Source organism: Paenibacillus periandrae (genome assembly GCF_022458865.1).
GTDB lineage: Bacteria > Bacillota > Bacilli > Paenibacillales > NBRC-103111 > Paenibacillus_S > Paenibacillus_S periandrae.
In genome coordinates, this window is sequence record NZ_JAJNMU010000008.1 from 288357 (window position 1) to 341398 (window position 53042).

Consider the following 53042-nt stretch of genomic DNA (forward strand, 5'->3'; position numbering starts at 1 on the left):
TCGCAAAATCTGAAGACCTGCGACTAGCGCAGAGGTTGTCCAGCTATCGATTGGGGGAAGACCTTCACCCAGACCAGCCTCCCATTCTGACTCCGTAAACATGAGCTGCCGGAACTTTGTTTCAACGGCTTTTCGATCCTGTGCAAGTCCTGTAATCATCTTCCTAACGTATATATCTACCCAACCAAGGTCCGTCTCTTCTTTTGAACGAGTAAACCGAGCAGTTGCCGCAAACAACACAAGGCCATCAGCAAACCCTTTGGCCGCTAGTCTAAGCGCCAGTAAACCTCCGAGTGACCAACCACAGATCAACAGCGGACCGTGGAAAGTCCATGTCCTACAAGTCACACAATCCAAATACAGGTAATTTCCCACTGTTATTTCAGTCAGAAGTAGCATTTCCTCTGGAGTATCTGCATCACTATAATCTACGGAAACATGATGGAAATCCGGCAATAACTCACGAAGTCGATCGAAAACCGCATCCGGCATGCTCCATCCGGCCAACCATAAAATGGTGCCATGTGTCTGTGGCTGAGTCTTCACTGAATCAGTGTCCAATACAATCATGAACTCAACACTCCTAGTCGAAGTCCTATGGTGTGGATGCGTTCTGAAGCATTTGTCAGCTCCTTTTCAGTATGGACAGCTGATAAGGAAAAGCGAATGCGTGCTGTGCCATCAGGCACAGTAGGTGGACGTATGGCAACAGCTGCAATCCCCTCTTCTTCAAGAGCTCCGCTGAAGCGTAAGGCCACATCATTATCGCCGACGATCAAAGGTACAATAGGGGAGTCGCCGGAACCGATGTTAAATCCAGCCTCACAAAGCGAGGAGCGAAATAACATGCTTGCCGCATAAAGCTTTTCTCGACGCCAGTGTTCCTCTTGTACCAAAACCAATGCCTTTGAAATACCTGCTACGATAGAAGGAGGCAACGCAGTTGAATAAATGAGTGGTCTAGCCTTGTTCAACAGCCACCGAATTAACGTGCGGCTGCCACAGATATAAGCTCCGTAGACACCGAACGATTTGCTGAATGTACCCATATGTATATCCACATCATTCTGCAAGCCGAGTTCATGACACAATCCTTCACCCCGCACTCCGTACATCCCCCCACTGTGTGCCTCGTCTACCATCAGCATCGCCCCGTACTCGTGTTTGAGCGCAACAAGTTCACGCAAGTACGCCTGATCGCCATCCATAGAGAAGACAGCATCCGTAACGATCAACTTTCGCCGTTTATCACGATACTTATTCAATAGCGTACGCAAATGTTCCATGTCGTTATGACGGTAACGTGCATGCTCCGCGCGGCTCAATACAATGCCATCCACCATGCTCGCATGGTTCAACTGATCGCTAAAAACAACATCTCCTCTGCTAACAAGCGCACTAATAACACCAGAATTAGCCATATATCCATTAGCCATAACTAGCGCAGCTTCGCAGTTCTGCCATTCGGCCAGTGCTTCTTCAAGACGGTCATAAGGCAACCGGTTGCCTGTCACATGGCGAGAAGCGCCTGAGCCAGCTCCTTCTGTGAGCAGGGCCTCGCGCATCGCTTCAAGTATGGCGGGATGTTGGGAGAGTCCAAGGTAATCATTCGAGGACATGTTGAGCAGTAATTGTTCTTCGCGTATTATATAGCCAGGAGAACCGGGGATCGAGCTGCTTGCACGCAAGGAACGCTCCAATGAGGCATCAGCCAATGATTCAAGTTCTTTTTCCATCCAGTTCATGGTCGGCACCGCCTTAAAGAGCATTTAATTCAATCTCAAAGCCCAAATCCTCAATAATTTGAAGATCAGCTGAAACGTCTTGACCTGCTGTCGTTAAATAATCACCTACAAAGAGTGAATTTGCGGCGAACAGCGACAAAGGCTGAAGTGTACGGAGGTTGACCTCACGCCCGCCAGCCACGCGGATTTCCTTAGACGGACAAATGAAACGAAACAGGGCTAATACCTTCAACGCTTTCATCGACGGCGTGCGGCCTGCATGTTCCAGAGGTGTTCCTGGTATCGCATTCAAGAAATTGATCGGAATCGAATCCGCATCAAGTTCTCGGAGCGCATAGGCCATTTCAACAATTTCTTGATTTGTCTCGCCCATGCCGATAATGACACCAGAGCAGGGGGACATGCCGTATGCCTTTACTTTCTCCACGGTTTCAACACGTTGATCATAGGTATGGGTCGTCGTGATGGATGGGTAGTTGGCTTTGCTCGTGTTCAAGTTATGGTTGTATCGATGTACGCCTGCTTCAGCAAGACGTTTGGCTTGATCGTCCTTGAGAATGCCCAGACATGCGCAAATTTTTAGAGGCATTGTATGACGGATTTCTCTAACCGCGTCCACTACTTGATCCAGTTCCTTATCTGTCGGTCCTTTCCCAGCCGCTACGATGCAATAGGTTCCGGCTTTGCGTGCCATTGCTTCACGTGCCCCTGAAAGCAATGTGTCTTTATCAAGCAGGGTATATTTTTTAACCGGGGCCGTCGAAACGATTGATTGCGAGCAGTATCCGCAGTCCTCGGGACAAAGGCCGCTTTTTGCGTTGATGATCATGTTCAGCTTCACTTTTTTACCATAAAAATGCTTTCTCACCTGAAACGCAGCCTGCATGAGCAGCAATACCTCATCATTGTCTGCTTCGAGCACAGTGAGCCCTTCCTCTAACGTTAAACATTCTCCATGCAATGCTTTTTGGGCAAGTGATTGCCATTCTATCTCCGCTGAAATTGTTGTCATATCAATCATCCTCCCATAGGTTGAACTGCAAATGCCTCTCTGATTGGCTCGAATTGTATTGTTTTTCGTAGCGTATTAATCAACATCTCTGAAGTCGCTTCGGCGTGCAAATGGGGAAACCGACCAAGAACCTCTAGGCCGCTGTATTGTTCAATTAATTGTGCATTCGTTGCGACGCTCGGGTCGTCATGGGACTCCGTTGATTCACCATCGTTCAATATGATGCCAACAATTGGGACTCCGCGATGCCGAAGGAATGAAGCAGTCAGAAGTGTGTGATTAATTGTTCCGAGGCTAGAACGGGCTACAATTAGAGCAGGTATCCGAAGCTCCGAGATTAAGTCCACAATGAGGGCGTCATCGGTTAGCGGTACAGCTACGCCGCCCGCGCCTTCGACAAGCAGCGCCTCGTAACGTTTAGTAAGCGGTAAACCAGCGGTGATTAGCTCCTTCATCGTAAGAGTCACACCAGCCTGCTTAGTGGCGAGCATCGGCGTAAGCGGAGCTTCAAATGTAAATGGCGCGACTGCCTCAGGCCGTTCGTTGATTCCCGTGCTTTTCAGCAGCCGCTCAGCATCGGTAAGTCCACTACCAAGAAGAGCACCGGATTGAATCGGCTTCCAGACACCGGCATTCATCCCTTCAGCACGAAGCATAGCGGTAATGGCTGCCGTTATAACCGTCTTACCGACATCGGTGTCCGTACCTGTAACAAATAGTCCGCGTATCGTTTCATCGTTAATTTTGTTCAAATAACTCAACCGCCTTCTGTAACGTGAAGTATCGATTCCGCCAAAATATCTGTCATGGCATCCAGTTCGGCTTCATTGCTGACAAGCGGAGGGATGAAGACGATCACATTGCCGAGGGGTCTCGTCAGCATTCCGAGTTCTCTGGCCCGCAAGCTTGTCCGAACGCCAATTCGTTCTGCCCAATCGTACTGCTCTCGTGAAAGCTTATCGCGTACGAGTTCAATTCCGATCATTAATCCCTTTTGCCGGATTTCACCGACGTGCGGGCGATCCTTTAGAGCTGCGAGCTTTTGCTCGACAAATGACGCCTTTACTCTTACTCCTTCTACCATTTTGCGCTCTTCAAACAGCTTCAAGCTGGCCAAAGCAACGGCACAGCCGAGTGGGTTCCCTGTGTAGGAATGACCATGGAAAAATGTTTTCTGCTCTTGGTAATCGGAATAAAACGCGGTGTACACCTCGTCAGTCGCAAGCGTCGCTGCAACAGGCAAATAGCCGCCGGTCAGCCCTTTCCCGATCACCATCAAATCAGGTAAAACATCTTCTAGATCACAAGCGAACATAGCCCCCGTTCGACCGAAACCGGTCGCCACCTCGTCAGCGATGAGCAGCACACCATACTTGCGGCACAGCATAGCCATCTGGCTTAAACAGCCTGGCGGCATGACAATGATGCCACTAGCCCCTTGCACTATCGGCTCCACAATGAGAGCCGCAATCTCATCCGCCCGTGTCTCGAGCAAATTACGTAGTGCGGTTAGTGTATCTTCCAATGCCTTCGTCTCACCGCCATCATGGCGATAAGAGTAGGGATATGGAATGACGTGCGAAGGAAATAGCATGGGGCGAAACACGTCATGGTACAGAGGGATTGCACCGACACTCACTGCTCCAACTGTATCTCCATGGTACGCTTGATTCATCGTGATAAACTTCGTTTTACCCCGTATCCCCTTGTTATGCCAGTATTGAAACGCCATTTTGATAGCGATCTCGACACCGGTTGCTCCTGAATCTGAGTAAAACACTTTGTTTAATCCTTCCGGAGTTATCCCCACCAACTTTTCTGCAAGCTCGATTGCTGGTACATTGGCCATTCCGAGAAGTGTGGAATGGGCGACTCGCCCTAACTGTTCCGTGATCGCCTGATTTAGCTCCGGCACGTTGTGTCCATGTACGTTGAGCCAAACTGATGAGAAACCGTCATAATAAGCGCGTCCCTGGGCGTCATACAGCATGATACCTTCGCCGCGTTCAATAATGAGTGGATCAGAGTTATTGTAGTCTTTCATTTGAGTAAAAGGGTGCCATAAGTGATTCTTATTCATGGCAGCAAGCCGATCGTAATTCGTTATCAAAAATTATCACCATCCGTTAATCGTTTTTAATTGTTAACCAAAATAATTGTTTTCAGGTTTACAATCAATTTGGTTATTTTAGCAGACCTGGACGCCCCTGTAAAGTGAATTCAAAGTGTAAGATTGAGAATTGATACCATACAGAACCAACCGAAAACTCCAACTAAATATACTAATAATGTGAATGATAACCAAATATAGAAAGATACTTTTGTGCCGTTACCTGTAAGAAACTAAAAGAGAACGCGGAAACGAGGTACCCAAAATACTAAAATATAAAACAACAAAAACCCTTCTGCATAGATCACAAAAGGGTTAATCTGGGAATATTTAAATTATGAAATACGAATTGATTTTGCGCTATCTTGCACGTGCTTATGAATACTATCTCAATAATTAACTCATTTATAACTACAAAGTACTACTTCTTATGTTTTAGCTTTTATTCCATAGATTTAATTTAAATTTGGTACATCAGATAAAATATTTATCGGTCTAAGACTTTATTTGTTTCTTTCAGAAGGAGGCTTTTGCAATACCCAATCAGTTGAGGCCGATCAGCAAGCTAAGAATCGTGAGGCCGAAACATAGCAGGGATAAAGTTGTGAAATTATCCCCCTGATATTATGGATCAAATTGATGCTAAAATTGAATTTCTATACACGAAAAAATCTAAAGAATAATAGTGGTAAAAAACATCTGAAGGCTTGAAATATTACTTATTTTTGCTATACTAGATCAGCAAGGTAAAAAGTTTAAAACAATGCCTTTAGCGACCAAAAAAATAATTCTTTCTTTAAAAACAAAGGCCACCTGAAAAGAGAGCCCTGCAAAAGCCTTAATTTTGAGGAAATGGGCACTCCGAGATGGTAAAAGTGATTGAAAAACTAAAAAAGCAGCTCGTTCCTTGTCAGAGGATGGGCTGCTTTTGCTCTATTAGCCGAACCATTCGTTTCACATTTACAACAAACGCAGTGAGATTGGCCTGTATTCGCATACGAAAGAGACCTCGGTATTTGGCTGTAGCCATACCGTGGAATCTCTTCATCTCGGCGTTCTTGTGTTCAATGATCGGCCTGCGCTTAATTCGCTCTTTGAATGTATCACTTAGTTCGAACTCGATTTGCTCTTTGAAGTGCTCGGCGATGATCCGGATGGAGTACGTCTTGCTTTTGGACTCTGGTTTGTAGCAGCCATCGCGCAGCGGGCATACTTTGCACTTCTCTACGTCAAAGTAGAATACGAGCGAGCGGCTGTCTCCGCTTTTTTTACTGCCTTGAATCGCTTTGCGAATGCTGTGTTCGCCTGCGGGGCAGACCACGAAATTAGCGTCCTTGTTGTAGTCGAATCCATCTTGACGCACGCCACCCGAGTGAACAACGGGATTCAGTGGAACGACAGGCTGGATGGATTCCTTTTTCATTTCTGACAGATTGTCTTTTCCGGAGTATGCCGTGTCTGCAATGATTTCTTCGACTACAATCCCATTTGCTTTCGTTTGCGCCAGTAGAACAGGTAACTGCTTTCCGTCATCGCTGGTTCCCGGTGTCACTTCGACAGCCGTAATAAACTCTTCTTCTGTCATAGCCAGGTGCTCTTTATAGCCAAAAAACGACTGGGTACTGCTTTTCCAACCGAACCTTGCGTCAGGGTCGACCGCTGACCGGATGCCTTTACTTGCTAGCAGACGCTCATCTTCTACGATTTCCTTCGCGATATGCAATTTGTCACTTATTGCCCCCTCATGGTCCGGCAACAACTCTTCTACCGTTTGGCCAAGCTCGGCGAGATAGCGCAACATGATCTTCTCTGCATCTTCTTGCTCACTTTTGACATTCAGCAATGGAGGAAGCTTCTTTTCTAGCTTCGGATGCCGTTTCACCACAACACGAAACAGTCGTTTGGCTGCTTCCCGAAGCACGTTCAGCGGCTGTTGGCGCTGAGTCGCTGCATGCGTATGCGTAGCATCCATAATGATGGTTTTCGACTTGATGAGCCCTTTGTCGATGCCCTGGCCTACTACTTGTTTTAGAACATCCTCCACCTGACTTACGCCAAGACGGTGGTTACGGAAACGTGAGAGTTGCGAAGGATCCGGCAGTGGATCTTCCGGGTTAATCCCGATAAACCACTTGTACGCCAGATTCACTTGCGTTTCCTCTATAACACGCTCGTCCGAAAGATTGTAAAGGATCTGCAAAAAGAGTAGACGAAAGAGCAGTTCCGGTTCATTAGCTGGTCTGCCGTAGTATTTACAATACGAGTTTTCCACCAGCTCAAGTATGAAACCAAAGTCCACAATGCTATGAATCTTGCGTAAGAGGTGATTTTCCGGAACAAGTGTATATAACTCCGCATGAAAGGATACGGTTAATTGTCTACCTACATGTAACAAAGCTGTTCAACTCGCTTTTCCTTTTTTTCCATTATACAACAAACCCAATGCCTACGCGGCATTGGGCTGTATTTTACAGAAACTGTATTCGTTTTGCAGGGCTCTCTGAAAAGGTGGTCTTTTTCGTTCGTTAACTATGGAGCTGCAGTGCGTCCAGAAATAGGTTAGAGAGGATCGGTAGTAATCCTGGATGCAAGAGCTGCAGGATCGATCCGGAGCCGGGAGAAGTGAAACCAGGAGGAGCATGACGGCATTGGCCGTGAGTTCAAGAAAACGGAATGCAGCAGATCCGGAAGCGCTGGATGATCTGCGAATCGATGCATCAAGAGCCGTCGGAAGACGGATCGGACGAGCAGCTGCAGCGCGGTCAGAAATAGGTTTAGAGGGATCGGTAGTAATCTTGGATGTAAGAGCTGCAGGATCGATCCGGAGCCGGTAGCCGGGAGAAGAGAAACCAGGAGCAGCATGACGGCATTGGCCGTGAGCTCAAGAATGAATGAAAGTAAATCCGGAAGCGCGGACAGAATGATTGACATCGTACTATAACCCCTGGATAATGCACAAAAGAACCAAAAACCACCGAAGAACTTATATCGGTGGTTTTTGGTTGTGTGGATAGGTGCGAGATGAAAGCTTGTCCCTATTTAAAGAGCCAGTGATTGAAGATGGTTACGGAAAGGTTTATGAGGGCTGGACCAAAGCGCTTAAACCAAAAACGAAGGGTAACCAAAACAGGGTTAAAGGTAACTAAAAAAGGATCATAAAAGGTTAAAACAGGGCGAAACCAAAATGATCCACCTGGTCGAGCTGAAAGGTAACTAAAACAGGTGTTTAAAAGAATATGATTTCATCATTTCCAAGCGTAAAGATAACTCTTTCGGTACTAGATTATCTCTTTTGAAAGATCAAAATACACCTACTCCCTGTTTTTGTTACCTTTCAAATTATTGCCTTGTACGCCAAGGGACTGAGCACGCAGGTTTCATCTTATCCTCCACCTAAAAATGTATTGAATATGTTACGTCGGATGGTTATAAAATCATTATCATTGCATTTCTATTTTCTATCTCGCTGACTACCTTGAATCTTTTCAAGGATTTCAGCCATATTATTTGCATGCTGCTCGGACAACTGATTCATCATCTTCGACATGTTCTCTTGCCACAAGCTTTTTTCTTTAAGGAATGCTTCCTTGGCCTCCATCTCTGTTTCCTTCTTCAACACCTCCAAAGCCCGAACGTGTTCTTTCTCCTTTTGCTCAGCTGCCGCTTCTGTGTCTTTAATCCTGCGATCATTTTCTTTCTGTTGTTCCTCCAACTGCAGACGAAGAACTCTTTCAACCTCTTTATGTTTGGCCAGTTCTTCATTCTTAATTCGCTGAGCTTCCTGGAGCTGTAGTTTCATTTCTGCCGCATCCGTTTCCGCTTGGTTAAGGTCTTCAACGCGTTTTTCAAGCTGGGCAACCTTTTCACCAGTCAAATGCCTGATTTCCTCTAGCGCTTGACTAGTCTTCTCGAATTGAATCAATTTAGTATGGAGGTCATTATTGGTCGAATAAGCCTCTGTAAGCTCTTCCTCTTTTTGCGAAAACTTTTTCTGAAGAACCGTTAGGTCCATACGCAAGGATTCCATCTCCTGAGACATCCGTACCTCTTCTTCTAATAATTTTTCCTTTACTTCTTCAACGGCATCTAATCCTTTTTCTCTCATTCGAATATATACACTAGACAAACGACTCATGTATTTTTGAAGTTCTTTTAATTCTTCTGCAAATTCCGGGCTCGTTTTCTGTAGATCATACAACTTCGATATTTGAAGTAAATGATCTATAAATGTATCGTCAGTACCACCTGCAGCAGCCTTCATCGCTTCATACATCAAACGGGTGGTAGTGGACAGCCTCATCCCCTTCGTTTTGCCATCCGTCCCTTTATCGAAATTTAAATCTTTTATATCATCCATAATTTTCTCCTCCATTGTTAACATGAGAACCCTTATGTATCAAGGTTGTTAACATGTTAACATGCTTTTTAATGTTAACTATACCATATATTTTTATCTTAAAATAGTAGAAATATTCAAGGCTCTGATGGTATACTTGAGACAGGAATCTAACTTCCGATAATATAATGGTATCGGAAGTTAGAATGAAGATGTGAGATAGATTAAAAAGAGAGGGTGGGTGGGCGTCATAATTATTGATACAGGTTTTCAGAATTGGTGATTTTGGATTATTTGTTTCTTAATTTTCACATTTTATGAGAAAATGAATATAGGGATGTAGAAGGTTTGGATTTTAAAGATGAACTCTATCAAAGAAGATCCATATTACTGATATTGAACCGGAAATTGTGATTAGGAAAGGCCTTACATAGATCATATCTCTTCTATGGGTTTATCGAGAGAGATGCTTATAGTTCAACTAGTGGTCCGGGTTTACAAATACCTGCGATATTCTATGGATCTTTGATATTCTCCAAGGTGGACATTTCACAAAGGTTATTGTTTGTTAGAGATTATTTTTCAAACACGCAAACGACAATCTGTAAGCTCAATTCTAGACGAACTGGGGGGGTAATCCTTGAAAATGGCACTGAGAAGAGAAATTGTTGAGCACGCACTTTTAGTTAATGTTCTTACGTTGAACGAAGAATACAAAAATGTACTAACTGGATTAGGTCATGAACTTATCATCACACCTTACGCGATAATTGGCATTAGCCAAAATCATTTCAATGTTTCTGAATATAAATTCACTCTAAGTAGTGAACAAGCAAACAAGGCGTATCTTTCCTACAAAGATCAAAATGAGAAGTGGATGTTTGTTGAAATATACGGGGATCTCATTGCCGAGTTGAGAGATCTCAAAACCACTGAATATATACTTACGAAAAACAATTAATTAGGCGACCTGCTTAAATCATGTGGAATAGAGGAGAAGGGGGATAAGATTACTTTGGGGCGTCGGTTTCGCTTATGGTACTCTGAGGCAAGTTTAAAATAAGAGAAGGGGCACATATGAGAAAACGACAAAGAAGATTTTTATTTATAGAAGAAGATATACCGTTATTACAATCACAAATTAAAATCATATCGAGAAATAAATTAGTTAATTTGGTTCATTGCAAATGAGTAATCAAATACATATACATTTAGTCATTGCATGAAAGTCCAAGAAATGCCGCGCTATTATGAAGTATAAATCCGCTTGGAGGAAAACGTATGAGACAAATGATAACGATCGACCAATTGAACGAACTTGATTCAAACCAAAAAGAACAATTGAGAAAATGGTGGAATCCATCTGAAAACGATTACTACATTCTTAATTTACATAATAGTAATCCCGTATTGAAAGTTGGCAAATCAGAGAAGAAAGAATATTCACTTCCATTACTTAATATTGGTTTATGTATAGACATTATCGATAAATCAAACAGTGTTGGATTTATGCTTATGAGAGAACATGAAACTTTTTCACTATTCTTCGCTCATAAACCGACTCACCCTTCAGGAGAGATTGATGGTTGGACAGTATCTGAAATAGAAGATGACGGAAATAGTTGCGAACTAATTGATTACTTATGGGAATCAGTAAAACTAATATTGAACAAACGTTTACTGCATTAGCAACGCGGTTAGAGGGTTTGGGTAGTAAAACCCCGATTCATGCATCATCGTTTTCAATACATCATTACATAGTTAATATTATGTTAACTAATGATAGCTATGACCACAGAGGTAATGATATCCAGAAATCCCCTGAGGTACATAAGAGTGAACAATTGTTACCGAATTGATTTTAACATGAAGAAAGATGTTCCCAGCAGGGATTTGGTAAACAGGGCAATGCTGGAAGCTAACTAACTTAACAATTTACTTATTGATAGGGGAAATCAAATCTTGAAAAAACTGGTGGATCTATTTGACGATTACTTTGACTATAAATCATTGATATTAATATTGATGGGGCTACTAGTTATTATAGCTCTAAATTTCAGTGAATAATTTTGAGTCACAATTTAATTTCTAACAGATCAACATCATTTATCAAGAAATACAACAATATCATGCGAAACTTCTGTTCTAAAAAACTATCAGAATCGCTACCTGCAAATTCATAAATAGATGATAAAAACAAAACTTAGTAATGTTAACTACTAAGTTAATTTTGTAACGAATGGGGTGCCGATTATTTTTCACACTAAAAAATGCTTGCGCAGCGGGTTGTGTTGCACGACAATGCTAGCGGTTGTTCCAAAGTATGGAAATAGCAATCTAGATAGTGAATTCCTCGAAACCATGTCTGAGGATAAGGCAGATCAATACTTTTCAGAAAATTCTGAACTTATGGGTACTCCGTGCAAATGGCTAGATAGAGACCAACTTACTACAGAAGCTACATGTAAAGTTCATATTCAAAGAGGTGATGAATGCCGTAATTACCCGGAGGCATTCAAGAAAGATCAGTGGTGCACTGTTGGTTTAGATTACTGGAGCTCAAGGATGAAAAGCGGCATGCAAATTCCACAATGGATTGAAAAAGTTATTAACGAGGGACACAAGTAAATGGATATTAAAATTAAGATCGCCACTGAAAACGATAATCCCGGTGAATTGATGGCCTACCCAATGGCATTGGCATCTAATCGCAAAGCAACTACAGAGGATGTACTCACAATATGCCCACATTGCAGTAATCCATGTCTATATAACAAAGAGATTATTGAACTTGAACATCTGTATCACGGTCGCCTCGTAGCAGTCTGTTCAATCTGTGCATTACTAATACGGAATATGACACTTACGCCTCAACAACGATACACCATTCTTTTGGCCACTGAAAGGTACCTGGATTGGTATCGTTATGGAAAAAGTGATATGAACTCGCTTCTTAAACCAGTAATCGGAAAATGCTTTAAATTTGTCCATCCTGAAACTAAGGATCACTTCGCGATGATGCCAGTTGAAAACGGACCCAATATAGATCAGTTGTACTACCGAAGAATTTCTGAAGATGTAGAAGCCTACATCATAGTTCCTCTCAATAAAGCAAACCGGTTATTGCTGCAATTTGAACAGGTATTTACCATGATGCCAATTCAAACCTCTTCATACTTTCAGTGTTTAAAAGAGTCGTTTGGTAACGTACAATCGCTTCCGTTCCTTGGAGATTATATAACGACCTTAGGTATTTCATATAAACCATCTCCCGAGCCTAGATAGTCAGTACGTTTGCATGCTGCCGCGGGATGATATGACAATAGGAGGCCTTTTATAATGACAATGGTAACTAATCATTTATTTATGAAAGCTTACCTGATAGCCTACACAATATTCTTAGGGACATTTACAGTTGCGGTATTCAGTCCTGGATATTCTTACATTTCAGAGGATGATTACCGTTTATTTTTACAAATATCACTCCCATTTTTAATCATATTCCCTTTGTGTATGATTTACTCTGTTAGAAAGTGGTACAAAGACGTTAACTACTGCACTGAGAGAGTAATTGAAAGCTTTAGAAAAAGAGGATTGACAGTTAAATCAATATTTCTTAATGATGAAAAGCGTGAGACATATCGGTTTCATGTAGACACGAATCAAGGAAAATTCGATTGTATTCTTGAGATTCGTTGGCTTAGTATGAAGGTTTTGTCTTATCCTGAATTAAATACAAAAAAATACTGGAATTAAATACTTAAGACTGCTAACGATCAATTATAAACAAAAAACCCTTGGAGTTCAGTTATTGATGCGATAAACCGGTAAAAAACAGCTTTGATTTGACATACTGCGATGAATGTCTAAATCCAAAACCTGATCTACAAGTATTGGAAGGCGACAGAAAAAAGGATGATCAGAGTGGTGTATATGCTAGCTAGAAATCTACTAGGTCGTGACACTCGTACATGAATTTTTCTTGGTAACTTTTTCAAAAAGGAGATTCGTTTCATGCAGACCCTAAAAGAAAAAATCGAATGGATGCTTGCTGGGAAATTTTTAACCGACAGGAGATAAATCGTTATGTGCTTATGGCATAAATCTTAAAAAAATGGAATTTTATTCGATAGCAGAAAGGCAGTAGGATCTAAAAATCCAAAAGTTGTAGTCAGAGATCAACATATCCCACTTGAAGACATAGCTCTAAATATGGTCATCCTTGATACAACAATATAAGTTTGTCATTTTGCTTCACTGTTCGTTATGAACGGTGAAAATATGTGCAATGAATGCCTTCTTATAGGCATTATGAAAAGTAAAGAACCTTTGATTATTACACAAAGCAAGTAACAGAATGAAATACCTGTTCATGAGGTGGTTGAATGCAGGATTTAATTAAGGAGCTTACAAAGGCTCAACAAAAAAACTTATTGGAACTATATGATTGGCACAATAGATTGGGATTGACCATAGGGCGGGGTTCTCGAACGGGTCGGTATCTTGTTGAAAAAGGATTGGCCATTCAGACTGGAGACGTATTCAATTACGCATACCAATATCAAATAACCGATCTTGGTATGAAGGTTGTGGATTACATACGTGGAGATCGTCATTGAATAAGTGGGGTGAACAATATCGAGTACATTACATCGGCTGACAACGAGCTCGAAAAATCAGAAGAGACTCTCAGTTTTCTCATGGAGCAAGCAAAAAAGTACGTTACTAATTCAAAAGCAGAAAATACTTTAAAATCATATCGGTCAGACTGGAAACATTTTAAAGACTGGTGTAAGAAATTCCAGTTACCTGATTTACCCACCAATGATGACACATACGCTTTATATTTATCAAATTTAGCTTTTGAAGGTTTCAAGGCAAGTACGATTCAAAGAAGAATGAGTGCGATTAGCCAGGCTCATACATTAGCAGGTCATGAATCACCTTCAACAACAAGAATTAAAACCGTTTGGGCAGGGATTCGCCGTTTGCATGGAACCGCAGAAACCGGGAAACATCCAATCCTTATTGATACTTTGAAACAAATGATATCTGAAGTTTCAGACAAGCATATAGGAGTCAGGGATAGAGCTTTGTTGTTGATTGGATTCGTCGGAGGTTTCCGCCGTTCCGAATTAGTAAACCTTGATATAGATGACGTTTCTTTATCCAAAGAAGGACTTATCGTCCGAATCCGTAAATCAAAAACTGACCAAGAAGGGAGAGGAGAACTTATTGGTTTACCATATGGTTCTAATGAAAATACCTGTCCTGTAAAATCATATCTGTCATGGACATCATCTGCAAACATCACATCTGGACCTATTTTTCGTCCCATAAACAGGCATAACCAGATCTTAGATAAAAGGTTGTCCGGCAGAGCTGTTGCTTTAATTGTAAAGCGTTATGCTGAAGCCATCGGACTTGATGAAACTTTATATGCCGGTCATAGCTTACGTTCAGGAATTGCCACGACACTTGCTATGCTCGGTAAAAGTGAACGTTCGATTATGAGACATACACGACACAAATCGGAAGCGATGGTAAGAAGATATATTCGAACTGGATCTCTTTTCTCGGAAAATGTCGTAGACAATATAGGATTATAGTCTTGTATAATTTTAGATGTAAAAAAGATGAACACACTATACCAAGAGATGGATTCCTGAAAATAAAATATTCATATTGTAAAGCGCCCATTGGCAATAGCCTATTACTCTCCCCAAAGATACAACCATGTGTTTGCTCGCTTCCAACCGTATGAGGGGAATGAGGAGATATTTTTATCTACACAATTTAAGACCATACAAGGATAGAGGAGATATCATGTTAGGGTATGCAGATTAACCAGATGATGTCGTAAGATAGAGTACCGTTAGAAAGGCTGTTGAGTTAGACAATACAAGTACTTCAATGCCTCAGAAACCAAGTGGTGTAAATGCCCCTTCACAAGCACAACCAGCAGCACCACAAGCGAATGCATCAAATTTGCCAGTGGAAGATAAATATGCTGGCAAGGTGTTTGTTAGTGGTAAAGATATATTTGAAGCTGTTATGGTAGACTCTACAGATATTGCACTTAAGATGAATACAACATCTAAAAATGGAATTCCTAATTTTTTCTACGACAATAAAAATTATAGTATAGATAAATCTGATTTTTATTTCTATATGGACACTCAAGAGGGATACTGGAATGTTGAAGCAATAAAAAGTTTCATTCCTTCTAAATATTTAGAGAATATGCCTAAATATCAAATTGTGAATAATACACCAACAAAGAAATAATCAACCAAATGTCGCAACATAGGTTTTAGAGTCAACATATTGTTGCGTTACCAGATCAAAATTATTTACTTTAGGCATCAAGCGGAATGCTCAGGACTTGGGCTGCTTCCACTGAATGTAGCGATATACACATGCCACCGGCGCGATAGGCCGTGACCAACAAATGCTCTTGTTATGGGCAGCACCGTGTATGTTACGACTAATGAATTCAAAGAATTCATTGATTTTCGAGAAGGTATGCTGAGCCAGGCAAGTGGCCTTCCGACAAGATCTTATCCGGATGTCACTAAATAAGCATTCTTTTGTTCTCATAAAAGTACACCGTGATGAAGATACAGGACATCGAAGTGTAACAAAGATAATAGAAATTTAATGTTCTTAAATTAACTTCGGGTGAGGGATAAAGAATGATAATAACCATTAAGATAGTACTGACAGTACTTTTAACTCTGGCACTGATACCAATAAGGAACAGATTTGAGGCACTGAGAGAGTCTAAAATGCCTACTAAGTCAACACCTGAATTCTTAATTGGGGTATTGAGGAGGAAAACCGCAACCTCGGATGATGTAGCGATAGCATTAGGTTTGTTCTTAATTAACTTTTTACTTTTAGTGCTGATCTCTGGTTACTTCTTAATATGGTTCTGGTAAAGAGTAGGGATGAAAGATTAATATGGATACATGTTATATTATGGAGTGTGAGTATTTTGAGGCGAGAACCATGAATCAAATCCAAAAAGAAGCGGGAGGGAAAACCCGCTTCTTTTTGGATTTTGTTTACCCCTATCAAATATAAGCAAATATAGGTTTATATATGAGATTCATCACGATCCCTTAGTTTATCCTTTATTAGCTTCTGTTGTTGTACATCCACTACTGTCTAATAACACAACAATCTTCCTTGCTTCCACACTCGTTCCTCTTCAGTCGTTTTTATCATTTTTAGCTCCTTATATTTTTGAGATGCTGAATCCCTTAATTCACAATTCTCATCCAAGAGATGTTCTACCGTGAATTTTAGCACCCGATAAAGTTTGGGAAGGAATACGGCATAGATCCACTATATAATAAATCAGAGCGAATAAAAGGATTAGCAATTATATGACTGTATTAAGATTCGAAGAAGTCTATAAAGTTAACTATCATTCTATCAAACGTAGTTACAGTAAGAATAGGGATTCAAATACCAATGACCTTAGCACCTTTAAAGCGGGTTGGAGAACAATACATCCAGCCCGCTTCTTTTCTCAACTGGTTAATCCAGCCTTTGAAATTGCATGGGTGGAGCAATATTTAATCAGTATCCTAAAGAAACCCGCTTCAACCTAGAATGAAATCTTAAAAATATGAATGAGACTAACAGGTTTGGCCTCGACTATCATATAATAACAAATAGGAAATAAATTGGTAGCAGGGAAGTGTATTATCATGAAGGAATACATGAATGACATCTCAGAGTTTTCAGATTTAGATCAACTGTACCTATTAAACATATCAAAAACATCCATTTGCAACTTTTCTTTCGAATTCATTTCTCGTTGCATTTCGTTTCTCCACAAACAAGGGAGTAAATCTTTTGGATCTGTGATTATTATGATTGATGGATACGGAGATGACCCTGCAGAAATCTATGAAATACCAGAAGTACGAAAATGGATGTCTGAACTTTTTATACGATATCCTTATTTTCTTTACTTTATTAATTATAGTCTCGATTCACACATTTCCTTACTTTCTTGTATAGGAGATATTGCTGTAGTATATGCTGGAGTTAAAACACAAGCACCGATGGAATACAAACGTCAAGGGATAGACCCCATACATGACGTTGAGCCAAAGAAATGGGTTATTACTTTATCTGACAACCTCTTTTTCTTAATGAAAAGGGCTCTTATTGACTATGGCCAACAAATCAACGATTTTTTGGGGCCTGCTGAAACTATAAAAATGATAACGGTAATTACAAATCGCTCATAGGAGATGTATTAATCACTTGGGGTAACGACATTCTATCCGAATATCAAAAAAAATGGGGAAAGGGGTTTTACTGAATTCAATAGAAAATAGTCACATCTTATGCAAAACTCTACAGGGCCATTTATCAATTAAAAGAATGGTTCTTAAACCTCGCAGACGATCCTTCCGTTTTTATGTTTATCTGGACTCCAGGAATTAAAGATGTGCTCTTAGCACTTTGCCGTAAGACATTGTTACAGTAAGTACTGGATGGATATAATTTTAGTTGATAGGAGTTGGAAGCTCGGTGAACCTATTTAATCACTACAAGCAGCGTGAAAATCACTGTACGAACATTTTAATGAACCTTCTTTCTATGAGGGAATCGGACTTGCTGCAGCCTTTTTTGAATGAACTTCTACATAATGTTTCAGTTTTGGATTATAATGACGTTCGATTCTTGCTGTTTGCTCAACATCCCCCTGAAAGAAAGATGCCTCATGAATTCTTAGTTGGCGTTGCACCCTTTCCACGTAAAGAAACGATTGATAAGATCATTCCTAACCCAGGATCTATTCCGGATGCATGGATTATAGGTAAAAATTTCACTATCTTATTCGAATTCAAAGTGACTGGTATGCTTGATGAAGCTCAACTTGCATCGCATAAAGAGAAGCTATCGCCAAACTGCCAGATAATCGAATTTACATGGAAGCAGGTTGGGGAGGTACTACGAAGACTAAATCACAAGGATGGTACTACTCAATGGCTGATCGAACAGTTCTGTGAGGTTATTTCGGAGTTTGAATCACCACGGCCGGCATCGGGAATGCCTAAAGAAATTATTCGTTTCAATGGGCCCAAGACTACTGAGCCGTATTTCATTATTACTGGGAATAAGAGGTTAAAAACATACAATGTGGACGTTAAATTGCCAATGGGAGAGCCACAGCGACTACTGAATGACGGAGTCGGCATAGAAGCTAACCGACGTTGGATTCGTCAATACATCCAAAGCAGCGGGAATCCGATAGCGTTCTTGGGAGAAGACTCATTAGTTATTGATTACACTATAGATCCGGACCGAGATCCCAAAAAAAACAAATTTCAACGATGGATATTATAGTATACCATGTAACCGAATTGTTGAATGATATCTGCAACCAGGAGGTTCTTAATCATGTACCGTTGTCTGAAACCCATATCGTGAACATTATTCGAACTTCAGATAGATGTAGAACTTATCATGAGAAAAGAGAAAAATAAGAAATAAAGAGCTCACAGATTCAATAAATAAAATAGGTCAGGGAGTTCTCGTAACTGATGATAAAAGTTTCCAGCAACATGCCGTTATCTGACATACCATAAGCTGTTTAGATCTAGACAAAAATATTACACATCAGTAAGCGATTCTCAGTATATTTCAACGATATAGAAATCACCTCGTTTAATAAAAGATACTTAACCTTTCTTTTTATTACGAAAGTATCTAGCCGCGCAGCCCCCTCAAGATGAGATTTCCCAGTTCCCTATAGACGACGAGGTAGATAAGTTCGAGGTGGAAGTGCCGCTAGGTATGGTTCTGACGATCCCTAATCATTCGAGGGCTTATCCAATATATGAAGAAATCCGCATGAACAAAGCAGCCGCGGCGCTATACAACAAAGCAATTAACAGAATGTAATTACCTGTTCATGAGGTGGTTGAGTGCAGGAGTTAATTAAAGACCTACAAAGGCACAACAGAAAATCTTATTGGAACTATATGATTGGCACAATAGATTTGGGGTTATAGCCTTGTATCTATTTAGAAGTTAAAAAAGAAGAACTACTATATCAGGAGATGGAATCCTGATAATAAAATATTCATATTTTAAAGCGCCCATTGGCATAGCCAATGGGACTTTACCCTGTTAAGTCTTATCTTACATGGAGAACAACTGCACGTATTTATTCAGGCCATTATTTCGTTCGATTATCCAGTCAATATCAGTTTCAAATAAACGGTTATCAAATGAGGAAGTCGATTTAAACGTTAAGCAATACATTGATGCTGCCGTAATCAATGGAAAACAATAATGTTAAGCCCTTATTCTTACGTTCTGGTCTTGTCACTACCTCTGTTATGCATGGACAAGCGTTCGCAATATTATACATCACACCCGTCATCGTTCCGAATTAATTATAAATACATATCGTATCTGTATTTCCTTAGAACTTCACCAGTATATAATTGATCTTTAAATTGGATCCACACTTTAATGCCTCGGTTATTTCTCGATTCCGTCGGATAATGGTAGTCTTGAATTACCACATTGGAGATTCCGATTATCATCTAATCACACCCTCTCAAATGATGGTTTAGATATGTTTTATCGGGATCTACATGTAGATCCCACCTCATAATCAGGATTGTAAGTCATTATATCGAAGGTGGGAAAAATGGAAGGATTACTACCATTTGAATTCTATAACGCAACTGTTAAACAGCAATATATTAATAAGAACAATAAAAAAAATAAAAATGATCTCAAATACCTATTTCAGATGTCATCTATATTGGAAAACCACTTGATTGAAGATTTAGCAAAATTAGACCTTTTTCAACTTCGTTCAGTAATGTTCTTATTGAGTCCACAATCAATTACTGAATCATTGACATATATAGACTTGATAAAGAAGTACATTAATTGGTATAGGAACATTGATCCTTCTCAAGAGGTAATTGATCTGGAACAACTTAATAGAAGATGGGCTCTTCAATTCGTTGCCAAGGACGAGAACTTAGCAGTAGAAGAAAAAAAGAAGGACAAAGGTAACGAAGTGGTATATACGAATGCAGAATGCATTAGGGCTCTTCTAAATTTCTATAACAAATATCAAACAACATCATCGCGTGTGTATAGATCAGAAAAATTAAAGCCAAGTTATACCTACTTATCAAATCGGTATGGAAACTGGAATAGCATTTTAGCATTTGCAAGCATAAAACCTGAATTTATCAATAATCAAGTAAAGTATTCTAAAAGAGAGTGTATTTCTGCTGTCGAAGAATTTTACAAAATCCACCATTCTACAAGTTCAGGATTATACGTAAAAACTCAGTGGAAACCTACCTTTCCAGTCCTCCTGTCAAATCTAAAATGTAAAACTTGGAATGAAGTTCTTTTATTGGTCGGAATCACACCTGATAAGGAACGTGCAGAAGTAGCTTTAGAATTAGCAAAGTATTTAGTTAAATTTAACAACAATGACTTATTTAAAATTCGGGAATTTGCTCAGAGTCTAGATAAATCACCACATTATGAAGAAGGCCATCTGATAAAATATCGAAGCGTTTGACTGAGAAGTTCGATGCATTGAATTTCTACTTTCAATCTAATCAGTGTATCCTAACCTGTTGAAAGTCGTAATTCAAGGTTAAAGGAGGACTAAAGAAAATGTTCAAACTTTGGTTAAGTACAGTATTGAAAATCATTTTAAGGCAAGTCCTTGTTCTTGCTTCTATTATCTTGCTATATACGTTCTTGTGTGGATTTGGTACTTCTCAACAAGCAGCAGCAGCAGTATTCTTTGTTTTCATTGTAGGATTATGGATCTTTATAGATCTATATTCTCCTCATAAGCTTCGAAAAGGTAATGATCAACACGATCTATAAAGCACACCGTGGGAAGAGATGGAACTGTTCAGAATAAACCCATCTGGTTAACTTTGCAGTACTTTGTATTAAGTTTAACAGTGTATAATCCCTATGCAAAAACTTTATAAATTTAGTAAAGTATTAGGATAGTATCCCTTAGGTAATGAGGACGGTGTAAATTTGTAATGATTAATGAAGAAAAACTTAGGATGTATAGGGAATATGAACGCGAAAGGAAAAGTTTAAATCAACACCCATACAACTGCAAGTTAATAAGAACGTTACCTAATGGTACACAAGATTTCAAACTTGGCTTTTGGTTCTTTAAATGTACAATTGTACTATCGAAAGAAATGGGATTATGGCATTTGAGTGTGTCAGGGAGAAATAGGAAACCAAGCCCACGGCAGTTGTTCGTTGCTCAGGCAGAATTGCTACCATTGGAAGTTAAAATGCTAGAAAGAAAGGGAATTGGAATTGACCCGTTTTGCGTACATTTATTTCAGTTGAGCGGCACAATGAGAGATGCTATAGATTGGCTTGAAGAAAGAGGATATCAACGAGATTACGTCTTTGGGAATAGTAAAAATGACGGCTGGCGCAAAGGGGAGTTATTAATCCCATACTCTTCTTTACCTAATGATTCGATGGAAACAGTAAAACTGCGGAATTTCAAAGCCTACGTTATTACACAGGAAACGAGTGTTCAGAAATAATCAATAATAATATTTAGACAAGTATTGAAATGATAAAGATCAATTAGTTTAAACAACCATATCAGAACTGGAACGAGAGGATTCAAGGATAGATAAAAGTGAACCCAATGGAGCAAGCAGTACGAAAAAATTACTCCCAAATTGAGTAGAAACGATTAATACCTTTCTTTCTCTTTATGTGCAAGAATTATACTCGGCCATATGGAGGTTAAAAATTACTGAGATACGAAACCCTATGAGAGAGTTGCACAATGCCGAGAAAGTGACGTAACATTTGACGAATAGGCGGTGGGAGGTTAATTCGATATTCCGATACGATTTTTGTAGTAGAGATATCTGAAAGTAATATCCCTCTTAAGGCATTTCCAGTTGTTAGAAGTGAGGGTGGATTGGAAATAACGCATTTCGAAACCACAGAATAATCCGAATACCCTGAAGCGGGTTAACGCATAAGTTTCGGATTCGAATCTAAAAATATATTTCTTTAGGATGGATGGGCCCAATTGAAAAATGAAATCGTGGATCCAAGATATGATCAAATGAAAACACTTGCTGCAAGAATGATTTTTAAGTTTGGAAATGCTGAAAGCCCAATACATGTTGCGGCTCAATACAGTCTAATGCAAGGGATTTTGTTTTACTTCCTCGGAAAAAATTTGGATATTTCAATAAATAATTTAAAAGTATTTATTGCTAGTGAATACTTTGTGGATCGTAAGGCACTCAATGAATTTGTCAAAACTGTAGATGATCTTGAAGCGAAGCAGGCATTTGAAAGATCATTTTACCGAGATGGAGAGTTTGACCGTTCTATACTATTGTTAGTCACGAAAATAATCGAAAAGACCGATGATGCTTTTTTGAAATCATTGACATAAAGAATTATTGCTAAGAGATGAAGGGCAGGGTGCTTCAATGATAAGAGACTTAATTATATTCGTTTGTAAGGCCATAATTATTGTAGCCCTGATACTATGGCTCTTAACGGATCCCCAATCCATTTTAGATGTTGGAAAAAACATTCTAATATTGTGTCTTACACTTGCTGCTGCCAGTATTTTCTTTACTATTTTACAGAGAAGTATTAATTGGTTATTCACTATACCGAGAAGGAAACAAACCAAAACTGATGTTCCCTGCAAGCAGGGCAAGGAAGTTCTTACAGTTCGATGGTCTGCTGCAGTTCGATTTGTCATCAATTGGACTGATGATGGAGCGGACACAGTCGGTAGACATCGCGATATCCTTTATCAGTCACATTTAAAGAATGCTATGCCTGGCGAACTGCTGATCACCAAGGGGATACCGATGGGAAAGCCATTACTAACACTCTCGATTAGAGATATTATGCATGCATATTTTATGAAATATCTTTATCCGGGCTACATAATATGTTAATATTGATTTGTAAAATGCTGATATCGGAACAAGCCGGGTCCTTTTTCTCAGGGTCGGGCTTTTTTCGTCCATTTCATATGGAACTTGCAGTGTAAAGTAATAATTAAAACTCTCAGTCACGAGATTCTTGGGAGCATGAACGCTAGATTCATGATCAAGATACCCCGGTAATCCTTACGGAGGCTCGGGCATTCTTCAAAGACCTGTTCGGTGACAACTTTATGCTGACCGGCACCAACTTGATTGATTGTGAAAAGTCTGGCATTATACATTTGTGATCGACAGACCGGCTTGGGAAGCGGACATGAAAGAACATAAATGTGACGGCGTTGCATTTATCAGCGACGATTACGTGGAGTTCCTGATGGCTACACACGAATTTCAGATTTTCGTCAAGCGCTCTGCACATTGTATTCTAATTCCGGATGGCCAATACTAACGATGAATTAGTTACTGAAGCACTAGTACAACATCAAGTAGATGATTTTGGTATTCTAACAGAAGATGATTGTTAAGAAATCACTGCATGCATGGGATCTGAAGCCACTAACTTTGCTATGCTTGGGAAAAGCGAACGCGCTATTATAGACCACACCCGTCATCATTCCGAATTAAATATAAATACATATCGTGTCGGTATTTCCTTAGAACGTCTCCAGTATATTATTGGTCTTTAATTTGGATTCACACTGTAAGCCCATGTTAAGCTATGAAAAAAATCATAGAATTTATCCGCTTCTTTCCGGCAGGGCCAGCACATTACTGCTGGATCCCTTATAAATCCGATAACATCACTGCCAAAAAGCTTTATGAAAGTTTCGGCTTCCGTGACAACGGTGAAGTCTTCAACAATGAATAAATAACCGTATTGCGACTCTGATACGACGACGAATAAAACCCCATCAACTTACTGTTGATGGGGTTGCGTAGGGAGTGGGACTAAAACTCCGGCCATGGATTCAGTTGATTTTATTGTATCGTCTTGAGCGTTTTGGGTAATAGAAATTATGTGATAAGCTAGATTGGTAGATTCATTTTTCTTAAAGGTGGTCAATTGCATGGATAACGATATTGAAACGATGTGTAGCCGGTTGCTTGAAGCGGGTATAAACCTTGATGATCTTGATTTCTTACTGACGATATTTAAGAAGAACGACGCCTTTCTTACTATATGTAGAGAATTTAGAAATGATTTGGATACTCAAGTCGAGTTGGGAGTTTACACGGGACTGACCGCCCAAAATTACACAATCTACACAGAAAAATTGATCGACTATATTGAGTTCACAAATCCGAATATGAAGGTTTACGAGATCGATGTGGACTTCATGACAAACTTTACCAAAGAGCAATCCATTTCATCTCAAGATATGTACCATTCTATCATCAATACGATCTTAACGTATGCATATGAGCGCGGCTATGCAACGCACCTTTTTAAGATTAATTGGAGCCGATCGGAAGAAGCGGGTTCAACAGTAGATTACATCACTCAAGAGGTTTTCGATAAATTAGTCGCCCAGGCAAAACGCGATCAATCCCGTCCTATGGATATAGTTGCAATCCAACTCCTTATGTATACCGGATGCACAACAAATGAGTTAGTTACGATTCGCGTCGGTGATGTAGATTTGGAGAAGAGGACTATAACCATACAAGGGAAGTCTAAAAGAAAGGAACGTAATATTAATATATCAGAACAGCTATATGATACCTTATCGAGATACTTTACTTTAATGGAAATGTGCAATGAAAAAGACCGGATTCTGTTATCCACATACGATGGAAAGGCCATACAGGCTAAAAAGGTTCAGGCTATTGCAAAGCGTTTATTTGAAAAAGCGGGACTTGAACGTCATAATTCGGGCAGTTTCCGTGATACCTACGCTATCAACAGCATCCGAACAGGATCGACTATTGAAGAGATTTCATATCGTCTAGGGCTCACAACTACAATAATAGTTACGAAGTACATGGTTTACTGGCAAAGCACTTTTCCCAATGAGGCACGACAACGGTAAGAGGGAACCGCATAAGTAATGTTTACCATTGGACGAACAACCCGTTTCAAATTCCCTATTTGGGGTCGTATGTACCTGCAACGAAATGCTTTGCATGAGTCTGACAAGCAGTGACCAAAACCTTTAAAAGAATAGAAGTATCTTATAAACGTACTAATGAGCTTATAATTGCTTTTTTATAGGTAATGTTAGAAATAAAGGTTCAGAGTATCATTCGAAGAATATATTAAGTGAAAGAGCTTCAATGTCCCGAATAATATAAAATAGGAGCTACACAGATTCATGGACTTCACGGGGTAACATATAAACTATTTACAAAAATTTTACTATATTGCCCCTCATAGACGCTCGTAACAAGTCAGATCGAAGTTGCCAGTAGAGCTCTATGAAGCAATCCTAAAACGATCACGCTTCTGGTCATTGACCAGTTTGCCGGCAGCGGGAATCTTGGTAAGGCGGCCATGAGAAAGGAGAGAATTGCGGTTCTCTTTGAAATCTTGAAAGAAAACGTACATAAGATCCGAGACAACTTATCGATCCCGGACCTACTGTTCTGATCTATTAAAGTTGAGTCTCCCCATACTCCATGATAGGATGGGGGTACCTTCTATTTTATCTAACGATTTGTTCCCTTACGTTAGGTGATGTGAAGTGTCCTAAGAAGTATACAGTCGATCAGTAGCGCAATTTCTGCAGGTTGTTTGAAGAGAAAAGCTTCTTTGACTTCAATCCGGACGGCTTTGAAAACACTGAAGACGGCAGTCTCGTGTATGATGCCACTTTCCGTGATCAAGACAAGTACAAGCACAATGTACCGATCAGCTACATTCCACTTATGGGTGATATCTCGTTGATCGAGCCAGAATGGATGGGTAACGAAGCTGAGGTTGATGAGCATTACAAGGACATCGTCAATAAAGTATTCCATCAAATCGAAAATCCGGAGGACGAAACCACAGAAGCTGCAGATGCAATTTCCGAAGGCATCTCGCCCCCGAAAGCACTATAAGATCAAAAGGAACCCGTCCTCTGATATGCCAGGGGATCGGTTTTTCCTTTATAGTCATTTCCTTGTCTTCCAAATAGCGCTCATGGTATGATGAACTCATCTAATTTTCTTATTTTTGACTCCGGCATGCGCTTCACGAGTCGTCCTGTATTGTAAAAAGCGATCATCCGAGTGACCGATTTAGCCTTAGGCTAGCATTGCGCCTTTGTACGAATCGATTACTGAGATGAGCGCTTTTTTTTGCGTTCTTATCACAACCCACACATTCCCAATGAGAGAAGGAGATCAAACGAATGACGAACGAACAGCAAGCATTACAAGCACTAACCCATTTGACGGGGCATGACAAAGAGCATTTTTGCATGAATGAGGATCACGGTTCTGCTGGTATCATTTACCGCGAAAAAGAAGGTACGGTATATTTTGTCGTTACCGATGCGCAGTTTGCAGCGTATGAGCCGGGGGAAGTATCCAAAGTGAAGGTCCTCGGATCGCATCTCGGTCTGACCGCGTTCAGCGAGCTCGAAGAAGGCATCTCCGATGATGGAACGGTAGGAACGACAGATGTTCGTCCGGAAGACCTTGCGATGGCATTCAAGGCTGATGGCTCGATTATCATCGTTGATGCCAATACGGATTCTGGTGACAAAGCTATTGAGATCGTACAAACTATTGGCCATCTCACGGTAATCCGAGTGTATGCTAACGCGATCCAAGACAATGGCACCTCCTATTATGGCGACATCTTTACGTCGAAACCGGATTTGCTCAAGAAGCACCCCGACTGCGTCGTTTTGGGAGGATTCTGCGTCCACGATCGCCTGACGGGCTATTCCCCGGATGACAGTGAAGACTGGTACACCACTATCGAGGAAGCAGTCGCGTATATCAATACTCAACCACAGCAGAAAACACTCCCGCTCATTGTTGTACTCGATGAGCACGGTTACTGCCGATTGCTTGGCAGCATTAAGTGTGAATCGTATGACGTTTTTGTAGACAAGGTGAAGACGACCGACAAAGCTGTCGCTCGTGACATCTTCCGTCAGCGTGGTCACGACATTCCCGAGCCTCCAGCTCCAACTGGCACCCAAGAGAAGATGACTGATCAAGAGGTCGAGTCGCTTTGGGTCATCTTAACGGATGTTCCTTTCGATGAAGACGCGGGCTTCAAAGAGCTCCACCTTGCTCACGATTGGTATATCTTCAAGAAAGGTACCGAGCGAGAGGAAATCTGGCACTGGTTCGACAAGAATCATAGCAAAGGTGTCGCATGGCTGTTGTACGATCACGATGCGGACGCTACCATCGAAGAACTTGTTAAATCTTATCTTCTCAGTCGCAATCCTTTGGCTGACATCGTAAAAGCTTGGCTGGGATACGACGAGTTTGGCTACAAAACTTTGTACAAGAACAGTGTCAATGAGGAGAATGGGTCATACCTGACCACTCATGTTCTAGGCGAAGCTATTCGGGAGATGAATCTTACACTCGGCCGCAACTTTGATCCGACCCAAGAGAGCTTGCCAATCACCGCCAAGACAAAGTGGGTATGCCCAGCTGGGTGCGAGATCGACACTGTCCTGGTCTGTGGTGGCGATCTAGGAAGAGAAGGAAAACCTAACATATACTTTCAAATGACGACTAAAGGAAGCTATACCAACCTATATCAGGATGGTTCCGCCGGGGTCCCTGTTGAATGTCACGAACATGCAGATGGAGGTTGCTGCACAGAACCTCAATGCCCCGATTGCTTAAAGTATTGTGAACAGGTAATAACTTAACAACACTACTGCATGCCCTGGCTTCAGGAAATGCCGTGCATGCACAATGACATGAAAGTCCAAGCGTTCAGTGACGAATTCGAGGTCTAACTCGGAATCTATAATTTCATTTATTAACAATCAGGAAGAAGGGGTGCTTCGGCTTGCATCTTCTTGCCATTCTACTATGAGAGAGGAGATTGAATCCCATGAATCAGCAATTGACACTCGATACCTTTTTGAATACTACTTCACCCATTAATGGCGTGATCGACAGCTATTTGATGCTTGATTTCTTAGATCGGCTCAAGGGCGACACGGCATTTATGCGCAAATAACATCAGGTTCAACAGAGAATATGAGAAGAAGCCTCTATCCGTCAGAGAGACGAAAAGGGGCTCTTTTCGTTTTGATCATTTCGTTGATGGTTGGGGCGGGAGAATCTGTTTGAAGGTAACCATAGACCGTGGTAGAATAGGGGAGTAGACCTTACTCTTTTTTATTGCTCATGGGCACGCGCCGTAATGAGATACCTGTTGCTAAACAATAACGCTTAACAAGCGGACTGACTTTTGAACTCGCACTTTGTGCGTTCAATCAGTTTGCGTGTTGAGCGTTTTTTTGTTTGCTCAAAAATGGTCTAACACCAAACCCAATTCCCTTAGGAGGAAAAAATCATGTCACAACTCGATCTGTTTGCTACGCTTGAGAAAATCGAAAAGGTGCAAATTGTAAATTCAAACCGTATTGATGCAGATGATCAATTTTTTTGCGAATCCCAAGAAAAGGTGTACCGCGATACCGTGGCTTTGTTCATTTCGATAACCGAGCAACTGAAGTCGGCAGGGTCCCACTTTGTACAACGGTATAAGGACATCGGTCACTTCGAAGATCGTCTCCCGGAGATCAAGGAGGAGCATGTTTACGGCATATGCAGGTACTTTGAGAAGAAATACAATGTGACTCTGAACAAAGAGAGAATTCATTCCAAGTACAAAAAGCAGGATGTAACTGTGGACCTGGTGCTTGATGAAATCTTCGTTGAACTGGGCGGCTATAATTTCAAAGAAAAAGCCGATAACGAGATCAAGACTGAAATGCGTCGTATCGCAACTATCCAGAACGTATTCGGTGGCAAAGTGAAATCTAATCGGGTTACGATTGAAAAAACCGGTGCTGTTTCACACTGTTCAATCTTTCACCGCTTCTCCCTTGGAGACAACTCAACAGCTATATTCAAGGCTTTGACCCATTTTGAATGTGGGCGTGTTGAAGAGCATGAGTTGTTTGGGACTCATTATGGTCGTTATCAACACGATCGCTCAGGAGATGTAATCTTCGAAAAACTCGATCTCGATTTAGACAAAGTCCAATCGATCAAGTTCTTCAAAAACAAAAAAGTCGAAATCGAGTTCAAATCCGGCGCAGCTGCTTTGGCATTTGCCAACGATTACTGCGGCTATGTTGAAACTGCGAAGTCGCGTAACAGGGGGACATTAAATGCCTAAATTCCAAGTAGACATCGACGTTCTGGTACGCGTCTCCCGCACGATTGAAGCTGATTGTCTAGATACAGAAATTCAGCAGGCGGGCCCACTCGCCGATTCGAAGGATCTCACCTTAGAAGGTGCTTCAATTTTTCCCAAATCGGGTGAAGTCGCAAATGTAATTCCAGTCGAGGATTAATAGTTCGCGTCTGGGCATTCGAGTGATTAAAAGCGACTGGTATAACTCACATCACGAATCAATTATTAAAGGGGGAGCGGCTTAACTGCTACCCCTTTTTCACATACTAAGGAGGAACATTCAAAATGAAATATCCAATCCCACTACAGGTTGTGCCGCAAGCGAAGCGGGCTGATCTGAACGACAAAATACTGTACTTGATCGAGAACAACCTTTGCGACCAATACAACATTTCGCCTGCAGATGTTTTCAGTGCATATACCGGAAATGGCGGGCTCCACGGGCTGGCTTTCGGTGATTACTGTAACTTTTTTGAGTATACTGAAGCCAAAAAAGAGCACGAGCTTGGTCAGTTCTTTTCTCCTGCTGGACTATGCAAGTTCCTTGCGGACTGCATAAAGACTAGCCCTCACGACATTGTCGGCGATCTAACGGCCGGCATGGGCAACTTCTTCAACTTCATGCCCAATGAGTTGAACTGTTATGGTAACGAGTTCGATATCAAGGCGTTTAAAGTGATGAAGCATCTATATCCGGAAGCACATCTCCGTCCCGATGACATCCGCCAGTACGATCCGCAGGTCACGATGGACGTGATCTTTGGCAATCCTCCGTTCAATTTGAAGTGGAGGGTCCGGTCAGGTGAATACCTCAGCCAGTTGTATTACTGCGTGAAGGCTGCGGATTTACTAAAGCCTGGTGGTATTTTGGCGCTTATCGTACCTATGAGCTTCCTCGCTGACGATTTCTCGGATGCCGGCATGATCAAAGAGATGGTTACCCGCTTCAACTTCATCTATCAAGCAGGGCTTCCACTAGATACTTTTAAAAGCGTTGGTGTGGAGCACTATGCGACGAAAATCATGTTATGGCAGAAGAAGAGTAAGCACATTCCTGAAGGGAAGAGCTACTCTACGGAAGTCGAGTCGCTGAGCGATCTGACCGCCGCGATAGCCGATCGGATCTATGCTCAGTATGTGAAGCCTGTCGTGCACCTGAAGGAACAAGTAAAGCATAAGCTGTTTTTCGAAAACCTTCAAGGTAACCGGGAGGAAGAGGTATACCAATTCAAGGTTCGTAAGCTCCTCTTCGATATTAAGCGAAATCCGAAGCTAAACACGCAGTATGGACGCTGCCGCGACTATGTTGACCAATATTACACGCAAAAGAAGCCCGAGGAGATGAAGTTCGAGGAGTGGGAGAATATCCGTATCACCAAAGAAAAGGTGATTGATCATCTGGAATCCATTCTGAAGAAGCAACATGTCCAGGAGCGGGACCTCATACGCCTTGTTAAGACGAATTATGGGCTTCGTCTAAAGGGATACTCGGAGAAGAACGAGCAGTATCTCTCGCGCCTTAATGGCCGTGTGATGAGCTTTAACGAGATGGTCTTACAGGACGATTACCCATTTGAGGACAAAACGTACTATGCGCTAATGCAGAAAAAGAAGCGCGATTTCGAACTCCAGTCCTTACCTTTTCAGGAGATGGAGGAGCAAGCGTCCCTATCGAAGTTTTTGGACGATCTTGTGATCCGTAATCTGGAGTGGGATACGGAAATTCAGCTGAACGGGAAGCAGAAGTCGGACTCGAACAAAATCCTTCAGAAGAGATATGGGTTCCTTCAATGGGGACAGGGCTCCGGGAAGACAGTAGCCGGGTTCGCGAACTTCCTATACCGCATGAAAACGACCGGCATCCGCAATACGTTTGTCGTCGGTCCCGCGATCGCGATCTACAATACGTGGGAAGTGATGCTGTCAGAGTGCAGAGTGGACTTCATCCGTATTTCTAATCTGGAGGACATCAGTCGCATTCAGAGAGGGCAGGTCGTTCTGATCACGACGGAGATGCTGATTAAGTATCAACGTCACATCAAACGATACGTCCAGATACAATCGCAGAAGGTTCTCCTATTGTTTGATGAGGCGGACGTCATTTCCAATCCCGCTTCGAAACGTGCGAAGGCAGCGAAGAATTGCTTCCGTAAGGCCAAGTTCAAGACCCTGATGACTGGAACAATGACCAGGAATTCCATTGTGGAGGCCTTCAGTCAACTGGAGCTGCTCTATAACAACAGCATCAACATGCTCAGCGAGTGCGAGTACGTTTGTTCGAGGAACAAAAAGAATCCCGAGGATCTTGAGCACGTCCATAATGAGTACCACATGCGTCCAATCCCGGCATATATGGCTGGCCATCGCCTCTTCAGCGCTTCCCATATCCCAGAGAAGATTACCGTCTTTGGAGTGGGGCAGCATACACAGGATATCTTTAATGGGGATGTGCTAAGAAGACTGGTCGATAAAACTGTAATCACACGGACGTTTGATGAAATTGTAGGTCGTAGAATCTACGAGATATATCAAACGACTTGCCGGTTCCACGAGGATGAGCGGGAGCTTTACCGGAAGGTTATTGAGGAGTTTTACGATATGAAGTACCTATTCACATCGACAGGCAACTTGAGAAAGGATCGTATGCTTGAGATCCTGAATCAGTTGATGCTGATGCTGAAGGTATGCAGTATCCCTCACACCTTTAAGGAATACGGTAGCCTGCGTTTCCCATCGAAGTTCGACAAAGTGTTCGATTTGTTGAAGCGATGGGATGGGAAGCAGGTGGCTATCGGTGTTCGCCACAAGGAAGCGGTTGCCGCCTACGCGGAGGCTATTCGCCTTAACTTCCCGGATCGTCCACTGTTCGTCATTACTGGGGACCGAGTATCGGTTCAAAAGCGGAAGATGATCGTGAAAGAGCTGCAGAAGCATCCGGACGCCATCCTGCTATCGACGCAACAAAGTCTGAGCAGCAGCATGAACATCGGGTTTATCGACAAGGTGATCATTGCAGAACTCAGCTGGAATGACGCTTCAATGTCCCAGTATTACTTCCGCTTCATTCGCTTTAATAGCGTTAATGACAAGGAAGTGCATTTCGTAACCTATGAGTCGAGCATCGAGAGCAATCTCCTCGGCCTCATCCTCGCCAAAGAGCGACTGAATCTGTTTATGAAGAATCAGGAACTTGATGACGATGAACTGTACGATAAATACGGCGTACACTTCAATCTCCTCGACCAGCTCATGGTTAAAGAGCGAGATAATGATGGCAACGTCTCCATACGTTGGGGTCAGCAAATGATCGTCTAAATAATTTCAAATATTATCGAATACCCGTATGCATGAAGCGATCACTGAGTGCTTATGCAAGCTAGCTTTTAAACTAATCCAAGAGTGTTTGATGACGATAGCTTTTAACACTTTCAAATCACACATCGTTTGGGTTAAATCGTTCTCTGATCGGATTATGAAATGACGCGATTTCTTGAATTCATTTTATGTTATAATTTAAGGGAGGATTCTATCAAATGAGCCGACATGACATTGGAATCGTAATTGACGCATTAACCCCATGTTTAATACATCGGGAATCAGGCGAAGAATATAAGACAGTCGTTGAACCACTAAGCAAGTCGGATCTACAGATGCTGACTAAAGCGCATGATTGGGTAAACTTCGATTGGAACATGGAATATACTGCAGCTAATCGTCAGGTGTTCAAGCTGATGGTTGTCGGGTCTGACGTTATCCAAGGACTCATCAGCTTTGAGGTCGCTCAAGGGTACATTGACGTATATCTTGTGGAAAGTGCCCCGTGGAATGTTGGTTCTGCTACCAAAGAGTTTGTTGGGGTAGGCGCTCATTTATTCGCAATCGCCTGCAAGCATAGTTTCGAGTTAGGATTTGATGGTGTCATTGCATTCACATCAAAAACTAATTTGATCGACCATTATAAAGACACATTAGGTGCAATAAGAATCGGCGGTCATTTGATGACCATTGAGGCAAGTGAAGCACTTAAACTTGTTGAATGTTATTTTGGAAAGGGTGACACCAAATGATCGGTAAAAGTGAAGAGATCGTGGATGCATATGAAAAATTGGCCGAAGCGGGTAATGGTGTTCTTGCAATCCATCCACATAACGAAGAAGAATGTAAAGAACGTGATCGTCTCATGCAGGAGTACTTGCGCAAGCGCACCCCGGATAAACCCGAGTCGATTCGCAAGTAGAAGAGAACAAAAAGCGAGCCCAAAGGGAGCTCGCTTTTTTTGTTACTGTGCTGCAATGCTCACTTTCCCTTGAACGCACGATTTATTAATCTATTTGGACAGAACGAAGGCGGTTACGAATACGTTCCAGAAACCTGCAAGGGTAGTCTGGTACATACCCGCTGTAAGAGGATAAGAACATATATGCATTAGAAACTATGAGGGGAATATTGATTGTTTCAATTGTCAGTAATGATCGGAGTAACCAAGTGAAATTTCGGATGCCGAAAGTTATGAGCTGCATCTATTTTTAAACTAATGGCCAATATAGTTGAGGGGCTTGCTTCGCGGCAACTCCTCTTTTGTTTAATAAAGTAACGGTTGTTTCTAGAAACTACTGAATTTGAATGGATAAACAACTACTTTCATCAGAAGGACTAAATAAGCTAATAAAGTGAACTGTTTCTCGAATGTAAATCCCCCGTGTTATGCTTACTGGTGTATATTTACATGAGAGCGGGTTATTTTTATGAGATGGTCAATAAAAAATTACAGTGACGCGGGCAAGATAAAGGCAATTTTGAAACATACTCATTTTCTTGGAATTTTATTTATTGTTCTATCTATTTTTTTAAATAATCTCATAGGAGATAAAATTTATAAATATATTGTTGACATTGGTATATATTTAACTATATTACCAATAATATTGGTGATATTTTTAAGATCATCACGATTGGTAAAAGTATTATTGATAATGGCAACACTAACCTTTCTATTGGCAAGATTATTGTCACATTATGATTTACCTCTAGTAGTCATAGTAACACTTTATACCATTAGCTCAGTTTGTATAGGTACTGCACCCTGCATATTCTTTGCACAATTAATCAAAATAAAAGAGGATGTAGAAGAGCAAAAAATCACAGAAACAGAAACCAGTAAGGGATGTCTCTTTTTTATTATTTCAATAACCGTTATTCTTTGTCTCATTTATTTTGCCATATTGTATTACTTCACTCCAGACAAATTCTAGGAAAACCAATCAGCCATAGAGCTTACCCATGTGACCTAAGGATGCATCGAACTAATCCAACCTACTGTAGTTATCGATTCTCTGGCGTTAACTTAGGACCCATTGGAACTACCTTGAATTATTTTCCGAAGATCACCCTACATAACTGCCGCTATATAGATTGAAAAAAGGAGTTTCTTTCTCGGACACTCCTTTTTCAATCTATATAGCGTTTTTTTCTTCCAGAATTTTCAAGATGCGATCAAGCCTACAACTTTCTCGATGTGTTTAATTGATGCTGCCGGTTCAGACTTTTTATTTGAGCACTGGAGAAATCTGTTACAATAAGAGATAAAGTGATACTTAATGTTTCATGGAGGGTATGATGACGCATTCATTTATATTTGAATTAATCAAAGAGCAGGAATTGATCATAAAACTTTTAGCGGGTGCAGAATCACGAAGAGATGTGATCATCGAGGATTTAGAGGATTATAAGGATTACACACCCATTGTTCGTCGATTATTGCTCGCCAGAGACAGGGAAACGCTTGCCGGAATTAACGGCGTTATTTCCGATTTTCTGAACATTCAACCTCAACTGCAATCCATTATCGAAATACTTATCGAGCCTTATGCGGAATACGTAGTTGTTGCCAGAGAAGAGGACGCAGTAAAAGCAATGGCTTTTTTAAAAGAGAATAACCACCCATCTGCTACATTCCTCATTCGAGATAAACTGATGCCCGTTTCAATCCCAAGTTCTGATCGTGAGCGGTTAACAAAAGCCAAGGGCTTTATCGGCTTTGCAACAGACTTTGTTTCTTACGAAAAACAAAACGACGATATCGTTTCAGTATTGATCGGAAATGTGATCATAATGGAATCGTTCCAATCTGCAAGGAAATTACCAGTTTCCATTCAACGAAATTATCGGATCATTTCGGTAATGGGAGAACAGATTCAATTTGGGTCTGTTTGGACTGTCGGCAAGTATGAGGACTCTAAGAAAGGCTCCATAGGCTGCTGGAAGAGACAACGTGTGCTGCAGGAAACATTAGATACAATTGAACAATATAAAACCAATCTTCAAGACATTCAAAATCGAATCAAAATTGAGCAAAATGATGAGAAGCTTTGATATCCAAAAAAGAAGAAAGAGTGAGGTATTATTTAACATTTTAGTTATTCACTCTTCACACTTTCTAAAAGTAAATATCATAGGTTTTAATTATTAATAGCTATAGCGGATGTCATAACTTTAATGGTTTTGGAGGCAATAGAATGAGAAAGGTTTGCATTTACACAAGGAGAACTGAAACGGACGGTGCACATTTTCTTGAGAGAGAACATGTCTTAAGTGCTGGGTTAGGTGGGATTAATTGTCTTGAGAAAGGTGTCGTCTGTGATGAAATTAACTCTAAGTTCTCAAAGTGGGAAACGCAATTTTTGCGATATTCCCCTATTTCCTTGCCTAGACAAATTCATGGTCCTGGTAAGAGAGGATCATTGAATCTGAAAGATGCTACAAAATCTGTAGTAAATGTCTTTACTCCAATTGATGTAAATGGTGTGGAGGACTTGGATGACATTGGATTATGTTATGTGAGATTAGGCACACCTTATACGATACCTACATTACGGATTTTCAAGGAACGTTTGACCATTGTATGTGCAGATGAAGAGAAGGAGTCATTTATTAGTCGTTTGAAATCATGTAAGGAAACCGGATTTATGACAGTCCCTTATGATGAAATGCCATTTGGCCTCGCTTTGCTTGGTTTTCATGATGGAAAGTGGCATTTAGCATGTAGTCCTGAACTTGAACATAAAAAAGTAATCGATGTGATACAAACAATTAAAAATGGTACTATTAATGTCCTTTCTGTGAATGAAAAGGAATCTTATTATAATTCTCATCAGCAACTGACCTTCAATGAAGATATTTATTCAAGGGTGATTGCTAAATTTGCTTTTAATTTTCTGGCATACAGTATTGGACAGGATGAGGTTCTAGATGCAAGGTTTGATCCAATAAGGGAGTGGATAATTTCTGATCTGTCTTCTCCATCACCTATTCATCCTTTTGTTGTAGATAACAAATATGAGACAGAAGTGCCTGCCATGAATTTGGCTCATTCCATTAGTATTATTAAAGACAATGAAAAAAATATTTTTGGGATAGTATCCTTGTATGGTGGGGCATTTAGTTATGCTGTATTATTGTCTTCGGGGTATAAAGGTGATTTTTCTGTAAAGATACTAGTTTGTGACTGGAAGGAAAAAAAAGAATTCGCGTTTTAACTTGCTGCCACAGCTGAAACGGTGACCCGGCTTACATTCCGCGCACAGATTGTCCCGACATTGAGCGCATGTGTAAAACGCGGCGGTATCATAATGGAATGTACATTTCATCGCGTGTTATACTTCAACGCAAAAATCCGCAGAGTTCTTCTCCGCGGATTCTTCGTCATACAGATGCTTCCGAATATACCCATATATTACTATATTGTGGAGGAACTCTCAATAACTAATTTACGTCTGTTCCCGTGCAGGATAGGCTGCCTTTATCGCGTCAAGGCTATCATACTTTTCCGTTTCAAATACAATTATGGCCGGGCTTTTAGCGGTGCGGTCTTTTAAAATGTGACCGTAATAGCGGCCGTTCTTTTCGAAGATGACGAGCGTACGGTTGGATTCGTTTAATAGCGAATAGCGTTCGATCATTTGCGTGAGCCTCCGGTTTTATTCCAATTGTATCATAGCTATTACCGTAACTACTTACATTTTAAGCGGTTAGTTACTAATACGTTATAGGAAGACATAAGTAACGTAGTCAGCTCGTCGAACTCCGGTGGTCTTTTTTCGTTGTCTTAAACGGAACTAGCGCATCCACGCGAAAGAGGTGGTCGCTTTTTATCGGGGACAGACGAAAGGGGACGGAAAATGAGTTAGGTATTTAACGCGACTTTGCGATTGTTAACGAAGGTGAAGGATCGTGCACACTCTCGGCATTATTAGCGCATATCCTAACGCAGATGTGGGCGGTCAATCCTCTTAAGAAAAAAGAAATTGCACAGTATGTCGGTATGAGCGCAGGGTACACGAGCAAGCTGCTTCGCGGGTTTTACACGTAGACGATTTCGGCAGATTGATATTGAAAGTATGTCCTGACCCATATGCTGGATTAGCATTTGATGGTGACCAGGGAGCTACAGGTTCACAAGGTACTCAAGGGCCACAAGGTGACCAGGGAGCTCTGACAGGTCCGTCAGGCCCAAGCAGGTTCGCAAGGAACACAAGGTCCGCAAGGCGCACCAGGTGTCTTTACAACAGCATTTGGATCATTATATGGGTCTACAACGAATATTTTAGCGGTCGCTGGAGCTAAAGTTGATTTCGCAAGCTGTAGGGAACATAATTGGATGGCTCTCTGCTTTTTTAAATATTGACGCAAAAAGAGTTTCCTTTTTTATGTTTAGGCCGTATACTATTAGGTAATTATTCCTATATTGGGTGAAAATTTACATGAAAATGGGGATATTATGGCGTTTATTGTACTGCTGTTGTTTCTAGCGTTTTTGTACCTACTCCTCTCACTTATTAAGCCGAGTGTCTTCTTAGGATTCACTAAAATGAACTTAACACGTGGAAAGACCGCACTCCTTGCACTAGGCGCCTTTATCCTCATGTGTGTAGCGGCTGCCCTTTCTGACTCCGACTCAAAACCGGCTACTACGGTAGTTGCGGAAGCAAAACCAGGAGCTGCCGCTCTATCTCCAGAGGAAAAAGCCAAGATGGAAGCAGAAGCTAAAGCTAATGTTGAGGAGAAAGCTAAAGCAGAAGCTAAAGCAAAGGCGGAGACCGAAGCTAAGGCTAAAGCTGACGCTAAAGCAAAGGCAGACGCTAATATTCCTAATGAATATAAGTCTGCATTAAAAAAAGCTGAATCTTACGCAAAAACAATGAACATGTCTAAAAGTGCTGAACATGTCAAAACAAGGAATTTATGATCAACTTATTTCTGAACATGGGGAAAAGTTTACAGAAGACGAAGCACAGTACGCAGTCGACAATATAAAAGCCGATTTCAATAAAAATGCCTTGATTAAAGCAAAAAATTATCAGGATTCTATGAAAATGTCATCAGCAGCGATACGAGACCAACTAACTTCTAAACACGGTGAAAAATTCACAAAAGAAGAAGCCGATTATGCTATTAAGAATTTGGATAAATAAAACTCAAAATGCCCTACATGTTCTGATTTGGAATGTGGGGCTGTATCTTTATTTATAGAAAAGACCAAAGACATAATAACAGACAAAACCCCCTACTTCATGAAGAGGTAGAGGGTGTGTATTTTAATTGATCTCTGTAACAAGGGGTGGTATCAGCTATGCTAGTATTACCCCTTATTATCAATTTCGACCAGATATCTCCGTCTCCAACTCTCTCACACGACGATAAAAAGTGACAACAACTTTATCTCTTAAAACAAAAGGCCGCAATTTATGCGGACCTTTTAAGATTATTACATATTCTCAAGAGGGTTAGATGTTACCATAGCCCTCATTTTTTCCTTATTAACCGTAGTATATATTTTAGTTGTGTTTGGATCCTTATGTCCTAATAATTCTGCAATTGCTAATAAATCCGCGTCTTTTCCTTCGTTGTAAAGCACGGTTGCACATGTGTGCCTCAATTTATGAGGGCTTACTTTAAAACCTGCTCCAGCTTTTGCCCCAGATACCAAAGCGATTTCTTCAATGATGAGTTCAACTCCCCGTCTCGTCAACCGATCACCACGCTTCTCAGAAACAAAGAGGGCAGGTTGATCAATTCGATTACGTCGATTTAGAATATCCTGACGAACAGGCCTGTAAGCATCTAATGCTCGAACGATTTTTGGAGTAAGCATAAGCTTGCGCTCTTTATCTCCTTTCCCAATAATCGAAATAGTACCCTCATATTCATCAATGTGTATTAAGTCAATACTAACGAGTTCCGAAACTCGGAGTCCAAGCAGTAGGAAGATGACTGTTATTAGATAATCACGCTCTGCAATTTTTCGTTGCGCAGCTGCACGTTCCATTTTTATAGCATCTTCCAAAGTAAGGCTTTTCGGGATTCTTGTCTCTAATTTAGGAGAGTCAATTGACTGAGCAACGTCGTATTTTAGATATTGCTGCTTAACTGCCCATTTAAAAAAAGCTTTAATGGCAGATATTATACGCGCCCTTGTAGTGGCGTTAAACAGCTTATTTGCTTTAGGGTGAGGCTTCAAAGAGCCGCTTCTTAGCTCGATTGTTTTCGGATGCCTCAACGTGCCAAGGAAAAGTTGCAGATCATTAGATGTCACTTGGTCCAAATATAAAATCTCTCTACGGATCTCTTTAAGCCAAGTAGACATTCTGATTATAGTGCTATTATATGATTCAACCGTTGCCTTAGAGTAGTTTTTATTTACTTCAAGATAAATCGAGAAGGGATCGATCAGATCCTCTATGGTATAGTTTGGCATTATTTCACCTCAATATAATCATAACATGAGGGAGGGGGATATGAAAACATTTGTTCTAATCTGAAACTGAAAAAGGAATTGCTTGGTATTCTATGGAATAGTTAAAGTGGGACAGGGGAATAATTATCCAATTTACTAAATTAAATTAATGTCATTAATTACTTCACTGTATACCGATACTGTGAAGTAAACTAGAATGAAAGAGAGGTAGCGTTTCTTGTATCATCATTTGCCAGCTACTCATCCAAAAAATAACTTCAGAGACATTGAAGCTGCTGGACTTGGATTATTCCTTATAATGTAAGTTAGACCCTAATTATAAGCACTTTGTGATTTCAATCTATAAAGAAGGGGTGTAAAATAATTGGAGTTTAGTGTTATCGTTAAGAAAATTAGCAACTTGGATGGATTTGCTTTTGAAGCTTTTTGTAATAGGATTTTTCTAAAAAAATTCAATGACTATTACTCTACACGTCCTCATAAAGATGGAGGAATAGATGGAGTGATTGTAAAAGATCATCATATTTTCTCTATGACTACTGAAAAGGATTTAAAGGGTAAAGCTGCGAGAGACATTGAACGAGTATTACAGGAACATAAGGATTTTATTAAAGTATGGACTTTTGTTACAAATAAAAATTTCGATGATAAAATGTTGACCGTGGTACTACCGGCAATGAGAGTTAAGTACTCAAATATTAATATTCATTTTATGGGTCTTAATGCTTTAGCTTCGATTGCAACGGAGGTTAAATATGATAATCAGACGGAGCTTCAATCAATTTATGGTGTTATTGATGATCTATATCTTGGTATATTTCAGAGTTTCTTCCGTCATGAAAGCAAAGGTATCGCTAAATACAATCCACTTTATGTAATCAATTATATCTGTTTGTTGCATAATGAAGAGCTAGATAGAGGAGTCGTAAATCCACACATTTGGAAGAATCGGATAAATTGTTTTCCAGATGAGTTCATGTTCGTAGATTCAATCTCCGGGGTTATTTATTCGAAAGAATTTTTATTGAAATTCTTTGACCACGAAATAAGTCAATTAAAGGACGACACTTTCTTTGATTTTCATTCACGATACGATCAGTTTCTCCTGGAAAATAATTTTTCATTGCTCTACACTGATGATGACAACAATTACAAAATGATGAATCCTTCAATCATTGAAGTTTGGTAAATGAAAATACATGATCCTGAGAATGAGGAGAAGAGGTTACTTGAGAAGACAATCCTTTTTAGTAGAAACTGAAAATGTTTTAAATGAAGTTTCAAGACAGTTTGATTTTGTATGGCCGTCACTTGCTGGCATTGCATTTTTACAAAAAGAATTAAACAATTATAGAAACAACAATCCAACTGCTTCGGAATATGATTGTCAAACAATTTTCGTCCAAGATCAAGCATTATCAAGAATTAGCTTCACTAATATATTCCCCAACAAGTCAATGGACGATTTTAAAGAAGAGCAGGCTAAAGCTCTATTATTTAGTTTGTTTGCTTTATATGAAGGTTGGCTTCTGCACCTTAAAAACAAAAGGTTGATAAACAACCAACAGTATAAAGGACTCCAGTTTTACGATAGCACTGGGAGACACAGAGTTTTAATTAGTATAGCAAATTCTAGAGAATCAATATTGCTAAAAGAGGCATTTTATGACAACTTATCAAGTAATAGAAGATACTCATTGAATAAATTTAATAACCAGTTATTGTGTTACAGGGTATTTAAGGAGATAAGAAACTGCATAATCCATAATGCAGGCTTGTGTAGCACTGAACTTTACGACAATATTAATCTATTTTCAAGCTTAATTACAGTTCCCACAGATCTTAATGTAAGACAATTATTTAACATTAGTGCTATGAATATTGGAGATAAAATTAATCTTGATCTATTTGATGTTGTTGGCTTATCAGATATCATCATTAAAATGATATGGACAATTGATACTGAGTTATCGAAATCTTTTATATCAGAACAATGGTTTATCAGCCAATTGATAAGTGGAAATTCAAAGCACTATCCCAGAAATGACACAATTGTGCTAAAAAAAAATCTCCGCAAAACAAAGAGTTTTGTACAAAGTTTAGAATTTCCTAAACTTAAAAGATGGGATGAGATTTACAAAAGAATCTCCGATACAAATGGTCGTTTTAAAAAACAGCAAGAGTTGACTTAGTTTAAGTAATCGATAATTTACTTCACAGAACCGTTATTCTGTGAAGTAAAAAAACTTGAAGCACTTTCTCAGCCTTTACGTAGTTGCTGTCGGATGACAAGAACATTGTCTGATAACTGACAAGAACATTGTCCGTGGTCCGCGATGAGCTTTTGGATCATGGTTTCAAACAGCTCGTCCATGAATACGTTCATCCGCACCCCACGAAAGTCGTTCAAGGTCCGGAAGTCTGGCTGTTGCATCGCTGCCAGCCACATCGCCGGGAGGTTTTCGCGCAGCAGCTTTTCGATGCCACGGCAAGAGTAAACCTTTTGCGAGTAGCCGTAAAGAATCACCTTAAGCATCATTTTGGGATGGTAGGCACTGCGGCCTCCGCCTGTGTAGTGGGCAACCAACTGCTGATCCGAAATGGCTTCGATCATTTCATCAATGACACGCGCCACATGGTGGGCAGGAATGAATAGTTCCAAATTCGTTTTACCTTACGCGCAGAACAAACCATGCAGCGCCGACCATGCAAGGCTGGACGATTGGAACAAAGGGAGTATAGCCGGGCAGTTTTAGTCCGGCGCTGCCCCTGCCGTGGAATGTCTTTCGTCCACCCCCTAAGGGGGTGGCCTTGCATGGTCATAGGCGTGGAGTGGTAAGGTCGGAGCGTAAGGTATAAGCCCCCTGGTGCTCGGATCTAGAAGCATTTACAAAGAATTGTTAGTTCAATAAAACAGCGGCAGCCATGGTTTCGCCCATGGCTGCCGCTGTTTCGTTTATAGGGGGTCTATCTACAACTAAATTTCAAACACTGACCTTTGTTATCTTGAAAACTGGTGGGAAGACAATACTTCTAGTCTCTTGCTTTTTCAGAGACAATAACTCTTTCAAACTTTTTTTGGCTTGCGTTTTAATTTTTTGTTACCAATTGATATAAACCCCGGACTAGTATCGTCCTCTGAAGTCAAAATATAATTCTCATGAATGTAGTCTATCATTTCTTTTACTGAAGACGGTCGTTCCAGTATATATGTTTGTTCTTCGGCAGTTAAGCCATTCAACGTCGAATCGTAAAGACTTGTCATCTGAGTCACAACTTTATCAATCGGCTGGAAACTTTGCATAATTTCATTTAAGAACCTGGGATGGAATTTAAATGAGTTTCCTCCCTTACTTAGCTCAGGAAAGCCTTCCTTTGATGTGGTAAATTCAATGCCCTTACTTCGGAACTTATCTTTAAGTACTGCATGATCAAGATAACACAGAATAATGACCTCTACTTCCAACAGGTGCAATCTATTTTTCAGAGAAATGGGAAATGCGAGTGGAGGCATGTGGAATATGCTTTCCCTTGGTTCCTCGACCAAAGCTGAAAGCCCTGTCCAAGTAGGCTCTTTAAAATCGAACCGATCGGTTATGAGCGCGGAGCCAGCGTCTTCTATGTACTCAGTATTGATTGCTACATAAACTAAACCCGGTTCTGCTAGAACTGAGGAACTTCCTGATTCATTACTCATACATTCCTCAATAAGCGTATCAAGGAAGGAAAAGTTGTCCTGAAATTCTGTTACATCAACTACAATTGTTCTCGTAATCAAATCTGCTTTATATAACTTCCCAAAGCCTCTTTCTAAATACTCCTGCAACCAGAAATTTTTAGAGAATTGCCGCCCTGTTCTTCCCTTTAACATTTCTTCAATTTCATCTGGCGTCGATGTCTTACACTCGTAGATATGAATCTTGTCAGGTGACTGAATCACCTCTACTACATCCCCGGTTGTTATGCAACGAGTCGTATCTGCTAAAATATATATCTTCTCTTTGGCTAAAGGTTCAAATTTCTCTATTATCTTCAGAATAGTATCTTTTTGCGATGAAAGAGGCGTTTTCCCAGACTCAAACTTTCCTAATTGTCTTATTGTAAAGGATTCTAGCACAGACCACACCATGGCTTCGCTGATGGAGTAAAGCCGATTCTGATGATAAAGCCACTCCTCCTTCTCCGCTTCTCCGCTTTTCATTATTTCTTCCTCACACTTAAGCAGTGCTTTAACTAATTCTTTTTGTAGCTCCCAGAATGAATAAGGGCTATTTATTTTTTCAAACCTCTCGTATAGTTCATACCTGTAAGCCATTAATTCGTCCATACAGCACCCCTCTCTATCGTCTCAAGTATAAGCTTGAACATACCTGTGCCCTTATTCCTAGTTACTCTCTTTTGTAAGAGCTCTGATTTATATTACGCTAACTAGAACGCTAGTTCAATAACAACAGCGGCGGTCTAAGAGTGAACGACAAATAGACCCCACCTAGCGTTCAGATTGAGGCCCATGTATCTACTGTTTGTCGGCAATCGGACAATGTTCTTGTCATGAATCGGGAATCGGATCAAGTTCTTGTCATCGCCAAATGACAAGAACTTGATCCGATAACTAAAAAAGCCCGCGGGTTACGTGGACTTCATTCGGACAAGGTTCTTGACATCCGACAGTTGCGATTAACAACCATCTCAATGCACCTTTTCATACAAAGTGCAATCTGACTAAGCACGGTAAGCACTCATTCACAATGCGTAGATAGAATATTTCTCAAGGCTCGGCTCTATATTGGGGTATCATCCCTTCACGGAGGACACATATAACGGAGCCATCCGACCAATGGACTTGTCATGGTAGGGCAACGAAAGGTTTCAGTTCGCTGAACCCAAACCCAAATATATTATTCAAGCAATTTAAGATAATAAGAAGTTTAACTTTTTAGTACAGCATCTAGAATATGGATAACGCCTACAAAAATTCACCTCTAACATATCAAATATATAATATTGAAGCGTTCACTAATGAGGAAGAAAAACAAAAAGGGAAGCACCTCCTCCATTTTATCATTGATCGGCCCTGCCGCGCCGCCGGGACTCTCCCTCCGCCGCTCGAAGTTCGAGAATTTTCCTCGGGAGGGCCATGCCGATGAGGGATGCTGCTGAGGGTCAGCAGGAGCACATCGAGACACTGCCGCTGGTCTCCACCACGTATACGGGCGGACGGATGACTGTGCTCGGCCGGGACGTCGCGTCGGACGCGCGGCTCCTCTGCTGCCGTGGCAACTCGCAACCGCTGTATTGTGGGCGCTGATAGGCTTAGTGCCTTTCGGCGCCCTGCTCGGCCTGGCGCCGACACCGGCGATCAGCATGCTCCTCGGTCATCCGGTTACAGTGGGCGTCGCAGTGGTTCTGCTGTTCGTCGCGATCAGTTACAATTTGAGATACAGAGTCAAGTTCAATGTTGCTTAATATTCTCTTGTTGCATTTTTATTCTATCCTGTAATGAATTATGGCTTCGCTGACAATAGACCAAAATGCTGCATCTGTTAAATTTTCTGAATCGAGTCCTTGAAGTTCGGCAATTTCCTTAACTCGTTTCACATCGAATGTTTGTAATTCAACTTCCATGATGCACCTCCTGGCTTACTTTACTTTGTACAATGCGCCGGTTAAAACTTTTCTTTGTAACTTGCGCCTGGTCTAACTTCTGTGCTCTGCTTATAGCCTCAGATATATCGATTTGGCCCAGAGACTTAAACTTGTCTCTCAACCTGCCCCATTCAGAATACTCACTTGATCCATATTAATTTTTTCTTCCAATTGTTCATACGTCCACAATTTAGTAGCAGCCACAACATAGACAGGTTCTGGAATATCTGTACCAAAATAACTCATCTCCTAAGAATGTTTTCGTTCTTATTTGATGAAGTGTTCGTTTATTATTTTGTGAATCTGCTCTTCTTTTGCATTAAAGAATATTGTTAGAAATTCCGATAGGAATTTGTTCCCTAAAAGTGCAAAACCATTTTTATCCAAGGGCTGCACTGAGTAATTTTCTATTAATAATCTTCTAACTTGATGAACATAATCTGATACTTTGTCATGGTGCTTAATACTTTTTGAAATTTCTAAATGATAACTCTCATCACCTGACTCATCTGCAAATGCACACTTTGTTGCTATTGCGTAGTTTAGATTTACGATACAATTATAAGGATTTAGCCAGGTGGCTCCTCCCTTTTTAAAACTATCCAAAAGGTTATAAATAAGGCTACTTTCTATTTGTTCCACTGAGTCATATTCATTATGTAGTTCCGCTGTCTTTCTACAGGCGGAATATTCAGTTAGTGAAGACCAAGCTAAAGACGAAATCTTATTTGTTCGTATAGAATTAAATTCTTCTATTCCGTACCTTTTAACAATATTTACAATATCCTCTGCATGGACGAACTCATGTGCAAAAATATTATTTAAAGTCGTTCCGCTTTTTTCGGTATATTCATGAATATATCCGCTTTCAATTAGTCCTAATTTTGGTGCAGCAATTCGAATGGTGATTTTTAACTGACCATTAACTATATTTGTACTACATTCTCCAGCATTGTCTAGGTACCCAACAATTTCTATTCTGTTTATGTGTTCTCCGATATTTGAAGAGTCATAAATCTTCTGCATAATTTTGAAATACTTATCTTTTTCAAAGTAAATATTTCCGTATTTTTTTGGAAACTCGGTAACAATTCTATCAGGTCCCTTTAAATACACGACTTTGTTTTCAAATTCACTTTTTGAAAATCTATTTGCTGATAAACTTTTTTCTTCATGAGAATGATCTAATACTAAAAATTCCTTATCTTCTTGAAAATGATTTGAATTACTCACAGTTTTAGTGGCTGACTCTTTTTTCTTTTTCAGAAAATTAAACATTAGGTACCCCTCGTATTATGTAATGAACAACTTTTATATATTTTACCATCTAAAGTAATATTGAGGAAGTGAAAATCGACAGCACCCTTCATTCACGATCAGTGCAGGACCTTACAAATATCGAATTTGTATTCGCCTAAGAAATTGATTTGCTCCCATCCAAGGGGCCAAATAAGGTTTAATAGTTCTTCCTGAAGCTTACCTTGTTTTTTACGGTATTCAGTTGCTTGCTGGAGATACACAGTGTTCCAAACGCTAATCGCATTGATGATAATGTTCAATGCACTTGCCCGTTGGAGCTGGTCTTGTAACGCACGTTCTCGCAGGTCGCCATGTTTGCCGAAGAAGATCGCTCTGGCCAGTGCGTTCATGGCTTCCCCTTTGTTCAACCCCTGATGGATTTTGCGCCGGAGCGCCTCGCTCGAAAGGTAATCCAGGATGGAGATCGTTTTTTCGATACGCCACATTTTCCGCAGCGCGGTAGCCAAACTGTTCTGTCTTACATATGAGCCGATTTTCCCCATAATGAGTGATGGTTTGTTGGGACTGGCTAAAGCGTGATCCCACAAGCATCGGCGAATGCCGAGAGGCTATTGGTTATATATGAGGAGGGCATTAAAACTATAATAGGTTACTATCTAGTAAAATCCCCACTTGTTTTTCCATGATCCGAGGTGGGTATGGCAGTCCATTGTTAATAACGAATTATTTCCCGATTCTTTTGCGTAAACAGTACCTGCCTTTGGTCTTTCGAATTAGCGATTGTTAGATATCAAGTTTAAGGGTACTGATCCATTTCACTATTTCGGGATCGCGATGTAAAAAGAATAAGCTCTGTTTCGTATCTAACGTAGTAATTGACTCCATAACCTCTTGGTTTAATTCAAAATCAAAAATATTTAAGTTTTCGATAATTCTTTCTTTACGAACGGACTTTGGAATCACAACGACTTCTCTTTGTGTCAACCAACGTAAAACCACTTGAGCAACGGATTTATTATACTTTTCGGCTATGGATACCAATAGCTCATTTTGATACAAGTTATTTTCCCCTTCAGCAAAAGGCGCCCAGGATTGGATATGAACATTGTTTTCTTTCATGAATTTCGCACTTTCGATTTGCTGGTTGAAAGGGAGTGTTTCAACCTGGTTCACGGCAGGAACTACATCATTATGAATGATCAAATCGATCAGACGATCCTCATGGAAGTTAATAACGCCAATTGCACGGACCTTTCCTTCACGATACAATTCCTCCATAGCGCGCCAAGAACCATGCACGTCGCCGAATGGCTGATGAATTAAATACAAATCCAAATAATCAAATTACAATCTTTCCAGTGATTTTTCAAATGTTTTTTTTGTACGCTCATAACCGGCATCCTGAACCCAAAGTTTCGTAGTGATAAATAATTCCTCTCTTGCCATACTGCTCCGTTTAATTGCTCTGCCAACTGCTTCTTCATTTAGATAATAGGCAGCGGTATCAATCAGCAGATATCCTGTCATAATAGCGTCATAAATGCTTTGTTCACATTCATCATCTGGGATCTGAAAAACACCAAAACCGAGTATAGGCATCTCAACACCATTGTTCAAAAATACTTTTTGCATATAAAATCCTCCAGTATTTTCAATAATTTTGTTTAAATTACACTTTAATCTTATCCATTACTTCCCTATTAGGCATTTTTTATAAAAATATTTCCATGGCGTTCTTCCTTTTATACCTCCCAAGCTCTTATCTATTTCCCAAAAAAATCGCCGATGATTTAACAGTTGTACCTTCTGTGGTATGACTTTATTATCCATTACTGAACAAAGAGCTGATATCTAATTTGTCTCAAATGATTGCCTAATCCACTCAATGTCATTCCTTATTAGAAAACTAATGGTGTATAATAAAAATAAAACAATATAATGCATCAAGGAGAGGCCTATGCTTGAAGAAATAAAGATCCGACAGGATAACCTCACAAGACTGATTAACCCCCATTCGACAAGCGGGAGTATTGCAGACAACGATCCCTTCTCTGTTTCTTATTCGTTCGGATAACGTGGGTGAGCGAGGTTATGAAAGACGCTCAAATTTATGCCAATACAAAGGATCATGCTTTACGAGCCAAGTTTGTCGGTCAGATCGAATTATCTATTATGGATGCTGTGCTTCGTTTGGTTCAATTGCTCGATTCTCCTCAAGACATTCCGTTTCTTGCTCCTATTCATAAGAGAGAGATCATTTATAGACTTCTTCAAGGGCCATATGGAGCTACATATGCACAAATTGCAATGGAAGGAAGCAACACCTATCGCATCAGGGGCGCCATCGACCAAATCATCCAACATTATGGTGAACCCGATAATGTTGATTTATTCCAATAAATTAGGAGGGATTTAGGTGGATTACGCTACTATAATTGGGCTATCTCTTGCTTTTATTGCTGCAGCTATATTTCTATGGATATCTCAAAGGCCAAGCTAAAATATGCAACCTCAGTTGCATCTGCTAACTCTATTAACAATAGACTCCGGGCTTCCTGCAGCCGAAGCTGTCTTTGAAATTGAAGGGGGCTCATTGCAGTGATTTCTTTAAAGTGTCTGTGGAACGAAGAAAGGCTCATATTAGCGATATCAGCAAGTTCTTCAATCCTCAAAGGGTTGGTTATGAAAGTGCGTCCCAGTTTAGTCGTGAATATTCTCGCATGTTTGGTTTTCCTCCCAAGGCGGATATAAAGCGTCAGAAGGAAACATATGAGCAAACTGAGACAAATACAGATCAAATCCTCATAGGGACTTCCACTTTATGAAGAGTGAAGCGATGACTTACTATTTTAGTTACAACAACATGAAGGTAGATTGTTACAAGAAATTGATCATGATGGTATCGATAAATTTATGGAAGTCGAAGAAAGTGTAGTGTCTGAATTGCAATTGAAAAATTTCATAATATAACTTTATTTTCACTGGATAGCAAATAAAAGCAGCGGCAGTCTAGGTTTGTGTGCCTAGTCCGTCACTGCTTTTTTTGCGAGTCAGTCTAATTCAGTTTGTCCGGGTGATGATGTCGTTTGAGCTTAGAGTAAGGAGAAACGCCAAGAGATCTGGTATTCCAGTCCAACCGCCGCTGAAGAAGAAATGGGAAGCACGTCTGCCAGGGGTAGCCATCTGGCACCGCATCTGCTGTTCCTGTATCACCATCATCATCGTATACTAATCTATGATTTACAGGCTAATCAGCCTCTTTACCAGTGGTGGGAAAAGCAAGTGTTTGATGAAAATATAGTATTAGACTGGAGTTGTGGATTTGACGCGGTTTTTCAGTTGGAAAATCATTACTTTTTGAAGAATAAGTTTTAGACTGATCCATAAAAAGAAACAGCAGCGAACCAAGACTAAACTAACAGAAGCCATTATTAAATGCCATTCATGGTCCGTCATTCCCTTATCAGAAACAGTTTGCAGCAACCCGTATGCTTGCTCAAATGGATTGATCTGGTCAGAATAATCTTGCAGATAATTCAGTGCCCTTGCAAATGCTAAAATCATTTCATATGACCACTGTTCCTGAGGGTACTGCTGCAGGATTGATTTTATTTCATTATAATTATCTACAAGCTTCATTATATCCATCTCTGCCTCAAGATCGTTTATATACTGTATGTCAATCATTCAGCTTCACCTCTCTGGCTACAGTCATACTAACATACTAAATGGCATTCCGTTCTTTTTACCGGATTTAAGTGAACCGCTAAGAAGTACAAGCATCATGCTGCTCCCTTGCTATTTCATGTGCCAATTTTACCAATTACTGATGCATGATGTAAAAGAGGATTTCGTCTTATTTTTTTGCTATCCTGCCCGTTCGTATGAGGAAAAACAAAAATGAAGTATAACAGATCCGTTGATAAAAAGACGAGCGAACATGTGCTACGCAAGTCGCTCAGCTAATCTTTTTCCACGTTCGATAATTCTACCGTTAACTCCGTTTAAATACCACAACAGTTCTTCTTTCGTTTGTGGGCCTATTTCAGACCTCACTCCCCTCATAACGTCACTATGTCGAGGCACCAACGGAATGATGTCGCCCGCTTCTGTCATATATGATTTCAATTCCTGGATGTTACGGTAGGTAATTAGCGTTTCTTTATCCCACAAGGCATCGTCACTATTGACCAGTCGATGAAGCGATAGGTCCATATAATCACGATAATAACTGTAGCGGGCGGTGTTGAATGTTTGTCTTCCTTTGGTAAGGGAACCGAGTTTTTTCGGCACGAGTGCAAAATTACCAATGGTATGGGTCAATCCTGCAAACAATTCGAACGCCTCCAAGATTTCTAAAGAAAGGTTTTTTATTATGATTCGTTTTAATGCCTGAATATCTTTAAGAAATAATACATTCGTTTGTGAGGTTATTTTGTTTATACCAAAAGTTTCTCGAAGTTCATCCATACACCATGTCGTTAGAGCAAAGGCTAACACGGTTTGCAAGCTGTTCATCGTGTCAGTTCCCATGAGGATGTCACGATTACCTATGCGTATCGTATCAAAGTGATACCGAGAGACATTAAACCCCCATAACATGTTATAAACTTGTTTAGCTAACAAACTGCGATCACAATCGAAGTATTGCTCATATATTCCTGATTTGTACATTAAAAACTTACATAAGTTTCCTTGCTGACTCTGCTTGTACACCTCAATCTCATCTTTAAAATCATAATGATAGTCTATTATTTGTTTCATTTAGTTTCTCCCCTTTTTACAACAACGCTGTCCTTATTCTGTTAAAACCTTAGTTACAATGGGATTCAACTCAAGCTTCAAATTTATTTTTGCCCACCTTTGCATTCGCCGAGCTCAACACTGCCACCAGGTAAACTCCATCCTTTATCCCCATATGTCCGTTTTAGTAGAAGTACATGACCTTCGGAATTAAATATTATCGCATGAGCGCCGAATCTGAAAGTATCATTAAAAGCCATACATCTTCACCCCGCTTATTAGTAATCTGCTACGTATAAGAAGATTATTTCATAAAAATGGAAAGCAGACTAATAAAAATTGACTGATAAATTACTTATAGGCGTCCCAGCGTTATTCTGCCCTTTAGTTTAATAAAACAAGTAGGCTGCCGCGGCACCTGCTCTTTATTATGCTATTCAAATTAACGTTCCCCGTTAGTGTAATGGAAACTTGTTAACGTGTCATGGTTTTAGCGGTAAAACGTCGTATTCCAGCTTACTGAGTATTTCTAGTCCATCATTAAAAACTATCCTGTTTGCTCCATTCCAACCATTTTCCAAACCATACAAAATAAAATACTTAACTATTCTTGGGTAATACAAGTTAAATTTTTCAATATTGCCTGTAGCTGTTTTCTTTAAGGGGAAACCAACTAAAAGAGGGCTCCCCGTAATTGGGTCGTCCCAAGTACAAAAGTGGAAAGAACAGGTCATGTTCTTCAGTTTCTTTAATGATATTGAAAGAGAAACTTCGCTTACACCTTGATGATACTTTTTGTTAATCACATATACGTATTCTTTTTCTCCAACATTGATTTTCCTTATTATTTTCTTCATGCTCTTAGCCCCTATTGGGAAATTGGAAGTGTGTCGTTAACATCTTAACACATATTGGAAGTATCCTGCCCTTTAGCTTAATCCCATCTCTAGTCTAATAGTTTATTTTCCTAGTCTACAACTATATTTTCAATCTATATAGACCGCAATTAATAAACTGCCAAAGACACTCCAATCGCCAAATCGGGTAAAGAATAGTAATAACTTACCCGAAGGCGGCGATGAACATGAGAAACGAAGAAATCGAGCGGTTGAATGCAG

The 53042-nt window shown here is 40.4% G+C and carries 50 protein-coding genes and 3 pseudogenes (1 of these 53 only partly in view); 33 read left to right on the forward strand and 20 right to left on the reverse strand.

Features of this window, described 5'->3' with window-relative positions:
- From LRL21_RS15625 to LRL21_RS15650, 6 genes are all read right to left on the reverse strand, one after another.
- A protein-coding gene (locus tag LRL21_RS15625) for an alpha/beta hydrolase (protein WP_240416727.1) crosses the window boundary here: on the reverse strand, positions 1 to 570 show its 5' portion. Its footprint begins 228 nt before the window's first position; the window shows 570 of its 798 coding nt (coding positions 1-570); its start codon is at positions 568 to 570; its stop codon lies beyond the left edge, outside the window.
- Complete coding sequence (bioF, locus tag LRL21_RS15630; RefSeq protein ID WP_240416728.1) at positions 567 to 1745, reverse strand: 8-amino-7-oxononanoate synthase; 1179 nt, start codon at positions 1743 to 1745, stop codon at positions 567 to 569. The genes LRL21_RS15625 and bioF overlap by 4 nt, the downstream gene beginning before the upstream one ends.
- A gap of 13 nt (positions 1746 to 1758) precedes the next feature.
- Entirely contained in the window at positions 1759 to 2757 is a 999-nt protein-coding gene (gene bioB, locus LRL21_RS15635; RefSeq protein WP_240416729.1) for a biotin synthase BioB, read from the reverse strand.
- A gap of 5 nt (positions 2758 to 2762) precedes the next feature.
- Positions 2763 to 3509: a dethiobiotin synthase gene (bioD, locus tag LRL21_RS15640; protein ID WP_240416730.1), complete on the reverse strand. Its 747-nt coding sequence runs from the start codon at positions 3507 to 3509 to the stop codon at positions 2763 to 2765.
- 5 nt (positions 3510 to 3514) lie between these two features.
- The gene (gene bioA / locus LRL21_RS15645; RefSeq protein ID WP_240416783.1) at positions 3515 to 4837 is read right to left on the reverse strand and encodes an adenosylmethionine--8-amino-7-oxononanoate transaminase; all 1323 of its coding nucleotides are present in this window, start codon (positions 4835 to 4837) and stop codon (positions 3515 to 3517) included.
- Between the two features lie 940 nt (positions 4838 to 5777).
- Complete coding sequence (locus tag LRL21_RS15650; RefSeq protein ID WP_275900750.1) at positions 5778 to 7262, reverse strand: IS1182 family transposase; 1485 nt, start codon at positions 7260 to 7262, stop codon at positions 5778 to 5780.
- Positions 7263 to 7506: 244 nt separating this feature from the next.
- On the opposite strand from LRL21_RS15650, the gene LRL21_RS15655 reads away from it, so the two are divergent.
- Positions 7507 to 7701 carry a hypothetical protein gene (locus tag LRL21_RS15655; protein ID WP_240416731.1) on the forward strand — a complete coding sequence of 65 codons (195 nt, stop codon included), beginning with the start codon at positions 7507 to 7509 and terminating at the stop codon, positions 7699 to 7701.
- Positions 7702 to 8318: 617 nt separating this feature from the next.
- Here LRL21_RS15655 and LRL21_RS15660 read toward each other — a convergent pair.
- On the reverse strand, positions 8319 to 9239 hold the full coding sequence (locus tag LRL21_RS15660) for a coiled-coil domain-containing protein (RefSeq protein ID WP_240416732.1): 921 nt from the start codon (positions 9237 to 9239) through the stop codon (positions 8319 to 8321).
- 604 nt (positions 9240 to 9843) lie between these two features.
- Here LRL21_RS15660 and LRL21_RS15665 point away from each other — a divergent pair.
- From LRL21_RS15665 to LRL21_RS15785, 27 genes are all read left to right on the forward strand, one after another.
- Positions 9844 to 10164 (forward strand): hypothetical protein, encoded by a 321-nt coding sequence (locus LRL21_RS15665; protein ID WP_240416733.1) that lies wholly within the window; start codon positions 9844 to 9846, stop codon positions 10162 to 10164.
- 320 nt (positions 10165 to 10484) lie between these two features.
- Entirely contained in the window at positions 10485 to 10892 is a 408-nt protein-coding gene (locus LRL21_RS15670) for a hypothetical protein (protein ID WP_240416734.1), read from the forward strand.
- Positions 10893 to 11447: 555 nt separating this feature from the next.
- Positions 11448 to 11831, forward strand: coding sequence for a YkgJ family cysteine cluster protein (locus LRL21_RS15675; RefSeq protein WP_338044625.1), 384 nt, complete (start codon positions 11448 to 11450; stop codon positions 11829 to 11831).
- Positions 11832 to 12488: a hypothetical protein gene (locus tag LRL21_RS15680; protein WP_240416736.1), complete on the forward strand. Its 657-nt coding sequence runs from the start codon at positions 11832 to 11834 to the stop codon at positions 12486 to 12488.
- A 54-nt stretch (positions 12489 to 12542) separates the two neighbouring features.
- The gene (locus LRL21_RS15685; protein WP_240416737.1) at positions 12543 to 12959 is read left to right on the forward strand and encodes a hypothetical protein; all 417 of its coding nucleotides are present in this window, start codon (positions 12543 to 12545) and stop codon (positions 12957 to 12959) included.
- 629 nt (positions 12960 to 13588) lie between these two features.
- The gene (locus LRL21_RS15690) at positions 13589 to 13822 is read left to right on the forward strand and encodes a hypothetical protein (protein WP_240416738.1); all 234 of its coding nucleotides are present in this window, start codon (positions 13589 to 13591) and stop codon (positions 13820 to 13822) included.
- 81 nt (positions 13823 to 13903) lie between these two features.
- Positions 13904 to 14812, forward strand: coding sequence for a site-specific integrase (locus LRL21_RS15695; protein ID WP_240416739.1), 909 nt, complete (start codon positions 13904 to 13906; stop codon positions 14810 to 14812).
- A gap of 304 nt (positions 14813 to 15116) precedes the next feature.
- Positions 15117 to 15491: a hypothetical protein gene (locus tag LRL21_RS15700; protein WP_240416740.1), complete on the forward strand. Its 375-nt coding sequence runs from the start codon at positions 15117 to 15119 to the stop codon at positions 15489 to 15491.
- A 1430-nt stretch (positions 15492 to 16921) separates the two neighbouring features.
- The gene (locus LRL21_RS15705) at positions 16922 to 17470 is read left to right on the forward strand and encodes a hypothetical protein (RefSeq protein WP_240416741.1); all 549 of its coding nucleotides are present in this window, start codon (positions 16922 to 16924) and stop codon (positions 17468 to 17470) included.
- 286 nt (positions 17471 to 17756) lie between these two features.
- A complete protein-coding gene (locus LRL21_RS15710; protein WP_240416742.1) occupies positions 17757 to 18575 on the forward strand; it encodes a hypothetical protein in 819 nt (272 codons plus the stop codon).
- A gap of 1315 nt (positions 18576 to 19890) precedes the next feature.
- The gene (locus LRL21_RS15715) at positions 19891 to 20790 is read left to right on the forward strand and encodes a phage lytic cycle repressor MrpR family protein (protein WP_240416743.1); all 900 of its coding nucleotides are present in this window, start codon (positions 19891 to 19893) and stop codon (positions 20788 to 20790) included.
- Positions 20791 to 20888: 98 nt separating this feature from the next.
- The gene (locus LRL21_RS15720) at positions 20889 to 21107 is read left to right on the forward strand and encodes a hypothetical protein (RefSeq protein WP_240416744.1); all 219 of its coding nucleotides are present in this window, start codon (positions 20889 to 20891) and stop codon (positions 21105 to 21107) included.
- 167 nt (positions 21108 to 21274) lie between these two features.
- A complete protein-coding gene (locus LRL21_RS15725; RefSeq protein WP_240416745.1) occupies positions 21275 to 21805 on the forward strand; it encodes a hypothetical protein in 531 nt (176 codons plus the stop codon).
- 503 nt (positions 21806 to 22308) lie between these two features.
- A complete protein-coding gene (locus LRL21_RS15730; RefSeq protein WP_240416746.1) occupies positions 22309 to 22683 on the forward strand; it encodes a hypothetical protein in 375 nt (124 codons plus the stop codon).
- Positions 22684 to 23507: 824 nt separating this feature from the next.
- Positions 23508 to 23642, forward strand: coding sequence for a hypothetical protein (locus LRL21_RS45670; protein WP_275900752.1), 135 nt, complete (start codon positions 23508 to 23510; stop codon positions 23640 to 23642).
- Between the two features lie 270 nt (positions 23643 to 23912).
- Positions 23913 to 24062, forward strand: coding sequence for a GNAT family protein (locus LRL21_RS15735; protein ID WP_338044626.1), 150 nt, complete (start codon positions 23913 to 23915; stop codon positions 24060 to 24062).
- A 199-nt stretch (positions 24063 to 24261) separates the two neighbouring features.
- The gene (locus LRL21_RS15740) at positions 24262 to 25224 is read left to right on the forward strand and encodes a tyrosine-type recombinase/integrase (protein ID WP_240416747.1); all 963 of its coding nucleotides are present in this window, start codon (positions 24262 to 24264) and stop codon (positions 25222 to 25224) included.
- Positions 25225 to 25921: 697 nt separating this feature from the next.
- Complete coding sequence (locus LRL21_RS15745) at positions 25922 to 26233, forward strand: hypothetical protein (protein ID WP_240416748.1); 312 nt, start codon at positions 25922 to 25924, stop codon at positions 26231 to 26233.
- 293 nt (positions 26234 to 26526) lie between these two features.
- Positions 26527 to 28017 carry a hypothetical protein gene (locus tag LRL21_RS15750; protein ID WP_240416749.1) on the forward strand — a complete coding sequence of 497 codons (1491 nt, stop codon included), beginning with the start codon at positions 26527 to 26529 and terminating at the stop codon, positions 28015 to 28017.
- Positions 28018 to 28205: 188 nt separating this feature from the next.
- Positions 28206 to 28334, forward strand: coding sequence for a hypothetical protein (locus tag LRL21_RS45675; RefSeq protein WP_275900753.1), 129 nt, complete (start codon positions 28206 to 28208; stop codon positions 28332 to 28334).
- A 339-nt stretch (positions 28335 to 28673) separates the two neighbouring features.
- Positions 28674 to 29504, forward strand: a complete 831-nt coding sequence (locus LRL21_RS15755; RefSeq protein WP_240416750.1) for a hypothetical protein — start codon at positions 28674 to 28676, stop codon at positions 29502 to 29504.
- The gene (locus LRL21_RS15760) at positions 29497 to 29682 is read left to right on the forward strand and encodes a hypothetical protein (protein ID WP_240416751.1); all 186 of its coding nucleotides are present in this window, start codon (positions 29497 to 29499) and stop codon (positions 29680 to 29682) included. Before LRL21_RS15755 ends, LRL21_RS15760 begins: the two co-directional genes overlap by 8 nt.
- 125 nt (positions 29683 to 29807) lie before the next feature.
- The gene (locus LRL21_RS15765) at positions 29808 to 32837 is read left to right on the forward strand and encodes an SNF2-related protein (protein WP_240416752.1); all 3030 of its coding nucleotides are present in this window, start codon (positions 29808 to 29810) and stop codon (positions 32835 to 32837) included.
- A gap of 218 nt (positions 32838 to 33055) precedes the next feature.
- Positions 33056 to 33589 (forward strand): hypothetical protein, encoded by a 534-nt coding sequence (locus tag LRL21_RS15770; protein WP_240416754.1) that lies wholly within the window; start codon positions 33056 to 33058, stop codon positions 33587 to 33589.
- Entirely contained in the window at positions 33586 to 33759 is a 174-nt protein-coding gene (locus tag LRL21_RS15775; RefSeq protein WP_240416756.1) for a hypothetical protein, read from the forward strand. Before LRL21_RS15770 ends, LRL21_RS15775 begins: the two co-directional genes overlap by 4 nt.
- Positions 33760 to 35135: 1376 nt before the next feature.
- Positions 35136 to 35894 (forward strand): hypothetical protein, encoded by a 759-nt coding sequence (locus LRL21_RS15780; protein WP_240416758.1) that lies wholly within the window; start codon positions 35136 to 35138, stop codon positions 35892 to 35894.
- A gap of 143 nt (positions 35895 to 36037) precedes the next feature.
- The gene (locus LRL21_RS15785) at positions 36038 to 37057 is read left to right on the forward strand and encodes a hypothetical protein (RefSeq protein ID WP_240416760.1); all 1020 of its coding nucleotides are present in this window, start codon (positions 36038 to 36040) and stop codon (positions 37055 to 37057) included.
- A 231-nt stretch (positions 37058 to 37288) separates the two neighbouring features.
- Here LRL21_RS15785 and LRL21_RS15790 read toward each other — a convergent pair whose 3' ends face one another.
- Entirely contained in the window at positions 37289 to 37480 is a 192-nt protein-coding gene (locus LRL21_RS15790; RefSeq protein ID WP_240416761.1) for a hypothetical protein, read from the reverse strand.
- Between the two features lie 785 nt (positions 37481 to 38265).
- On the opposite strand from LRL21_RS15790, the gene LRL21_RS15795 reads away from it, so the two are divergent.
- The gene (locus LRL21_RS15795) at positions 38266 to 38766 is read left to right on the forward strand and encodes an Ltp family lipoprotein (RefSeq protein WP_240416763.1); all 501 of its coding nucleotides are present in this window, start codon (positions 38266 to 38268) and stop codon (positions 38764 to 38766) included.
- Positions 38744 to 38992: an Ltp family lipoprotein gene (locus LRL21_RS15800; RefSeq protein ID WP_275900754.1), complete on the forward strand. Its 249-nt coding sequence runs from the start codon at positions 38744 to 38746 to the stop codon at positions 38990 to 38992. Before LRL21_RS15795 ends, LRL21_RS15800 begins: the two co-directional genes overlap by 23 nt.
- Positions 38993 to 39285: 293 nt before the next feature.
- Here the strand turns inward: LRL21_RS15800 and LRL21_RS15805 are convergent, their stop codons facing one another.
- Positions 39286 to 40275, reverse strand: a complete 990-nt coding sequence (locus LRL21_RS15805) for a tyrosine-type recombinase/integrase (RefSeq protein WP_240416767.1) — start codon at positions 40273 to 40275, stop codon at positions 39286 to 39288.
- A gap of 364 nt (positions 40276 to 40639) precedes the next feature.
- On the opposite strand from LRL21_RS15805, the gene LRL21_RS15810 reads away from it, so the two are divergent.
- Positions 40640 to 41464, forward strand: a complete 825-nt coding sequence (locus tag LRL21_RS15810; protein WP_240416769.1) for a restriction endonuclease — start codon at positions 40640 to 40642, stop codon at positions 41462 to 41464.
- 40 nt (positions 41465 to 41504) lie between these two features.
- On the forward strand, positions 41505 to 42467 hold the full coding sequence (locus LRL21_RS15815) for a hypothetical protein (RefSeq protein ID WP_240416770.1): 963 nt from the start codon (positions 41505 to 41507) through the stop codon (positions 42465 to 42467).
- Positions 42468 to 42535: 68 nt separating this feature from the next.
- On the opposite strand, the gene LRL21_RS15820 is transcribed toward LRL21_RS15815, so the two are convergent.
- The 6 genes and pseudogenes from LRL21_RS15820 to LRL21_RS15845 all read right to left on the reverse strand — a co-directional run bounded on the left by LRL21_RS15820 (position 42536) and on the right by LRL21_RS15845 (position 48813).
- Positions 42536 to 42937 carry a transposase gene (locus tag LRL21_RS15820; RefSeq protein ID WP_240416771.1) on the reverse strand — a complete coding sequence of 134 codons (402 nt, stop codon included), beginning with the start codon at positions 42935 to 42937 and terminating at the stop codon, positions 42536 to 42538.
- A 405-nt stretch (positions 42938 to 43342) separates the two neighbouring features.
- Positions 43343 to 44602, reverse strand: a complete 1260-nt coding sequence (locus LRL21_RS15825) for a hypothetical protein (RefSeq protein WP_240416772.1) — start codon at positions 44600 to 44602, stop codon at positions 43343 to 43345.
- A gap of 1157 nt (positions 44603 to 45759) precedes the next feature.
- The gene (locus tag LRL21_RS15830) at positions 45760 to 45900 is read right to left on the reverse strand and encodes a hypothetical protein (protein ID WP_240416773.1); all 141 of its coding nucleotides are present in this window, start codon (positions 45898 to 45900) and stop codon (positions 45760 to 45762) included.
- Positions 45901 to 46188: 288 nt separating this feature from the next.
- On the reverse strand, positions 46189 to 47199 hold the full coding sequence (locus LRL21_RS15835) for a hypothetical protein (protein WP_240416774.1): 1011 nt from the start codon (positions 47197 to 47199) through the stop codon (positions 46189 to 46191).
- 98 nt (positions 47200 to 47297) lie between these two features.
- A pseudogene (locus LRL21_RS15840) lies at positions 47298 to 47732 on the reverse strand (Tn3 family transposase); the annotation flags it as partial.
- 232 nt (positions 47733 to 47964) lie between these two features.
- Positions 47965 to 48813 (reverse strand): annotated as a pseudogene (locus LRL21_RS15845) (aldo/keto reductase).
- A gap of 459 nt (positions 48814 to 49272) precedes the next feature.
- Between LRL21_RS15845 and LRL21_RS15850 the strand changes: the two are divergent.
- The gene (locus LRL21_RS15850; protein ID WP_240416775.1) at positions 49273 to 49581 is read left to right on the forward strand and encodes an AraC family transcriptional regulator; all 309 of its coding nucleotides are present in this window, start codon (positions 49273 to 49275) and stop codon (positions 49579 to 49581) included.
- A 101-nt stretch (positions 49582 to 49682) separates the two neighbouring features.
- Here the strand turns inward: LRL21_RS15850 and LRL21_RS15855 are convergent.
- The 5 genes and pseudogenes from LRL21_RS15855 to LRL21_RS15875 all read right to left on the reverse strand — a co-directional run.
- Positions 49683 to 49856, reverse strand: a pseudogene (locus LRL21_RS15855) (helix-turn-helix domain-containing protein); the annotation flags it as partial.
- Positions 49857 to 50484: 628 nt separating this feature from the next.
- On the reverse strand, positions 50485 to 50868 hold the full coding sequence (locus tag LRL21_RS15860) for a hypothetical protein (protein WP_240416776.1): 384 nt from the start codon (positions 50866 to 50868) through the stop codon (positions 50485 to 50487).
- A gap of 258 nt (positions 50869 to 51126) precedes the next feature.
- Positions 51127 to 51945 carry a hypothetical protein gene (locus tag LRL21_RS15865; protein ID WP_240416777.1) on the reverse strand — a complete coding sequence of 273 codons (819 nt, stop codon included), beginning with the start codon at positions 51943 to 51945 and terminating at the stop codon, positions 51127 to 51129.
- A gap of 83 nt (positions 51946 to 52028) precedes the next feature.
- Positions 52029 to 52184, reverse strand: coding sequence for an NUDIX hydrolase (locus LRL21_RS15870; RefSeq protein ID WP_240416778.1), 156 nt, complete (start codon positions 52182 to 52184; stop codon positions 52029 to 52031).
- A 222-nt stretch (positions 52185 to 52406) separates the two neighbouring features.
- Entirely contained in the window at positions 52407 to 52781 is a 375-nt protein-coding gene (locus LRL21_RS15875) for a hypothetical protein (protein ID WP_240416779.1), read from the reverse strand.
- Between the last annotated feature and the right edge of the window lie 261 nt (positions 52782 to 53042).

Coding starts and splice junctions, on each gene's coding strand:
- bioF (WP_240416728.1), bottom strand. CDS start 1,745: ATGAACTGGATGGAAAAAGAACTTGAATCATTGGCTGATGCCTCATTG.
- bioB (WP_240416729.1), bottom strand. CDS start 2,757: ATGACAACAATTTCAGCGGAGATAGAATGGCAATCACTTGCCCAAAAA.
- bioA (WP_240416783.1), bottom strand. CDS start 4,837: ATGAATAAGAATCACTTATGGCACCCTTTTACTCAAATGAAAGACTAC.
- LRL21_RS15655 (WP_240416731.1), top strand. CDS start 7,507: ATGACGGCATTGGCCGTGAGTTCAAGAAAACGGAATGCAGCAGATCCG.
- LRL21_RS15660 (WP_240416732.1), bottom strand. CDS start 9,239: ATGGAGGAGAAAATTATGGATGATATAAAAGATTTAAATTTCGATAAA.
- LRL21_RS15670 (WP_240416734.1), top strand. CDS start 10,485: ATGAGACAAATGATAACGATCGACCAATTGAACGAACTTGATTCAAAC.
- LRL21_RS15680 (WP_240416736.1), top strand. CDS start 11,832: ATGGATATTAAAATTAAGATCGCCACTGAAAACGATAATCCCGGTGAA.
- LRL21_RS15685 (WP_240416737.1), top strand. CDS start 12,543: ATGACAATGGTAACTAATCATTTATTTATGAAAGCTTACCTGATAGCC.
- LRL21_RS15690 (WP_240416738.1), top strand. CDS start 13,589: ATGCAGGATTTAATTAAGGAGCTTACAAAGGCTCAACAAAAAAACTTA.
- LRL21_RS15695 (WP_240416739.1), top strand. CDS start 13,904: ATGGAGCAAGCAAAAAAGTACGTTACTAATTCAAAAGCAGAAAATACT.
- LRL21_RS15700 (WP_240416740.1), top strand. CDS start 15,117: ATGCCTCAGAAACCAAGTGGTGTAAATGCCCCTTCACAAGCACAACCA.
- LRL21_RS15705 (WP_240416741.1), top strand. CDS start 16,922: ATGAAGGAATACATGAATGACATCTCAGAGTTTTCAGATTTAGATCAA.
- LRL21_RS15715 (WP_240416743.1), top strand. CDS start 19,891: ATGGAAGGATTACTACCATTTGAATTCTATAACGCAACTGTTAAACAG.
- LRL21_RS15720 (WP_240416744.1), top strand. CDS start 20,889: ATGTTCAAACTTTGGTTAAGTACAGTATTGAAAATCATTTTAAGGCAA.
- LRL21_RS15725 (WP_240416745.1), top strand. CDS start 21,275: ATGATTAATGAAGAAAAACTTAGGATGTATAGGGAATATGAACGCGAA.
- LRL21_RS45670 (WP_275900752.1), top strand. CDS start 23,508: ATGAAAGAACATAAATGTGACGGCGTTGCATTTATCAGCGACGATTAC.
- LRL21_RS15735 (WP_338044626.1), top strand. CDS start 23,913: ATGAAAAAAATCATAGAATTTATCCGCTTCTTTCCGGCAGGGCCAGCA.
- LRL21_RS15740 (WP_240416747.1), top strand. CDS start 24,262: ATGGATAACGATATTGAAACGATGTGTAGCCGGTTGCTTGAAGCGGGT.
- LRL21_RS15750 (WP_240416749.1), top strand. CDS start 26,527: ATGACGAACGAACAGCAAGCATTACAAGCACTAACCCATTTGACGGGG.
- LRL21_RS45675 (WP_275900753.1), top strand. CDS start 28,206: ATGAATCAGCAATTGACACTCGATACCTTTTTGAATACTACTTCACCC.
- LRL21_RS15755 (WP_240416750.1), top strand. CDS start 28,674: ATGTCACAACTCGATCTGTTTGCTACGCTTGAGAAAATCGAAAAGGTG.
- LRL21_RS15760 (WP_240416751.1), top strand. CDS start 29,497: ATGCCTAAATTCCAAGTAGACATCGACGTTCTGGTACGCGTCTCCCGC.
- LRL21_RS15765 (WP_240416752.1), top strand. CDS start 29,808: ATGAAATATCCAATCCCACTACAGGTTGTGCCGCAAGCGAAGCGGGCT.
- LRL21_RS15770 (WP_240416754.1), top strand. CDS start 33,056: ATGAGCCGACATGACATTGGAATCGTAATTGACGCATTAACCCCATGT.
- LRL21_RS15775 (WP_240416756.1), top strand. CDS start 33,586: ATGATCGGTAAAAGTGAAGAGATCGTGGATGCATATGAAAAATTGGCC.
- LRL21_RS15780 (WP_240416758.1), top strand. CDS start 35,136: ATGATGACGCATTCATTTATATTTGAATTAATCAAAGAGCAGGAATTG.
- LRL21_RS15785 (WP_240416760.1), top strand. CDS start 36,038: ATGAGAAAGGTTTGCATTTACACAAGGAGAACTGAAACGGACGGTGCA.
- LRL21_RS15790 (WP_240416761.1), bottom strand. CDS start 37,480: ATGATCGAACGCTATTCGCTATTAAACGAATCCAACCGTACGCTCGTC.
- LRL21_RS15800 (WP_275900754.1), top strand. CDS start 38,744: ATGTCAAAACAAGGAATTTATGATCAACTTATTTCTGAACATGGGGAA.
- LRL21_RS15805 (WP_240416767.1), bottom strand. CDS start 40,275: ATGCCAAACTATACCATAGAGGATCTGATCGATCCCTTCTCGATTTAT.
- LRL21_RS15825 (WP_240416772.1), bottom strand. CDS start 44,602: ATGGACGAATTAATGGCTTACAGGTATGAACTATACGAGAGGTTTGAA.
- LRL21_RS15830 (WP_240416773.1), bottom strand. CDS start 45,900: ATGGAAGTTGAATTACAAACATTCGATGTGAAACGAGTTAAGGAAATT.
- LRL21_RS15835 (WP_240416774.1), bottom strand. CDS start 47,199: ATGTTTAATTTTCTGAAAAAGAAAAAAGAGTCAGCCACTAAAACTGTG.
- LRL21_RS15850 (WP_240416775.1), top strand. CDS start 49,273: ATGAAAGACGCTCAAATTTATGCCAATACAAAGGATCATGCTTTACGA.
- LRL21_RS15860 (WP_240416776.1), bottom strand. CDS start 50,868: ATGATTGACATACAGTATATAAACGATCTTGAGGCAGAGATGGATATA.
- LRL21_RS15865 (WP_240416777.1), bottom strand. CDS start 51,945: ATGAAACAAATAATAGACTATCATTATGATTTTAAAGATGAGATTGAG.
- LRL21_RS15870 (WP_240416778.1), bottom strand. CDS start 52,184: ATGGCTTTTAATGATACTTTCAGATTCGGCGCTCATGCGATAATATTT.
- LRL21_RS15875 (WP_240416779.1), bottom strand. CDS start 52,781: ATGAAGAAAATAATAAGGAAAATCAATGTTGGAGAAAAAGAATACGTA.